Origin of the sequence: Streptomyces sp. NPDC048269 (assembly GCF_040652395.1) — a bacterium.
In the GTDB taxonomy this organism is placed as follows: Bacteria; Actinomycetota; Actinomycetes; order Streptomycetales; family Streptomycetaceae; genus Streptomyces.
Genome location: NZ_JBEZLW010000001.1, coordinates 338,602 through 393,734, shown reverse-complemented (window position 1 = coordinate 393,734; position 55,133 = coordinate 338,602). Strand labels below are relative to the sequence as shown.

At 71.6% G+C, this 55,133-nt stretch carries 51 protein-coding genes, 6 tRNA genes, 1 other RNA gene and 2 pseudogenes (2 of these 60 only partly in view); 31 read left to right on the top strand and 29 right to left on the bottom strand.

Annotated elements, in window-relative coordinates; genetic code table 11:
* The 3 genes in view from AB0D48_RS01965 to AB0D48_RS01955 are tightly spaced (at most 59 nt apart) and all read right to left on the bottom strand, a layout consistent with a single transcriptional unit that may run on beyond the window.
* A protein-coding gene (locus tag AB0D48_RS01965) for a cytochrome c biogenesis CcdA family protein (protein WP_362389715.1) crosses the window boundary here: on the bottom strand, window positions 1-748 show its 5' portion. The gene continues 92 nt to the left of window position 1, outside the view; only the first 748 of its 840 coding nucleotides appear in the window; the start codon lies at window positions 746-748; its stop codon lies off the left edge, out of view.
* Entirely contained in the window at window positions 745-1,455 is a 711-nt protein-coding gene (locus AB0D48_RS01960; RefSeq protein ID WP_362389713.1) for a thioredoxin domain-containing protein, read from the bottom strand. Before AB0D48_RS01960 ends, AB0D48_RS01965 begins: the two co-directional genes overlap by 4 nt.
* 59 nt (window positions 1,456-1,514) lie before the next feature.
* Entirely contained in the window at window positions 1,515-1,877 is a 363-nt protein-coding gene (locus AB0D48_RS01955) for a hypothetical protein (RefSeq protein WP_362389711.1), read from the bottom strand.
* Window positions 1,878-2,049: 172 nt separating this feature from the next.
* On the opposite strand from AB0D48_RS01955, the gene hrpA reads away from it, so the two are divergent.
* Both hrpA and AB0D48_RS01945 read left to right on the top strand, forming a co-directional pair.
* Window positions 2,050-5,985 (top strand): ATP-dependent RNA helicase HrpA, encoded by a 3,936-nt coding sequence (gene hrpA, locus AB0D48_RS01950; RefSeq protein WP_362389709.1) that lies wholly within the window; start codon window positions 2,050-2,052, stop codon window positions 5,983-5,985.
* A 69-nt stretch (window positions 5,986-6,054) separates the two neighbouring features.
* Window positions 6,055-6,128 (top strand) — tRNA-Asp (locus AB0D48_RS01945).
* 623 nt (window positions 6,129-6,751) lie between these two features.
* On the opposite strand, the gene bldC is transcribed toward AB0D48_RS01945, so the two are convergent.
* Together bldC and AB0D48_RS01935 are read right to left on the bottom strand one after the other, a co-directional pair.
* The gene (gene bldC, locus AB0D48_RS01940; RefSeq protein ID WP_003949541.1) at window positions 6,752-6,958 is read right to left on the bottom strand and encodes a developmental transcriptional regulator BldC; all 207 of its coding nucleotides are present in this window, start codon (window positions 6,956-6,958) and stop codon (window positions 6,752-6,754) included.
* A 567-nt stretch (window positions 6,959-7,525) separates the two neighbouring features.
* The gene (locus AB0D48_RS01935) at window positions 7,526-8,380 is read right to left on the bottom strand and encodes a hypothetical protein (protein ID WP_362389707.1); all 855 of its coding nucleotides are present in this window, start codon (window positions 8,378-8,380) and stop codon (window positions 7,526-7,528) included.
* A 182-nt stretch (window positions 8,381-8,562) separates the two neighbouring features.
* On the opposite strand from AB0D48_RS01935, the gene AB0D48_RS01930 reads away from it, so the two are divergent.
* Window positions 8,563-9,657, top strand: a complete 1,095-nt coding sequence (locus tag AB0D48_RS01930; protein WP_362389705.1) for a Glu/Leu/Phe/Val dehydrogenase dimerization domain-containing protein — start codon at window positions 8,563-8,565, stop codon at window positions 9,655-9,657.
* Window positions 9,658-9,947: 290 nt separating this feature from the next.
* Window positions 9,948-10,211, top strand: a complete 264-nt coding sequence (locus AB0D48_RS01925; protein ID WP_362389703.1) for a DUF3073 domain-containing protein — start codon at window positions 9,948-9,950, stop codon at window positions 10,209-10,211.
* A 79-nt stretch (window positions 10,212-10,290) separates the two neighbouring features.
* Here the strand turns inward: AB0D48_RS01925 and purM are convergent, their stop codons facing one another.
* The 8 genes from purM to purS all read right to left on the bottom strand — a co-directional run bounded on the left by purM (window position 10,291) and on the right by purS (window position 19,860).
* Window positions 10,291-11,361 (bottom strand): phosphoribosylformylglycinamidine cyclo-ligase, encoded by a 1,071-nt coding sequence (gene purM / locus AB0D48_RS01920; RefSeq protein WP_362389701.1) that lies wholly within the window; start codon window positions 11,359-11,361, stop codon window positions 10,291-10,293.
* A gap of 100 nt (window positions 11,362-11,461) precedes the next feature.
* Window positions 11,462-12,979, bottom strand: a complete 1,518-nt coding sequence (purF, locus tag AB0D48_RS01915) for an amidophosphoribosyltransferase (RefSeq protein ID WP_362389699.1) — start codon at window positions 12,977-12,979, stop codon at window positions 11,462-11,464.
* 603 nt (window positions 12,980-13,582) lie between these two features.
* On the bottom strand, window positions 13,583-14,389 hold the full coding sequence (locus AB0D48_RS01910) for an META domain-containing protein (RefSeq protein ID WP_362389697.1): 807 nt from the start codon (window positions 14,387-14,389) through the stop codon (window positions 13,583-13,585).
* 38 nt (window positions 14,390-14,427) lie between these two features.
* The gene (locus AB0D48_RS01905; RefSeq protein WP_362389695.1) at window positions 14,428-15,222 is read right to left on the bottom strand and encodes a sterol carrier family protein; all 795 of its coding nucleotides are present in this window, start codon (window positions 15,220-15,222) and stop codon (window positions 14,428-14,430) included.
* A gap of 9 nt (window positions 15,223-15,231) precedes the next feature.
* Window positions 15,232-16,485 (bottom strand): hypothetical protein, encoded by a 1,254-nt coding sequence (locus AB0D48_RS01900; protein WP_362389693.1) that lies wholly within the window; start codon window positions 16,483-16,485, stop codon window positions 15,232-15,234.
* Window positions 16,486-16,685: 200 nt separating this feature from the next.
* Entirely contained in the window at window positions 16,686-18,935 is a 2,250-nt protein-coding gene (purL, locus tag AB0D48_RS01895) for a phosphoribosylformylglycinamidine synthase subunit PurL (RefSeq protein WP_362389691.1), read from the bottom strand.
* On the bottom strand, window positions 18,932-19,612 hold the full coding sequence (purQ, locus tag AB0D48_RS01890) for a phosphoribosylformylglycinamidine synthase subunit PurQ (protein ID WP_362389689.1): 681 nt from the start codon (window positions 19,610-19,612) through the stop codon (window positions 18,932-18,934). The genes purL and purQ overlap by 4 nt, the downstream gene beginning before the upstream one ends.
* A gap of 2 nt (window positions 19,613-19,614) precedes the next feature.
* Window positions 19,615-19,860: a phosphoribosylformylglycinamidine synthase subunit PurS gene (gene purS / locus AB0D48_RS01885; protein WP_030009438.1), complete on the bottom strand. Its 246-nt coding sequence runs from the start codon at window positions 19,858-19,860 to the stop codon at window positions 19,615-19,617.
* 350 nt (window positions 19,861-20,210) lie between these two features.
* On the opposite strand from purS, the gene AB0D48_RS01880 reads away from it, so the two are divergent.
* The 6 genes from AB0D48_RS01880 (at window position 20,211) to AB0D48_RS01855 (ending at window position 23,281) form a co-directional block, all read left to right on the top strand.
* Complete coding sequence (locus AB0D48_RS01880) at window positions 20,211-20,528, top strand: Lsr2 family protein (protein ID WP_362389686.1); 318 nt, start codon at window positions 20,211-20,213, stop codon at window positions 20,526-20,528.
* A gap of 87 nt (window positions 20,529-20,615) precedes the next feature.
* Window positions 20,616-20,687, top strand: a tRNA-Gly gene (locus AB0D48_RS01875).
* Between the two features lie 77 nt (window positions 20,688-20,764).
* A tRNA-Gly gene (locus AB0D48_RS01870) sits at window positions 20,765-20,840 on the top strand.
* A 499-nt stretch (window positions 20,841-21,339) separates the two neighbouring features.
* Entirely contained in the window at window positions 21,340-22,578 is a 1,239-nt protein-coding gene (locus AB0D48_RS01865) for a histidine kinase (RefSeq protein ID WP_362389684.1), read from the top strand.
* Entirely contained in the window at window positions 22,575-23,186 is a 612-nt protein-coding gene (locus AB0D48_RS01860; RefSeq protein ID WP_362389681.1) for a response regulator transcription factor, read from the top strand. Before AB0D48_RS01865 ends, AB0D48_RS01860 begins: the two co-directional genes overlap by 4 nt.
* A 22-nt stretch (window positions 23,187-23,208) precedes the next feature.
* Window positions 23,209-23,281, top strand: a tRNA-Gly gene (locus tag AB0D48_RS01855).
* A 47-nt stretch (window positions 23,282-23,328) separates the two neighbouring features.
* On the opposite strand, the gene AB0D48_RS01850 is transcribed toward AB0D48_RS01855, so the two are convergent.
* From AB0D48_RS01850 to ffs, 6 genes are all read right to left on the bottom strand, one after another.
* Window positions 23,329-24,258, bottom strand: coding sequence for a phosphoribosylaminoimidazolesuccinocarboxamide synthase (locus tag AB0D48_RS01850; RefSeq protein WP_362389679.1), 930 nt, complete (start codon window positions 24,256-24,258; stop codon window positions 23,329-23,331).
* 91 nt (window positions 24,259-24,349) lie between these two features.
* The gene (locus AB0D48_RS01845; protein WP_362389677.1) at window positions 24,350-25,837 is read right to left on the bottom strand and encodes a N,N-dimethylformamidase beta subunit family domain-containing protein; all 1,488 of its coding nucleotides are present in this window, start codon (window positions 25,835-25,837) and stop codon (window positions 24,350-24,352) included.
* 177 nt (window positions 25,838-26,014) lie between these two features.
* Window positions 26,015-27,652, bottom strand: a complete 1,638-nt coding sequence (locus AB0D48_RS01840) for a hypothetical protein (protein ID WP_362389675.1) — start codon at window positions 27,650-27,652, stop codon at window positions 26,015-26,017.
* A gap of 297 nt (window positions 27,653-27,949) precedes the next feature.
* Window positions 27,950-29,203, bottom strand: a complete 1,254-nt coding sequence (gene purD / locus AB0D48_RS01835; protein WP_362389673.1) for a phosphoribosylamine--glycine ligase — start codon at window positions 29,201-29,203, stop codon at window positions 27,950-27,952.
* A gap of 61 nt (window positions 29,204-29,264) precedes the next feature.
* Window positions 29,265-31,481, bottom strand: a complete 2,217-nt coding sequence (locus AB0D48_RS01830; RefSeq protein ID WP_362389671.1) for a DNA polymerase III subunit gamma and tau — start codon at window positions 31,479-31,481, stop codon at window positions 29,265-29,267.
* A gap of 63 nt (window positions 31,482-31,544) precedes the next feature.
* An RNA gene (ffs, locus tag AB0D48_RS01825) (signal recognition particle sRNA small type) lies at window positions 31,545-31,643 on the bottom strand.
* A gap of 107 nt (window positions 31,644-31,750) precedes the next feature.
* Between ffs and AB0D48_RS01820 the strand changes: the two genes are divergently transcribed.
* Window positions 31,751-31,838: transfer RNA gene (locus AB0D48_RS01820), tRNA-Ser, on the top strand.
* A 195-nt stretch (window positions 31,839-32,033) separates the two neighbouring features.
* On the opposite strand, the pseudogene AB0D48_RS01815 reads toward AB0D48_RS01820, so the two are convergent.
* A pseudogene (locus AB0D48_RS01815) lies at window positions 32,034-32,204 on the bottom strand (site-specific integrase); the annotation flags it as partial.
* Between the two features lie 33 nt (window positions 32,205-32,237).
* On the opposite strand from AB0D48_RS01815, the gene AB0D48_RS01810 reads away from it, so the two are divergent.
* From AB0D48_RS01810 to AB0D48_RS01800, 3 genes are all read left to right on the top strand, one after another.
* Window positions 32,238-33,131 (top strand): RNA polymerase sigma-70 factor, encoded by an 894-nt coding sequence (locus AB0D48_RS01810; RefSeq protein ID WP_362389669.1) that lies wholly within the window; start codon window positions 32,238-32,240, stop codon window positions 33,129-33,131.
* A 53-nt stretch (window positions 33,132-33,184) separates the two neighbouring features.
* The gene (locus tag AB0D48_RS01805; protein ID WP_362389667.1) at window positions 33,185-33,961 is read left to right on the top strand and encodes an NAD(P)H-binding protein; all 777 of its coding nucleotides are present in this window, start codon (window positions 33,185-33,187) and stop codon (window positions 33,959-33,961) included.
* Window positions 33,962-34,123: 162 nt separating this feature from the next.
* Entirely contained in the window at window positions 34,124-35,212 is a 1,089-nt protein-coding gene (locus tag AB0D48_RS01800) for a MerR family transcriptional regulator (protein WP_362389665.1), read from the top strand.
* Window positions 35,213-35,612: 400 nt separating this feature from the next.
* On the opposite strand, the gene AB0D48_RS01795 is transcribed toward AB0D48_RS01800, so the two are convergent.
* The gene (locus AB0D48_RS01795; RefSeq protein ID WP_362389663.1) at window positions 35,613-35,954 is read right to left on the bottom strand and encodes a DoxX family protein; all 342 of its coding nucleotides are present in this window, start codon (window positions 35,952-35,954) and stop codon (window positions 35,613-35,615) included.
* Between the two features lie 245 nt (window positions 35,955-36,199).
* Between AB0D48_RS01795 and AB0D48_RS01790 the strand changes: the two are divergent.
* Window positions 36,200-36,692: pseudogene (locus AB0D48_RS01790) on the top strand (molybdopterin-dependent oxidoreductase).
* Here AB0D48_RS01790 and AB0D48_RS01785 read toward each other — a convergent pair.
* Both AB0D48_RS01785 and AB0D48_RS01780 read right to left on the bottom strand, forming a co-directional pair.
* Window positions 36,658-36,831: a TOBE domain-containing protein gene (locus tag AB0D48_RS01785; RefSeq protein ID WP_362389661.1), complete on the bottom strand. Its 174-nt coding sequence runs from the start codon at window positions 36,829-36,831 to the stop codon at window positions 36,658-36,660. The pseudogene AB0D48_RS01790 and the gene AB0D48_RS01785 overlap by 35 nt on opposite strands.
* A 50-nt stretch (window positions 36,832-36,881) precedes the next feature.
* Window positions 36,882-37,694: a VOC family protein gene (locus AB0D48_RS01780; protein WP_362389659.1), complete on the bottom strand. Its 813-nt coding sequence runs from the start codon at window positions 37,692-37,694 to the stop codon at window positions 36,882-36,884.
* Between the two features lie 107 nt (window positions 37,695-37,801).
* On the opposite strand from AB0D48_RS01780, the gene AB0D48_RS01775 reads away from it, so the two are divergent.
* Together AB0D48_RS01775 and AB0D48_RS01770 are read left to right on the top strand one after the other, a co-directional pair.
* The gene (locus AB0D48_RS01775; protein ID WP_362389657.1) at window positions 37,802-38,404 is read left to right on the top strand and encodes an HhH-GPD-type base excision DNA repair protein; all 603 of its coding nucleotides are present in this window, start codon (window positions 37,802-37,804) and stop codon (window positions 38,402-38,404) included.
* 92 nt (window positions 38,405-38,496) lie between these two features.
* The gene (locus tag AB0D48_RS01770) at window positions 38,497-38,970 is read left to right on the top strand and encodes a cupin domain-containing protein (RefSeq protein WP_362389655.1); all 474 of its coding nucleotides are present in this window, start codon (window positions 38,497-38,499) and stop codon (window positions 38,968-38,970) included.
* Here the strand turns inward: AB0D48_RS01770 and opcA are convergent.
* Complete coding sequence (gene opcA, locus AB0D48_RS01765; protein ID WP_362389653.1) at window positions 38,919-39,851, bottom strand: glucose-6-phosphate dehydrogenase assembly protein OpcA; 933 nt, start codon at window positions 39,849-39,851, stop codon at window positions 38,919-38,921. The genes AB0D48_RS01770 and opcA overlap by 52 nt on opposite strands.
* 159 nt (window positions 39,852-40,010) lie before the next feature.
* Window positions 40,011-41,609, bottom strand: coding sequence for a helicase HerA-like domain-containing protein (locus AB0D48_RS01760; protein ID WP_362389651.1), 1,599 nt, complete (start codon window positions 41,607-41,609; stop codon window positions 40,011-40,013).
* An 88-nt stretch (window positions 41,610-41,697) separates the two neighbouring features.
* Here AB0D48_RS01760 and AB0D48_RS01755 point away from each other — a divergent pair, with 88 nt between their 5' ends.
* A complete protein-coding gene (locus AB0D48_RS01755) occupies window positions 41,698-41,994 on the top strand; it encodes a type II toxin-antitoxin system VapB family antitoxin (RefSeq protein ID WP_017240525.1) in 297 nt (98 codons plus the stop codon).
* A gap of 275 nt (window positions 41,995-42,269) precedes the next feature.
* Complete coding sequence (locus tag AB0D48_RS01750; RefSeq protein WP_362389649.1) at window positions 42,270-42,953, top strand: LytR C-terminal domain-containing protein; 684 nt, start codon at window positions 42,270-42,272, stop codon at window positions 42,951-42,953.
* Window positions 42,954-42,966: 13 nt separating this feature from the next.
* Here the strand turns inward: AB0D48_RS01750 and upp are convergent, their stop codons facing one another.
* Window positions 42,967-43,602, bottom strand: coding sequence for a uracil phosphoribosyltransferase (upp, locus tag AB0D48_RS01745; protein WP_069921170.1), 636 nt, complete (start codon window positions 43,600-43,602; stop codon window positions 42,967-42,969).
* A gap of 163 nt (window positions 43,603-43,765) precedes the next feature.
* Between upp and AB0D48_RS01740 the strand changes: the two genes are divergently transcribed.
* The 10 genes from AB0D48_RS01740 (at window position 43,766) to AB0D48_RS01695 (ending at window position 50,788) form a co-directional block, all read left to right on the top strand.
* Window positions 43,766-44,707 (top strand): universal stress protein, encoded by a 942-nt coding sequence (locus AB0D48_RS01740; protein ID WP_362389647.1) that lies wholly within the window; start codon window positions 43,766-43,768, stop codon window positions 44,705-44,707.
* 83 nt (window positions 44,708-44,790) lie between these two features.
* Window positions 44,791-44,970, top strand: a complete 180-nt coding sequence (locus AB0D48_RS01735; RefSeq protein WP_030027564.1) for a hypothetical protein — start codon at window positions 44,791-44,793, stop codon at window positions 44,968-44,970.
* Between the two features lie 433 nt (window positions 44,971-45,403).
* Window positions 45,404-45,952, top strand: coding sequence for a hypothetical protein (locus AB0D48_RS01730; protein ID WP_362389645.1), 549 nt, complete (start codon window positions 45,404-45,406; stop codon window positions 45,950-45,952).
* 59 nt (window positions 45,953-46,011) lie between these two features.
* The gene (gene tadA, locus AB0D48_RS01725) at window positions 46,012-46,440 is read left to right on the top strand and encodes a tRNA adenosine(34) deaminase TadA (RefSeq protein ID WP_362389781.1); all 429 of its coding nucleotides are present in this window, start codon (window positions 46,012-46,014) and stop codon (window positions 46,438-46,440) included.
* Window positions 46,441-46,520: 80 nt separating this feature from the next.
* Window positions 46,521-46,605, top strand: a tRNA-Ser gene (locus AB0D48_RS01720).
* A gap of 207 nt (window positions 46,606-46,812) precedes the next feature.
* Window positions 46,813-47,103: a hypothetical protein gene (locus tag AB0D48_RS01715; RefSeq protein WP_362389643.1), complete on the top strand. Its 291-nt coding sequence runs from the start codon at window positions 46,813-46,815 to the stop codon at window positions 47,101-47,103.
* A 375-nt stretch (window positions 47,104-47,478) separates the two neighbouring features.
* Window positions 47,479-47,640, top strand: a complete 162-nt coding sequence (locus AB0D48_RS01710; RefSeq protein ID WP_167739582.1) for a hypothetical protein — start codon at window positions 47,479-47,481, stop codon at window positions 47,638-47,640.
* 417 nt (window positions 47,641-48,057) lie between these two features.
* Window positions 48,058-48,882 carry an RNA polymerase sigma factor SigF gene (locus AB0D48_RS01705; protein ID WP_362389779.1) on the top strand — a complete coding sequence of 275 codons (825 nt, stop codon included), beginning with the start codon at window positions 48,058-48,060 and terminating at the stop codon, window positions 48,880-48,882.
* Window positions 48,883-49,112: 230 nt separating this feature from the next.
* Window positions 49,113-49,952, top strand: coding sequence for an RNA polymerase sigma factor SigF (locus AB0D48_RS01700; protein WP_362389641.1), 840 nt, complete (start codon window positions 49,113-49,115; stop codon window positions 49,950-49,952).
* Between the two features lie 50 nt (window positions 49,953-50,002).
* Window positions 50,003-50,788: a hypothetical protein gene (locus AB0D48_RS01695; RefSeq protein ID WP_362389639.1), complete on the top strand. Its 786-nt coding sequence runs from the start codon at window positions 50,003-50,005 to the stop codon at window positions 50,786-50,788.
* Window positions 50,789-50,804: 16 nt separating this feature from the next.
* Here AB0D48_RS01695 and AB0D48_RS01690 read toward each other — a convergent pair whose 3' ends face one another.
* The gene (locus AB0D48_RS01690) at window positions 50,805-51,044 is read right to left on the bottom strand and encodes a hypothetical protein (protein WP_362389637.1); all 240 of its coding nucleotides are present in this window, start codon (window positions 51,042-51,044) and stop codon (window positions 50,805-50,807) included.
* A gap of 103 nt (window positions 51,045-51,147) precedes the next feature.
* Here AB0D48_RS01690 and AB0D48_RS01685 point away from each other — a divergent pair, with 103 nt between their 5' ends.
* Window positions 51,148-51,576 (top strand): MarR family winged helix-turn-helix transcriptional regulator, encoded by a 429-nt coding sequence (locus AB0D48_RS01685; protein WP_362389635.1) that lies wholly within the window; start codon window positions 51,148-51,150, stop codon window positions 51,574-51,576.
* A gap of 133 nt (window positions 51,577-51,709) precedes the next feature.
* On the top strand, window positions 51,710-53,284 hold the full coding sequence (locus tag AB0D48_RS01680) for an MDR family MFS transporter (protein ID WP_362389777.1): 1,575 nt from the start codon (window positions 51,710-51,712) through the stop codon (window positions 53,282-53,284).
* Window positions 53,285-53,327: 43 nt separating this feature from the next.
* Here AB0D48_RS01680 and AB0D48_RS01675 read toward each other — a convergent pair whose 3' ends face one another.
* The gene (locus AB0D48_RS01675; protein WP_362389632.1) at window positions 53,328-53,948 is read right to left on the bottom strand and encodes a TetR/AcrR family transcriptional regulator C-terminal domain-containing protein; all 621 of its coding nucleotides are present in this window, start codon (window positions 53,946-53,948) and stop codon (window positions 53,328-53,330) included.
* 123 nt (window positions 53,949-54,071) lie between these two features.
* Window positions 54,072-55,133 carry the 3' portion of a glycosyltransferase family 39 protein gene (locus AB0D48_RS01670; protein ID WP_362389630.1) on the bottom strand. 1,131 nt of this gene lie beyond the right edge of the window, so only the last 1,062 of its 2,193 coding nucleotides appear in the window; its start codon lies off the right edge, out of view — the gene reads right to left on this strand; it ends in the stop codon at window positions 54,072-54,074.

Genomic DNA, 55,133 nt, shown 5'->3' with positions numbered 1-55,133 from the left:
CCCGGTCCGGGACCGCGTTCGCCAGGGACCGGACGCGCTGCTCCACCGCGAACGAGTCGTCCACGTCCAGCAGCCCGGGCAGCGCGCTCGTCCCGTCGAAGGCCAGGAACATCGCGCCCAGGACGACGAAGAACAGCCCTGACAGCAGCGACGTGGTGTGCAGCTCCAAGCGGCCCACCCGGAAGGCCCGGCCGCGCAGCCAGCGACGCCTGCCGAGGTCGAACCGCTCCCACAGCAGGGCCAGCACGAACAGCGGTACGGCCATCCCCAGCGCGTACACCGCCAGCAGCAGGCCGCCGTAGACCGGGCTGCCGCTGACCGCCGCCACCGTCAGGACGCTGCCCAGGATCGGGCCGGCGCAGAAGCCGGCCAGGCCGTAGACCGCGCCGAGGGCGTAGACCGACAGGGCGGTCGTGGGCCGGATCGTGCCCGACAGCTCCGAGGCGCGCTTCGAGGCGAAGCCCAGGCCGAGGATCTGGGCGAGCCCGAGCGCGATGATCAGCCAGCCGCCCGCGAGGACCAGCGCGTCCCGGTTGCCGTGGAAGAACCGGCCGGCGTACGAGCCGGCCGCCCCCAGCGGTACGAGGGTGCTCGCGAGGCCGGCGTAGAAGATCCCGGTCCGCGCCAGCAGCCGGGACGCGGAGTCGACGGAGTACGCGAAGAAGGCGGGCAACAGCAGGGCGCTGCACGGGCTGAGCAGCGCGAGGAGGCCGCCCAGCAGGGCGGCCAGGTATCCGATGTCGGTCACTTCCCCGCCGCCGCCCGGGCCTGGGTGATGGCGGCGGTGAAGGCGCCGATCGGCTGGGCGCCGGCGATCGGCCGCCCGTTGACCAGGAAGGACGGGGTGGAGGCGACGCCGATGCGGTAGCCCTCGTCCTGGTCCTTCTGCAGGGCCGCGGCGGCCTGCTCCCCGGCCATGTCCTTCTTGAAGCGCTCCAGGTCGGGGACGCCGGCCTGCTGGGCCAGCTCCAGCAGGCGGGCCTCGCCGAAGCCCTTCTCCTTGGCGCCGTCGGCGTACGCGGCTTCGTGGAACTGCCGGAACCGGTCCTGCTGCCCGGCCGCCCAGGCGGCCTTGGCGGCGGCCTCGGAGTCGGCGCCGAAGATCGGGAAGTTGCGCCACTCGATGCGCAGGGTGCCGTCGTGCACGTACCGCTTGATCAGCTCCGGCTCGGTGTCCCGGGCGAACTTGCCGCAGTAGCCGCACTTGAAGTCGGAGTACTCGATCAGTACGACGGGGGCGTCGGCGCTCCCGACGGCGAGCTTGTCGCCGGCCTCGCGGCGGGCCAGTGCCTTCAGCCCGGCGGCGGGATCGGTACGGGGAGCGGGGGAGGCCGCGGAACCGCCGGAGGGCTTGTCGGCGGGGGCGGTGGCCTGCCAGGAGGCGACACCGAGGGTGATCGCGGCGACCGCGACCCCGGCGGAGATGAGGAGGGGCTTGCGGGAGGGGGAAGACATACGGGTGCGTTCTCCAGTTGATGCGGGGTGAGGCGGACCGGCGGGGCGAACCGGTCCTCCTAGACCCGCATCACGGAGAGCTCCACCGGGCCGGGCGCCGACCGGTCGGGCCCGCGTACGAGGACCCGTACGGACGTCGTCCCGTACGGCCGGGCCGCCGCTGGGCACAGCCGCGCCGGCGGGACCTGCGCGTGCTCGCCCCCGGCCCGGGTCGGGACGGCGGGGGTACCGCCGTGATCGGGAGCCACGGGCGCGCACGCCGGGCCGCCCCCCTCGGCGACCGCGGCCACGTGCCGATCGGCGGAGTCCGGGGCCACCGCGGCCACCCTCACCCCGGCCGAGCCGGCCGTGGCGGAGCCGCCCGTGGTGAAGCCGGCCACGGCCGGGATCACCGCGCAGATCACCGCGGCCAGGCCGGCCACGACCGCCAGAGCGGCGCAGTGCCATCGGCAGAGGCGGCGGGGGCGGTACAACGTGGGCGGCCTCTCACTCGGGTACTGCTCGGATAGTGGGGGAGTCGTCCCGAAATGGTACGGGTCCGCCTCACAAATGCGTTCGCCACCCGGCGCCCCCGGGTGAGATCCTCGACCAGGTATGTCTACTTCCTTCGCCGCCCTGCAGACGCTTCTCGGTGAGATCTCCCTCCGCGATGCGCACCGCCTCGGCCGCCGCCTCGAGGGCGCCCGCCGCATCCGCAAGCCCGAGGCCAAGCAGGCCGTGCTCGACGAGATCGCCGCGGAGGCCGAGAAGGCTGCCGCGCGACTGGCCGGCCGCGCCTCGCGGATGCCGGAGGTCACGTATCCCGAGAACCTGCCCGTCAGCCAGAAGAAGGACGAGATCGCCGAGGCGATACGCGACCACCAGGTCGTGATCGTCGCGGGCGAGACCGGCTCCGGCAAGACCACGCAGATCCCCAAGATCTGCATGGAGCTGGGCCGCGGCGTCCGGGGCATGATCGGGCACACCCAGCCCCGCCGGATCGCCGCCCGCACGGTCGCGGAGCGCATCGCCGAGGAGCTGAAGTCCGAGATCGGCCAGACGGTCGGCTGGAAGGTCCGCTTCACCGACCAGGTGGACCAGGACGCGACCTTCGTGAAGCTGATGACCGACGGCATCCTGCTCGCCGAGATCCAGACGGACCGCGAGCTGCGCGCGTACGACACGATCATCATCGACGAGGCCCACGAGCGGTCCCTGAACATCGACTTCCTGCTCGGCTACCTCGCGACGCTGCTGCCGAAGCGCCCCGACCTCAAGGTGGTCATCACCTCGGCGACCATCGACCCGGAGCGGTTCTCCCGGCACTTCGGGGACGCGCCGATCGTCGAGGTCAGCGGACGGACGTATCCGGTGGAGGTCCGTTACCGGCCCCTGCTCGAAGAGGAGGGGGACGACAGCGACCGCGACCAGATCACCGCGATCTGCGAGGCCGTGGACGAACTCCAGTCCGAGGGTGCCGGCGACATCCTGGTCTTCCTCTCCGGCGAGCGCGAGATCCGCGACACGGCGGACGCGCTGAACAAACGGAACCTTCGCTTCACGGAGGTGCTCCCCCTCTACGCGCGGCTCTCGCACGCCGAGCAGCACCGCGTCTTCCAGCAGCACACCGGCCGCCGCATCGTCCTCGCGACGAACGTCGCCGAGACCTCCCTCACCGTCCCGGGCATCAAGTACGTGATCGACCCGGGCACCGCCCGGATCTCCCGCTACAGCCACCGCACCAAGGTGCAGCGGCTGCCCATCGAGCGGATCTCGCAGGCGAGCGCCAACCAGCGCAAGGGCCGCTGCGGCCGTACCAGCGACGGCATCTGCATCCGGCTCTACTCCGAGGACGACTTCAACGGCCGTCCGGAGTTCACGGACGCCGAGATCCTCCGCACCAACCTGGCCTCCGTCATCCTCCAGATGACCGCGGCCGGCCTCGGCGAGATCGAGAAGTTCCCCTTCATCGACCCGCCGGACCACCGCAACATTCGCGACGGCGTGCAGCTGCTCCAGGAGCTCGGGGCCCTGGATCCGACGGAGAAGGACCCGAAGAAGCGGCTCACGCAGATGGGACGCCAGCTCTCGCAGCTCCCCGTGGACCCGCGTCTCGCCCGGATGGTCGTCGAGGCCGACAAGAACAACTGCGTGCGCGAGGTCATGGTCATCGCGGCGGCCCTGTCCATCCAGGACCCGCGCGAGCGGCCCTCGGACAAGCAGACCCAGGCCGACCAGAACCATGCCCGGTTCAAGGACGAGACCAGCGACTTCCTCTCCTTCCTGAACATGTGGCGCTACGTGCGCGAGCAGCAGAAGGAGCGCGGCTCGTCCTCCTTCCGCCGGATGTGCAAGCAGGAGTACCTGAACTTCCTGCGGATCCGCGAGTGGCAGGACATCTACTCGCAGCTGCGTACGGTCGCCAAGACCATGGGCATCCACGTCAACGAGGCCGACGCCCCCGAGCAGCACGTCCACATCTCCCTGCTGGCAGGTCTGCTCTCGCACATCGGTCTGAAGGACACCGACAAGAACGAGTACCTCGGCGCCCGCGGCGCCAAGTTCGCTGTCTTCCCGGGCTCGGCGCTCTTCAAGAAGCAGCCGAAGTTCCTGATGTCGGCGGAGCTGGTGGAGACCTCGCGGCTGTGGGCCCGGGTCAACGCCAAGGTGGAGCCCGAGTGGGTGGAGCCGCTCGCGCAGCACCTGATCAAGCGCACGTACAGCGAGCCGCACTGGGAGAAGGACCAGGCGGCCGTGATGGCGTACGAGAAGGTCACGCTGTACGGCGTACCCATCGTGGCCCAGCGGAAGATCAACTACGGCCGGATCGACGCCGAGGTCTCGCGCGAGCTGTTCATCCGCAACGCGCTGGTCGAGGGCGACTGGCGGACCCACCACAAGTTCTACGCCGACAACCGCAAGCTCCTCACCGAGGTGGAGGAGCTGGAGAACCGGGCCCGGCGCCGCGACATCGTGGTCGACGACGAGACGCTCTTCGACTTCTACGACCAGCGGATCCCCGAACACGTCGTCTCCGGGGCGCACTTCGACTCGTGGTGGAAGCACAAGAAGCGCGACGAGCCCGAACTCCTCGACTTCGAGCGCGAGATGCTGCTGACCGAGAAGGCGGCCGGGGTCACCAAGGCCGACTATCCGGATACCTGGCGGCAGGGGCAGCTGAAGTTCCGGGTGACCTACCAGTTCGAGCCGGGCGCGGACGCGGACGGCGTGACCGTCCACATCCCGCTCCAGGTGCTGAACCAGGTCACCGACGAGGGCTTCGACTGGCAGATCCCGGGTCTGCGGGAAGAGGTCGTCACGGAGCTGATCCGGTCCCTCCCGAAGCCGATCCGCCGGCACTACGTCCCCGCGCCGAACTTCGCCGGCCGCTTCCTGGACACCGCCGTCCCGCTCCAGGAGCCGCTGCCGGTGACGCTGGCGCGCGAGCTCCAGCGGATGGTCGGCGTTCCGGTCTCCGCCGAGGACTTCGACCTCTCCCGGATCCCGGACCACCTGAAGATCACCTTCCGGATCGTCGACGAGCGCCGCAAGAACCTCGCCGAGGACAAGGATCTGGAGGCCCTGCGGCTGCGCCTGAAGCCCAAGGCCCGCCAGGCCCTGTCCAAGGCCGCCGCGGCCACCGCCGAGCGGGCGGGCGGGGAATCGGTGGAGCGCACCGGGCTGACCGACTGGACGATCGGCACGCTGACCAAGGTCTTCGAGACCCGCCGGGCCGGCCAGCCGGTGAAGGCGTACCCGGCACTGGTGGACGAGGGCACGACCGTGTCCGTACGGCTCTTCGACACCGAGGCCGAGCAGCAGCAGGCGATGCGGCTGGGCACCCGCAGGCTCATCCTGCTGAACATCCCGGTGAATCCGGCGAAGTTCGCCTCCGACCACCTGACCAACCAGCAGAAGCTGGCCCTCTCCAGGAACCCGCACGGCTCCATCCAGGCGCTGTTCGAGGACTGCGCCACCGCGGCGGCCGACAAGCTGATCGCGGACCACGGCGGCCCCGCCTGGGACGAGGCGGGCTTCCGGAAGCTCTACGAGGCGGTCCGCGCCGACCTGGTGGACACGACCGTGCGTACGGTCGGCCAGGTGCAGCAGGTGCTGGCCGCCTGGCAGGCCTGTGAGCGCCGCCTGAAGGCCACCAGCAGCCTCGCGCTGGTGGCGAACCTGCAGGACGTCAAGACGCAGCTGGCGGCCCTCATGCCGGCCGGCTTCGTGACGCTGACCGGACTGCGGAGGCTGCCGGACCTCATGCGCTACCTGGTGGCGGTGGACCGGCGGCTCCAGCAGATGCCCACGGGCGTCCAGCGCGACACCACGCGCATGGAGAAGGTCCACGAGATGCAGGACGAGTACGCCTGGCTGCTGGAGCAGTTGCCGAAGGGGCGGCCGGTGCCGGCGACGGTCACCGAGATCCGCTGGATGATCGAGGAACTGCGGGTCAGCTACTTCGCGCACGCGCTCGGGACGGCGTATCCGGTCTCCGACAAGCGGATCGTGAAGGCGGTGGACGCGGCGGCCCCGCCGTCGGCCCGGTGATCGGGTTCGACTGCACCCCCTGAGCTGCGGTACAGTCTGATTCGCAGCCGCCGAGCGGCCGCAAATCAAGGACCTGTGGAGCAGTTGGTTAGCTCGCCACCCTGTCAAGGTGGAGGTCGCGGGTTCAAGTCCCGTCAGGTTCGCAGAAACGTCAGGGCCCGTATCCCCCAGGGGATACGGGCCCTGACGCGTTGCCGGGGAAACACCCTGAGCCGCCTTGGGCGGCCCGTACGACCACGGGAGCCCCCGGGCCCCCTCAACCCCGCCGCGCCCGCATCCGGCGGCCACAGCGGCCTCTGGTGGCTTGCGTGCCGCATCCGCCGACGTCGGGCCGTCTTCCCGGAGGCGCTGTCCGACGCTGTCCGTCGCCGTGCCGGGTCACCCGTTACGCCGCCACCGGGATTCCCCCGTTCGCATGAGGCGGCGCACGAAGCACGTCCCCCTTACGGGGAGCACTGCCTGTAATACAAGAGTGATCATCTGTGACGGGAGTCACCGCACGGGTTTTTGAGACATGCACTTTTATCGCACCCATACGCGCGCTCGATTTAATATGTGCAATGGCACCCACCTCGGGGGCCTGCCGTCGCCCCGCCGATACCCTCCTGACCTGGGCATAAAAAAGATCGCGCTGGACCCGGCGGAGTCCAGCGCGATCAAACGACTGAGGTCCTGTTGGGGCAGGTCCGGCCGTATGAAGCTATGTGGGTTTCATCGGATTGGGGGACCCGATATAGACCCGTTAAAGCGGGGTGTTTGCGCGACCTCAGGCCTCGCTGCGCTGCTGCGGAATTCCCGCGAGCAGGGCGCGAACCTCGGCCTCGCGGTAACGGCGGTGTCCACCCAGGGTGCGGATGGACGTGAGCTTGCCAGCCTTGGCCCAGCGGGTGACCGTCTTCGGGTCCACGCGGAACATCGTGGCGACCTCAGCCGGGGTCAGCAGCGGCTCGGCATCAGGGGTGCGAGCGGTCATGAGCGGCCTCCTCGGGAGAACCGAACCATCTCGGTTCTTTCCTCTAAATTCTGCACCTTGGCCCGCGTTGCCCGAAATGGACATACGCGGGCCGAGTCGGTTATAGGACGAACGGCTTGTCCTCGGCACTACAACTACACCATCCGTCCAGCCCTAAGGGCCAAACCGACGGAATTGCCCTCCGAGGTGTTCATCAGCGGCGGAAGCCGATGGACCGTCCCATAACGGACAGTCACCCCACTGTGACGATCAGTCACAGAGCGATCAGGAGTCGTCAGACCCCCCGTAGAGCGCAATGCCAAGCATTCCGCCCTTAGTTGGGCGGAAGGAACCCTCCCCGGACTCCTTGTCCTATTTTGGCACGAGGGTAGGGGAAGGGCGCAAGGGTGTGGTTAGTGCGGTCCGTCACGCTTGGGCCAATGGCCCGTATCGGGACGTAGGTCCTGGAACTACGTCCCGAATGCCATGATCAAGCCTCTGATCAGCCATTTATGACCGTTCGGACGATACGCGGTGGTCCGTACGGGTACCGCGGAGCCCGCCGGAGCCAGTTTCGGCGGTCGGGAACTAATTCGCGAACAGTCTCTCCCGGACCGCCCGCCACCGTTCCGCCAGCTCCCCGTACGCCTCGGCCGCCCCCGCCGCGTCCCCCGCCCGCAAGGCCGCGATGCCCGCCGCCAGCTCCCCCGCCGAGCGGTCCGCCGCGAGCCGGTCGGCCGGCAGCGCGTGCAGCAGGCCGCCGTAGTCCAGTTCGACCATCGACCGCGGGTGGAACTCCTCCAGCCAGCTCCCGACCTCCACCAGGCCGTCGGCGAGCATCCCGTACCCCTCCGCCTCGCGCAGGGTCCGCAGGGCCCGGGCGAGGCGGCGCCGCGCCTGCACCATCGGAGTCCGGTAGCGCAGCCGCTCGCCGGGCACGTATTCCCGCTCCTCGTCGGACACGAGCACGAACCAGCGCAGGGGCACCTGCCACACCCCCGTACGGATCCAGGGGCGCGCGTCCGGGTTCCGCTCGCGCCAGCGCTCGTACTCCTCGGTCACCCGCCTGCGCATCACCGGCGGGAGCGCCGCGTCGAGCACCGGGAGCGGGAACCACTCGACCAGCTCCTGGAGCGCCAGCCAGCCCCGGAGCCGGGTGCGCCACGGGCAGACGAGCAGCACTCCGTCGACCTCCGCCGTGAACGCGTCCGCGCTCTCGTGTTCCGGCACCCCCACCACGGGCACCCGCACCAAGTCCGCGAGCGAGCGGCGCAGTTCGTCCTGGGCCGTCGGAGCCGTCCCGCGCCGGGCGTAGTCGGCCCAGTGCGTGCGCTCCTCCTCGGGAAAGGCCGCCAGGGGCTCGTAGACTCGCAGGTAGGAGGCGTACGGGACGGTCGGCGCCGAGCGCGCGGAGGGCAGCAGGGGATCCGGGGTTTCGCTCACGCCCTCCTCCTCCCCCGCGCCGCCTCGGCGTACTCCGAGGGGCCTTCCTACTCCGGGAGGGTTCCGATCCACGGACAGGTCGACTACGCGCGCCCCGGAGGTCTTACGCTGCTCCCAGCACGCCCTCCCCCACCCGCAGGGGGGCGTCATTCCGCCGCATCTCTTCCATGGGAGTCACCACCGTGACCGAAATGACCGACGGCGTCCTGCACACCCTGTTCCGTACGGAACAGGGTGGCCACGAGCAAGTCGTGCTGTGCCAGGACCGAGCCACAGGCCTCAAGGCCGTCATCGCGATCCACTCCACCGCTCTGGGCCCCGCCCTCGGCGGTACGCGCTTCCACGCGTACGCCTCCGACGAGGAGGCCGTCATGGACGCGCTCAACCTCTCGCGCGGCATGTCGTACAAGAACGCCCTCGCCGGTCTCGACCTCGGTGGCGGCAAGGCCGTGATCATCGGTGACCCGGACGTCCTCAAGTCGGAGGAACTGCTGCTGGCCTACGGCCGGTTCGTGGAGTCCCTCGGCGGCCGCTACGTGACGGCCTGCGACGTCGGCACCTACGTGGCCGACATGGACGTCGTGGCCCGCGAGACCCGCTGGGCGACCGGCCGCTCCCCGGAGAACGGCGGCGCCGGCGACTCCTCGGTGCTCACCGCCTTCGGTGTCTTCCAGGGCATGCGCGCCAGCGCCCAGCACCTGTGGGGCGACCCGACCCTGCGCGGCCGCAAGGTCGCCGTGGCGGGCGTGGGCAAGGTCGGCCACTACCTGGTCGAGCACCTGCTGGAGGACGGCGCCGAGGTCGTGATCACGGATGTGCGGGAAGAGTCCGTACGCCGGATCCTCGACAAGCACCCGGGCAAGGTCACCGCGGTCGCCGACACGGACGCGCTGATCCGCGTCGAGGGCCTGGACATCTACGCCCCCTGCGCGCTGGGCGGCGCCCTGAACGACGACTCGGTGCCGGTCCTGACCGCCAAGGTCGTCTGCGGTGCGGCGAACAACCAGCTCGCCCACCCGGGCATCGAGAAGGACCTCTCGGACCGCGGGATCCTCTACGCGCCCGACTACGTGGTCAACGCGGGCGGGGTCATCCAGGTCGCCGACGAGCTGCGCGGCTTCGACTTCGACCGCTGCAAGGCCCAGGCGGCGAAGATCTTCGACACCACGCTGGCCATATTCGCACGTGCGAAGGCGGACGGCATTCCGCCGGCCGCCGCGGCCGACCGGATCGCCGAGCAGCGGATGGCGGACGCCCGCGCCGCACGCGCCGTCTAGTCCTTCCCGGGGGCTCCCGGGTGCGCCCGCCGGGGTGCGGCGAGACGGAACTCACTGCACTTCGGCGGGTCGCCCGCCAGGAAAGGGTTAAAATCGCAGCTGACCAGCTAGGACGGGGCGCCTTGTTGGTTCTGCACCGGGGCGCGTCATGCGGGCGGCGTACCGTACGGCCGCGGAAGCAGGTACCGTTAAACCCCTACGGACGGTCTCTCCACGGAGAGCCCGCTCCGAACCATGAACGCGTGTCAGACTCTGGGGCCGTCGAGCCCCGTCACCGAGGGGGTCGAGCCATGGGGCGCGGCCGGGCAAAGGCCAAGCAGACCAAGGTCGCCCGCCAGCTGAAGTACAGCAGCGGCGGGACTGACTTGTCGCGTCTGGCCAACGAGCTGGGCGCATCGACCACGGAACCGCTGCCTGTCAGCGAGCCGGTCGAAGTCGATGACGAGCTGGATGACGACGACGACCCGTACGCTCGGTACGCGGAGCTGTACAACAGCGATGACGACGACGAGGACGAGGAGTCCGGTCCGTCGGCACAGCGTCGCGGCGCTTGACGCTCAGAAGCGTCTGCACGACAGGTCAAAGACTGAAACCCGGTCCAGGGCATCGCCCCGGGCCGGGTTTCAGTGCTGCTCAGCTCGCGTAGGAACCGGTGAGGGTCGCACCCTCGGTACGGTCGCCGCGGTCCAGGATCTCTCCCGCGACCCACGCGTCGACACCCCGGTCGGCGAGCGCGGTCAGGGCAACGTCCACCGACTCCTGCGGGACCACGGCCATCATGCCGACGCCCATGTTCAGGGTCTTCTCCAGCTCCAGCTGCTCCACCTGACCGGCCTTGCCGACCAGGTCGAAGATCGCGCCGGGCGTCCAGGTGGCACGGTCGACCGTGGCGTGCAGGTGGTCCGGGATGACCCGGGCCAGGTTCGCCGCGAGGCCTCCGCCGGTGATGTGCGAGTACGCGTGCACCTCGGCCGTACGGGTGAGTGCCATGCAGTCCAGCGAGTAGATCTTGGTGGGCTCCAGGAGCTCCTCGCCGAGGGTGCGGCCGAGCTCGGCGATCTCCCGCTCCAGGGACATCCCGGCCCGGTCGAAGAGGACGTGCCGGACCAGTGAGTACCCGTTCGAGTGAAGACCGGACGACGCCATCGCGATGACGGCGTCACCCGTACGGATGCGATCCGCGCCGAGCAGGCGGTCGTACTCGACGACGCCGGTGCCGGCGCCCGCCACGTCGAAGTCGTCCGGGCCCAGCAGGCCCGGGTGCTCGGCGGTCTCGCCGCCGACCAGGGCGCAGCCGGCGAGGACGCAGCCCTCGGCGATGCCCTTGACGATCGCCGCGACACGCTCGGGATGCACCTTGCCGACGCAGATGTAGTCGGTCATGAAGAGCGGCTCGGCGCCGCAGACGACGATGTCGTCCATGACCATCGCGACCAGGTCGTGGCCGATGGTGTCGTACACGCCCAGCTGACGGGCGATGTCCACCTTCGTGCCGACTCCGTCGGTGGCGGAGGCGAGCAGCGGGCGCTCGTAGCGCTTGAGGGCGGAGGCGTCGAAGAGGCCGGCGAAGCCGCCGAGGCCGCCGAGGACCTCGGGGCGCTGCGTCTTCTTCACCCACTCCTTCATCAGCTCGACGGCGCGGTCTCCCGCTTCGATGTCCACGCCTGCGGCTGCGTAGCTGGCACCGGTGGTCTTCTCTGTCATGACAGGAGAGAGCTTTCGTGTCGTTACTGCTGTGGTGCCGGGCCCCCGGAAAAGCCTGAAAGAAGGGGCCCGGCGCAGGTTGAGCGGGAGGTGCGGGCCGTTACGGCCGGCGGAGGGCGTCGGCGGCGTCGGTGCCGCCGGCCAGCTCGGTCTCCAGCAGCTGCTTGCCCAGGAGCTGCGGGTCGGGCAGCTCCATGGGGTACTCGCCGTCGAAGCAGGCACGGCAGAGGTTGGGCTTCTGGATGGTGGTCGCCTCGATCATCGCGTCGAGCGAGATGTACGAGAGCGAGTCCGCGCCGAGCGACGTGGCGATCTCGTCGACCGTCATGCCGTTGGCGATGAGCTCGGCCCGGGTGGCGAAGTCGATGCCGAAGAAGCACGGCCACTTCACCGGCGGCGAGGAGATCCGGATGTGGACCTCCGCCGCGCCGGCCTCGCGGAGCATTTTGACCAGGGCGCGCTGGGTGTTGCCGCGGACGATCGAGTCGTCGACGACCACCAGGCGCTTGCCCCGGATGACTTCCTTGAGGGGGTTGAGCTTCAGCCGGATGCCGAGCTGGCGGATCGTCTGCGAGGGCTGGATGAAGGTCCGGCCGACGTAGGCGTTCTTGACCAGGCCGGAACCGTACGGAATCCCGCTGGCCTCGGCGTATCCGACGGCGGCGGGCGTGCCGGACTCCGGCGTCGCTATCACCAGATCGGCGTCGACCGGGGCTTCCTTGGCAAGGCGCCGGCCCATCTCGACACGCGAGAGGTAGACGTTCCGGCCGGCGATGTCGGTGTCCGGGCGCGCCAGGTAGACGTACTCGAAGACACAGCCCTTGGGCTTCGCTTCCGCGAACCGGGAGGTCCGCAGGCCGTTCTCGTCGATCGCGATGAGCTCGCCCGGCTCGACCTCGCGGACGAAGCTGGCGCCGCAGATGTCGAGGGCGGCGGTCTCGCTCGCGACCACCCAGCCGCGCTCCAGGCGGCCGAGGACCAGCGGGCGGATGCCCTGCGGGTCACGGGCGGTGTAGAGGGTCCCCTCGTCCATGAAGACCAGGGAGAAGGCGCCCTTGACCTGCGGGAGGACCTTGGCGGCCGACTCCTCGATGGTCAGGGGCTTGCCCTCGTCGTCCGTCTGGCCTGCCAGCAGGGCGGTGACCAGGTCGGTGTCGTTGGTGGCGGCCACTTGCGTGGCACGGCCGTCCTGACGGGGGAGGTCGGCGACCATCTCGGCGAGCTCGGCGGTGTTCACCAGGTTGCCGTTGTGACCCAGGGCAATGGAGCCGTGGGCGGTCGCGCGGAAAGTGGGCTGCGCGTTCTCCCAGACGGAGGCTCCGGTGGTCGAGTAGCGGGCGTGACCGACCGCGATATGACCTTGGAGCGAGCCGAGAGAGGTTTCGTCGAAGACTTGGGATACGAGGCCCATGTCCTTGAAGACGAGGATCTGGGAACCGTTGCTCACAGCGATGCCCGCGGACTCTTGTCCGCGGTGCTGCAATGCATACAGTCCGAAGTAGGTGAGCTTGGCGACCTCTTCACCCGGAGCCCAGACACCGAAGACGCCGCAAGCGTCCTGGGGGCCCTTTTCGCCGGGGAGCAGGTCGTGGTTGAGTCGTCCATCACCACGAGGCACGCTTCCGAGTGTAGGCGAGATCGACCACTGGTCCGAATTGGGGACGGCCGGGAAATCTCACAGCACAGAGGGTGACCGAACGGCCCCCTCTCGGTATTCGGATCACCTTGTCGACAGCTACAAGAACATTCGTGCGGGCTCTCGCCCCGTGCAGCCTCTCGGTGACCGATCCGTCACCCTTGTCGCGCGCCGGCGCGAAGACCTGGTCCGTGTCGCGAGCGACATCTGCCGCTGTTCCGCGTAGCCGCAACTCTTTCTCTCCTTTCCCCATTTCAGCTCCGCCCGGCCCTGCCCTGTCGCGCCGCGCACGTCCCGCTTCCCGCCGGGAGCGGGTGGGCGGGCCGTGCCCTGGAGTACCTGTGTTTTCGTACGACAACGGGCTGTCCCGGCGTGCCTTCGGCGGCGCCGTCGGAGTGCCCGCCGCCGCCGCGGCGGCGGGCTGGGCACGGGCCTGCCGAGGCCGCCGAGGACCGGCGCGCGGGGGCCGCGGAGCGCGAGTTCCGGGCGGCGCGCGGCCGCGCTCGCGCGTCGAGCGGGCGGTGTGGAGCCCGGACGGGATCGCCCGTGTGCACGTGCACCGGTACGGCGACGGGGGGCACCCGCCTATTCGGCGGCGGAGGCCGCCTCGGCGGTCAGGCCCTGGCCGTCGGGGGCGGTGAGCGTCAGGACCTGGCCCTGGATCTTCCAGGTGAGCGGGCCGCTGCCGAACAGCTCGGTCAGCGCCCGCTCCACCTCGCCCGCCGGGCCCTCGCAGGCCATGCGGGTGGAGGTGACCGGCCCGAAGGTGAGCGTGGACGCCTCGACGGTGGCCTTGGCGCTGAACCGGTTGCAGCCGAGGACGCCGCTCGTGGTGCCGTCGGCGGCGAGGGTGAAGCGGGCCTTGCCCGCCGCCTCGGCGGGGACGGAGGAGACGGTCGCTCCGCTGATCAGCGAGTCGACCGTCCAGAGTGTCGCGGTCAGTGGGGCGTCCGCCTGCGGGGGCTTCGGGGTCATGGCGATGGTGCTCCCGTCGGCGGTCTTCAGCGTGAGCCGGTCGGGCCCCCGGTCGATGGCCAGCCGGCCCTTGAAGAGCTTGGCGAACTCCTTCTCGAACTCGATGTCCGCGCAGGCCATGAGGGTCGTGGGACCGGGGGTCACGGTCACCGCGGAGGCGCCGGAGAAGACGACCGCGGCTTTGAAGCCGTTGCAGCCGTAGTTCCCCGTGGCCTCGTCCTCCGCGAGATCGACGCGGGCGGTGTCGGGTGCGTGCAGGGTGCGGCCGCCGGTGGTCAGGGACTCGACGGCCCAGGATCCGGTGACGTCGGGGAGCGTGCGGGACCCTCCCTCCTCGGCCCGGCCGCATGCGGTGAGGGCGAGCGCCAGGGCCGATGCGACGGCCAGGCCGGTCGGAACGTTCCGATGGGTACGCATGTGTGTGGGACGGGCCGGCCCGGTAGGCGGTTCCACCCTCAGCTCATCAGGGGCAGCAGCGCCGCCAGGTCGGCCCGCTCGCCGCTGGCGCTGACCCGCGCCGCAGCGAGGGCCTCGGCCCATGCGGTACGGCCCGTCGCGAGCCTCATCCAGGTCAGCGGGTCGGTCTCGACGACGTTGGGCGGCGTGCCGCGGGTGTGCCGGGGGCCCTCGACGCACTGGACCACGGCGAAGGGCGGGATCCGCACCTCCACCGCGCCGCCGGGCGCCTTGAGTGCGAGGGCGTCGGCGAGCAGCCGGGTGCAGGCGGCCAGGGCCTGGCGTTCCACGGGGATGTCCAGTCCGGCGGCCCGGTTCAGGTCGTCGGTGTGGACCACCAGCTCCACCGTGCGCGTGACCATGAAATCGGCGAGGGTCATGTCGCCGACCCACAGGCTCAGCACCCGGCTGCCGCGCGGGTTCGCCGCCAGCGCCTCGGCCAGCCGGGCGGCCGCGCGGTCGAACAGCTCGGGCAGCGGAGCCCCGCTCACGGCTTCCCTGGCCGCCTCGGAGATCTTCCCGGCGAGGGACGCGGTGGCGAACGGCCACTCCACGGCCGTGATCTCGGCGACGACGGCGGGCGGCCGGGCGAGGCCGCCCGCCAGCGAGTCCGCGATCCAGGCGATGTGCGCGGCGAGGTCGGCGACGCTCCAGTCCCCGAGCCCGCTGGGCCGGGCCAACTGCTCGGGGGTCAACTCCCGTACGGCGTCGGCGACATGCCCGAACTGCGCGGTGACGGCCGCGCGGATCTTGGCGGGGTCGTAGGTACGCGGCTTCTTCTTCCCGGGCGGCATGCCCCGACCCTACTGGGGCCCGGGCAGCACGAGCCCGGCACACCCGCGCCGCGTCGCGGCCTCGGTGGCGTAGGCCTTGAACACCTCGTCGAGCCGGGGTCCGAGGACCTGGTCGTACCGGTAGGCCGTCGTCATGCCGAAGACCGCGGGACGGCCCTGGCAGGTGGCGGAGGCGTACATGACCAGGTTCGCGCGCCGTGCCTGGCCGGCGTCGATGCCGGTGAGCTCGCCCACGAACGGCTTGATCTTCGTCCCGGTCGCGTCGTCGCCGACGTAGGAGAAGGTCTGCAGCCACCAGGGGTTGGTCCAGCGGTCGCTGGGGCCCCCGGCATTCACGCCGTCCGCGACGAGCCGGGCATGGATGCCGGTGCGGGTGTCCGCGTCCAGCGCCAGCACGCAGTACTCGCTCCCGCCGTGCTCTGACACCGGCACGCCGAGCGCCTTGTCGGGCAGCCGCTCCCTGTCCTGACGGCTGCGCAGGAAGGCCGCGTACCAAGCGCAACTGCCGGTGCCCTGCTCGGCGGGGCCGAGGGTGCGCCCCTGCGCGGGCAGGGCGGTGGGCAGTTCGGGCGGGGTGACGGCGCAACCGCTGCGCTCCGCGGCTCTGACCGCCGCTGTGCGGGCGGCGGAGGCGAGGGCCTTGCGTTCCTTGGCGGTCGGGTCGCCGTACCGGGCGGTCGCGGAGGCCCGGAAGGAGGTCTTGCCGGCCACGGGCTGCACACAGCCGACCGTCACCGAGACGGTCCGGGCGGAGTAGGTCCCGGCACTGCCGTCGCCGAGGGGGGCGGGCAGCGGATCGCTCACCTGGTCGGTGACGTCCTCGCCGGCTCGTCGGTGGATCCCGGTGCTGAAGGCCCCGTCCCGGGGGTCGAGCACATGCAGGCCCTGCTCGGGGAGCGAGTGCACCTTCAGGCCGAAGTGCACCAGCCACACGGTCTTGCCGTCCTGCTCCTGCGCGGCCACCAGTACGCACTCGTCCGGCAGCTCGTCCAGGTCCAGCTGCCGCCTGGCTCGGACCTCGCTCGGCCGCACCCGGTCACGGCCGCCGTCCAGCCGCATCACCTCGTCGGCGTCGAGCAGGCCGGCACAGGCCTCGCGGATCGCGGTACGGCTCTCCCCGCGGTACTGCCACGCCTGGTAGGAGCCGTAGAGGGCCCAGCCGCCGAAGACGACACCGCCCACACCGGCCAGGCACAGCAGCAGATTCACCGCGTTGCGCCAGCGGCCCCGGTCCGGCAGCGGACCGCCCGTGGACGGCTTCATCGGTTCGAACATCCCCACCCCGGCCCTGTCACCGTCATGCGACCGCGCAAACCGCGACGACGCGACCGACGCTACCAACCCCGGCCCGGCCCCAGGCAGTGACGCCGGACAGGAGGACGAGAAGCGGGGCCCGACCCGGCCACCGGGAAACACCGAGCCCCCGCCCGGAGGGACCGGACGAGGGCTCGGAGCGAAACCGATCAGGCCAGCAGGGCCGGGATCGTGGCCTCGTGGGCCTCGCGGAGTTCGGTCAGGGGGAGGGTGAACTCGCCCTGGACCTCGATCTCCTCGCCGTCCACGACGCCGATGCGGGTGGCGGGCAGGCCCCGCGCACCGCACATGTCGGTGAAGCGGAGCTCCTCGCTGCGCGGGACGGACACGATGGCGCGGCCCGCGGACTCGGAGAACAGGAAGGTGAACGCGTCCAGGCCCTCGGGGACCACGATCCGCGCACCGTTGCCGCCCCGCAGGCAGGACTCGGTGAGCGCCTGGATGACGCCGCCGTCGGACAGGTCGTGCGCGGCGTCGATCATGCCGTCGCGCGAAGCGGAGATCAGGATCTCGCCGAGCAGCTTCTCGCGCCCCAGGTCCACCTTGGGCGGCATGCCGCCGAGGTGGTCGTGGACGACCTGGGACCAGGCCGAGCCGCCGAACTCCTCGGCCGTGTCGCCCAGCAGGTACAGCAGCTGGCCGGCCTCCGCGAACGCCATCGGCGTACGGCGGTTGACGTCGTCGATCACACCGAGGACCGCCACGACCGGGGTCGGGTGGATGGCGATGTCGCCCGTCTGGTTGTAGAGGGAGACGTTGCCACCGGTCACCGGGGTGCCCAGCTCCAGGCAGCCGTCCGCCAGACCGCGGGTGGCCTCGGCGAACTGCCACATGACGTCCGGGTCCTCGGGGGAACCGAAGTTCAGGCAGTCGGAGATCGCCAGCGGCTTGGCGCCGGTCGCGGCGACGTTGCGGTAGGCCTCGGCCAGCGCCAGCTGCGCGCCCGTGTACGGGTCGAGCTTGGCGAAGCGGCCGTTGCCGTCCGTGGCCATGGCGACGCCGAGGTTGGACTCCTCGTCGATGCGGACCATGCCCGCGTCCTCGGGCTGCGACAGGACCGTGTTGCCCTGCACGAAGCGGTCGTACTGGTCGGTGACCCAGGACTTAGACGCCTGGTTCGGGGAGGAGACCAGCGCGAGGACCTGCGCGCGCAGCTCGGCCGAGGTCGCCGGGCGCGGGAGGTCGTTCGCGTCGTCCGCCTGCAGCGCGTCCTGCCAGGACGGGCGGGCGTACGGGCGGTGGTAGACCGGGCCCTCGTGGGCGACGGTGCCCGGGGGTACGTCCACGATCTGCTCGCCGTGCCAGAAGATCTCCAGGCGCTCGCCGTCGGTGACTTCACCGATGACGGTGGCGATGACGTCCCACTTCTCGCAGATTTCCATGAAGCGGTCGACGTACTGCGGCTCGACGATCGCGCACATGCGCTCCTGCGACTCGCTCATGAGGATTTCCTCGGGCGAGAGCGTCGCGTCGCGCAGCGGGACGGTGTCCAGCTCGACGCGCATGCCGCCGGAGCCCGCGGAGGCCAGCTCGGACGTGGCGCAGGAGAGCCCGGCGCCGCCGAGGTCCTGGATGCCCGCGACCAGCTTCTCCTTGAAGATCTCCAGGGTGCACTCGATGAGGAGCTTCTCCTGGAAGGGGTCGCCGACCTGGACCGCCGGGCGCTTCGTCGGCTTCGTGTCGTCGAAGGTCTCGGAGGCCAGTACGGACACGCCGCCGATGCCGTCGCCGCCGGTGCGGGCGCCGTAGAGGATGACCTTGTTGCCGGGGCCGGAGGCCTTGGCGAGGTGGATGTCCTCGTGCTTCATCACGCCGATGCAGCCGGCGTTGACCAGCGGGTTGCCCTGGTAGCAGGCGTCGAAGACGACCTCGCCGCCGATGTTGGGCAGGCCCAGGCAGTTGCCGTAGCCGCCGATGCCCGCGACCACGCCCGGCAGGACGCGCTTGGTGTCGGGGTGGTCGGCGGCACCGAAGCGCAGCGGGTCCACGACGGCGACCGGGCGGGCGCCCATGGCCAGGATGTCGCGGACGATGCCGCCGATGCCGGTGGCCGCGCCCTGGTAGGGCTCGATGTACGAGGGGTGGTTGTGCGACTCGACCTTGAAGGTGACCGCGTACCCCTGGCCCACGTCGACGACGCCGGCGTTCTCGCCGATGCCGACGAGCATGGCGTCGTTCTGCGGGACCTTCTCGCCGAACTGCTTCAGGTGGACCTTGCTGCTCTTGTACGAGCAGTGCTCGGACCACATGACCGAGTACATGGCGAGCTCGGCGCCCGTGGGGCGGCGGCCGAGGATCTCCCGGATGCGCGCGTACTCGTCCTCCTTGAGGCCGAGCTCCTTCCAGGGCTGCGCGGCGTCCGGGGTTTCGGTGGCGTTCTTGACCGTGTCGAGGCTCATGCGGAGACCAGCTTCTTCAGGACCGACGTGAAGAACGGGAGGCCGTCGGTGCGGCCGGTCCCGATCAGCGGCTCTACCGCGTGCTCGGGGTGCGGCATGAGGCCGACGACGTTGCCCGCGGCGTTGGTGATGCCTGCGATGTCGCGGAGCGACCCGTTCGGGTTCATGTCGACGTAGCGGAAGGCCACGCGGCCTTCGGCCTCCAGTTCGTCGAGCACGCGCTCGTCGGCGACGTAGCGGCCGTCCATGTTCTTGAGCGGGACGGAGATCTCCTGGCCGGCGCTGTAGTCGCCGGTCCACGCGGTCTCCGCGTTCTCCACCCGCAGCTTCTGGTCGCGGCAGATGAAGTGCAGGTGGTTGTTGCGGAGCATCGCCCCCGGCAGCAGGTGGGCCTCGGTGAGGACCTGGAAGCCGTTGCAGATGCCGAGGACGGGCATGCCCGCCTTGGCCTGCTCGATGATGGTCTCCATCACCGGCGAGAAGCGGGAGATGGCCCCGGCGCGCAGGTAGTCCCCGTAGGAGAAGCCGCCCGCGAGGACGACCGCGTCGACCTGGTGCAGGTCCTTGTCGCGGTGCCAGAGCGAAACCGGCTCGGCCCCCGCGAGGCGGACGGCGCGCAGCGAGTCACGGTCGTCGAGCGTTCCGGGGAACGTGACGACTCCGATGCGAGTGGTCACCGTCAGGCCTCGACCTTCACGGTGAAGTCTTCGATGACGGTGTTGGCGAGGAACGTTTCGGCCATCTTGTGGATGCGGTCGAGGGCGGCCTGGTCGACCGGTCCCTCCACTTCCAGTTCGAAGCGCTTCCCCTGACGGACGTCGGCGATCCCTTCGAAGCCCAGGCGCGGCAGTGCACGCTGCACCGCCTGGCCCTGGGGGTCGAGGATCTCCGGCTTGAGCATGACGTCGACTACGACGCGTGCCATCGGGCACTCCCGTGTGTGGTTGGTGCGAAGGCGGTTCCCTCAGCGTACCCGGCCGAAATTTCTACGCGGGTAGATATCCTCAGGGCCTGATCATCCGCCGGTTTGGCTTCACCAACGATTCGCAAAATCACCCGGAAAACCACGCGTCCGGGATTGCGGCGGGACACGCGGAGACAATTAACTTGGCTTCACAATGCAATGGGAATCGGGGTACAAAGGAATCACCCCGCGAGGTGACATTTTGCCGCTTCACAACGTGGGCGGAAAGATGCATTGCTCCGAAACATCCACACAGGCGACATCGCCGCACGTCAGCAGATGGCGGCGTCGCACCGAAGGGACCGATATCCGTGGCGCATCGCGTAGTAGTCACGCTCTCCGACGACATCGATGGCGGAGAAGCGGCGGAAACGGTCGTGTTCGCTCTGGACGGTAAGTCGTACGAGATCGACCTCAATGCGGCGAACGCAAAGAAACTGCGGAAGGGCCTGGCCCCCTTCGTCGCCGCCGGCCGGCGCCAGTCGCGTTCGGGGAAGGCCTTCAAGCACACGTCCATCGCACCCGACCCAGCGGTCGTCCGGGCCTGGGCCCGGTCCAACCAGCACGAGGTGCCGCCCCGCGGCCGCATCCCCAAGAGGATCTACGAGGCCTACAACGCGGCCCACTGAGGCCGATTTGCCATCCACCCCCCTGCGTCGGCTAATGTGTGGATCACGCCGAGGGGCCAGACCGCAGGTCACAGCCTCGAAGGTCGTGCGGGTGTAGTTCAGTAGTAGAACATCCTCCTTCCAGGGGGAAGGCGCAGTGTGCGATCCCTGTCACCCGCTCTGCATCGGTTTACCGGCCACCACCGTGGATCAGGTAGAGTGATGCACGCATTGCCCAGGCAGTGCACGCAGTACATGCGGACGTAGCTCAGTTGGTAGAGCACCACCTTGCCAAGGTGGATGTCGCGCGTTCGAGTCGCGTCGTCCGCTCCATAAGGAGAAGGTCCCGGTCATTACGACCGGGACCTTCTTCGCGTTTCCCCCAACCCCTCGGCCTTTGCGGCTTTGGACCTTCCCTGACAAATGTCATCGCGGATCATGACGGCGCGCACTGCCGGGCCCCTCCGGGCATCGCGAGGCTTGGGGCATGACTGACACCGTGATCGACGCCCGGGGGCTGAGCCGCGGCTGCGCCGGGGGCTTCGAAGCCTGGCGGGACGTTTCCTTTCACCGCGCTCGGCTCGGGGCCGGCCGTGCCGGCGGACTCGCTGCCGGGCACCGTGGCCTCGGGGTGCGAACTGCTGCCGGTGAGCGGGGTGATGGCCCTCGCCCGGGTCGGCTGGAGCGGCGGCGTCCACGCCGGGGAGCTGCTGGGGGCCGCGCTCACCACACTGGCCTGCATCATGATCACCGTGTTTGCTGTCCAGCGGTGGTTCCTCTGGGAACCGCGCCGCCGGCAGGAAGAACGAAGGATCCAGGGGGGACGGGCAACGTGCCGAAGCTGAAGGGGTGGTGGAAGAACCGCAGCACCGCGGGGAAGGTCGAGCTGTACACGCGCTGGTCGTTCCACTTCTTCGTGGTCATGGAGTTCCTGGGAATCGGCCTGGCCCCGCTGATCGGCGCCGCCGGGCGGTCCTCGGCACTGGTGCCGCTCTCGCTCTTCCTGATGGCGTGCGCCCACGCGGCGCTGTGCGGAGTGCACTCCTCCAGGGCCCTGCACTGGGTGGTGGGCCGACGCGAACGGCCCACCCGGCTCGCGGTGGCCACGGCCCTGGCGACGGGCGCGACCACGCTCGCCGTCCTCGCGCTGCGCGCGACCGGGAGACTCGACCCTTCCGTGGCGCCGACGCTGGTCTCGGGGCTCACCTGCTTCGCCACCGGATCGCTCGTCCTGTCCCTGCGGTCGGTGAAGCACATCTGGTGCGTGTCCCCGGCCGTGGCCGCCGGCACGGCCGTGGCCGTGCTCGCCCTGGGTCTGCCGCCGGGCGAGGCGCTGGGCTACGCGGTCGGGGTACTCCTCGGCAACCTGCTCTTCAGCGCCACCTGCGGATTCTCGGCATGGCTGCTGAACACGGTCTACGAACTGGACCGGTCCCGCGAGATCCAGGCGCGGCTGGCGGTCGCCGAGGAGCGGCTGCGCTTCGGCCGGGACCTCCACGACGTGATGGGCCGCAACCTGGCGGTGATCGCGCTCAAGAGCGAGCTGGCCGTCCAGCTGGCGCGGCGCGAACGGCCGGAAGCCGTGGACCAGATGATCGAGGTGCAGCGGATCGCCCAGGAGTCCCAGCGGGAGGTGCGCGACGTCGTGCGCGGCTACCGGGAGGCGGACCTCGCCGTGGAGCTGGAGGGGGCGCGCGGGGTGCTGCGGGCGGCGGGGATGGACTGCAGGGTCGATTTCGACGCGGCCGGGCACGAGCTGCCGCCCGAGGTCCAGTCGGCGCTCGGCTGGGTGGTGCGCGAGGCGACCACGAACGTCCTGCGGCACGGGGACGCGCAGAGCTGTGTGATCCGGCTGACGGTGCCGCAGGCCGGTCCGGCGACGCTGGTGGTGGAGAACGACGGAGCTCCCGGGACGCCCTCCGGGCCGCCCGGCTCGGGGCTGGCAGGGCTGCAGGAGCGGCTCGCGGTACTGGACGGAACCCTGCAGGCGGGACCGGCGGCCGGCGGCCGCTTCCGGCTGCGCGCCGAGATACCCGGCGGGCACGTGAAACGACTGGAGGAGCGGGCGTGAGCCCCGTACGCGTACTGCTCGCCGACGACGAGCACCTGATCCGCGGGGCGCTCGCCGCCCTGCTGGCCCTGGAGGACGACCTGCTGGTCGTCGCCCAGGCGGCCTCCGGGCCCGAGGCCCTGGCCATGGCGCGGGCGCACCGGCCGGACGTGGCGGTGCTGGACCTGCAGATGCCGGGAGCGGACGGTGTGAGTGTGGCCACATCGCTGCGGGCCGAACTCCCCGACTGCAAGACCATGATCGTGACGAGCCACGGCCGTCCGGGCCACCTGAAGCGGGCCCTGGCGGCGGGCGTACGGGCCTTCGCGCCCAAGACCGTCTCGGCGCAGCGGCTGGCCGAGCTGATCCGGACCGTGCACGCCGGAGGGCGTTATGTGGACCCGGAGTTGGCTGCCGACGCGATCAGTGCGGGGGACTCCCCGCTGACCGCGCGGGAGGCGGAGGTGCTGGAGCTGGCGGCGGACGGGGCGCCGGTCGCGGAGATCGCGGAGCGGGCGCGGCTGTCGCAGGGGACCGTACGGAACTACCTGTCCTCGGCGGCGACGAAGCTGGGGGCCGAGAACCGGCACACGGCAGTGCGTCTCGCACGGGCGCGAGGTTGGGTATAGTAGGTCTCGCCTTACGGCGCCTGCGGACATAGCTCAGTTGGTAGAGCACCACCTTGCCAAGGTGGATGTCGCGCGTTCGAGTCGCGTTGTCCGCTCTGCAGGGAAGAAGCCCCCGGTCCTCGACCGGGGGCTTCTTCGTGTCTCAGGCCGGGGTGATCCCGGTCGTCTCCGTCCAGGTCAGGCCGGTGAGCCGCTCGTAGGCCTCGACGTACTTGGCGCGGGTCCGCTCGACGACCTCCTGCGGGAGGGCCGGCGGCGGGAGTTCGCCCTTCGGGTCCCAGCCGGAGGCCGGGGAGGAAAGCCAGTCGCGGACGTACTGCTTGTCGAAGGAGGGCTGCGTGCGGCCCGGCTCCCACAGGTCGGCCGGCCAGAAGCGGGAGGAGTCCGGGGTCAGCACCTCGTCGGCGGCGACCAGCGTGCCGTCCTTCGGGTCGAAGCCGAACTCGAACTTGGTGTCCGCCAGGAGGATCCCGCGCTCGCGGGCGATGTCCCGGGCGCGGCTGTACACGGCCAGGGTGGTCTGGCGCAGCAGGGCCGCCGTCTCGGCGCCGGCCGTGCGCGCGACCTCCTCGTAGGAGACGTTCTCGTCGTGCTCGCCGACGGCTGCCTTGGCCGCCGGGGTGAAGATCGGGGCGGGCAGCTCGGAGCCGTCCACGAGGCCCTCGGGGAGGGCGAGTCCGCAGACGGTCCGGGTCTCCTTGTACTCCCGGAGGCCGGAGCCGGCGAGGTAGCCGCGGGCCACGCACTCGACGGGGACCATGTCGAGGTTGCGGCAGACGAGCGTGCGGCCGGCCCAGTCGGCGGGGGCGCCGGCGGGCAGGTCGGTGGAGATGACGTGGTTCGGCACGAGGTCGGCGAGCTGGTCGAACCACCACAGGGAGAGCTGGGTGAGGACGCGGCCCTTGTCCGGGATCTCGGTGGGCAGCACCCAGTCGAAGGCGGACATACGGTCGCTGGCGACCATGACGAGGCGGTCTTCCTCGTCACGGTAGAGGTCGCGCACCTTGCCGGTGTGGAGGTGGACGAGGCCGGGAACCTCAACCGGCTCGGGCTTTTCGACGAATCCGGACACGGGGTCTCCCTGTGGGTCTGTACGAGCGCAAACCCATTCTCCCGTACGGGGTCGTCTGCCCCGTCCAGGGGGTGTCCCTCCCCGGCGGTGGTCAGTCCCTCTTGCAGATCCGGTCGAGGAGATTGGCGGTGGCCCGCTGGACGCGCTCGTCGACGTGGCCGGGGCGGTCGAGCGCCGGGGACCAGGCGAAGGTGCCGGAGGCGAAGACCAGCGCGCCGCTGGGCGCCCGGTAGAGCGAGGTCTCCTGGTGGCGGCGGTGGTTCTCGCTGTCGAGGTACGGGGAGTGCGCGAGCAGGATCCGGTCCTGGTGCTCGGGGAGCTGGGTGCGCGGGAAGTACCGGTCGGCCTCGCCGGCCACCAGGCCGGGCAGTTCGTCGTTCTCACCGGCGCCGGTGGAGTCCCAGAGCCAGTGCGTGGCATTGCGGACGATCAGGGGCGCGGGCTCGGGAACCCGCCCGGCGTACTGGATGCCGAGGAGCTGCTGCTCCGGGCGGTCGACCTCGCGCCACAGGCTGGGGCGGCCGGGGCCACGGCGTTTTCGGCAGGTGAGGAGCCGGTCCTCGACCCCGGAGGGCGAGGGGCCGAGCTCGACCTGCCAGTACATGGTGTTGGCGGAGAGGAAGACGAGCGAGGTGCCGTGGTCGCGGGCGCGCTCGACGGTGCGGCGCATGGGGGCGGACCAGTACTCGTCGTGGCCGGGGAAGACCAGGCCGCGGTAGCGGGTCGGGTCGACGCGGCCGGCGTGCAGGTCGCGTGTGTCGGCGTAGGCGAGGTCGTAGCCGTAGCGCTCGGCCCAGCGGATGAAGTCGTAGGCGTGGCCGACGTGCAGGGGCAGGCCCGCGCCCGCGTAGGGGCGGTCGAAGGAGACGGTGATGGCCGCGTCCTGCTCGCCGAGCAGCCGGCCCTCCTCGTCCCAGGCGTGGTAGAGGCTGGCGCCGGTGCGGCCGTCCTCCGGGTAGAGGTTGTACGCCTGCCAGGTGATGTCGGGGAGCAGGAGCAGGAGGTCGGCGGGGTGGTCGTCGCGGACCGTGAAGGGGATGTGGGAACGGTAGCCGTCGGCGGTGGTGAGAACGGCGACGTAGGCACCGATGCTCCAGTAGGACGGGACCTGGAGGCGCCAGGACAGCCACCAGTGGTGGCAGGAGACGGTGCGGTCGGCGGCGAGGGGGGCAGGCTGCACGATGCCGGAGAGGCGGGGACTGGTGGTGATCTTGGAGGCGCCGTCGCCGCCGTAGTGGCCGATGCGGTAGACGTCGACGGAGAACTGCTGGGGCGGGTCGACGGTGATGTGGAAGTCGATGGCCTCGCCGGGGGCCACGGCGCCGGTGGAGGCGAAGCCCTTGATCTGGCGGTGCACGTCGTCGGCCGTGCGGGGGCCGCCGGCGCCGCGGGGGCGGGGGATCTGGCCGGTGCCGGCGGCGGCGGCGACCGGGTCCACGTACCAGGGCATGACCTGGCCGGTGTCGTCGAAGTAGAGCTCGCTGCCCCGGAACCAGGGCAGGGGGCCCTGGCCGAACGGGTCCGTCACCGCGTGCGCGAGCGCACCTGACTCCCAACGCCGGATCTGGTCCGCTCCCATGACCGCTCCCCTCCCTCGCTCCCCCGAACGGGCGTGCATCGAGCCCAGCACATCACATAACGCACGTGGTCCGTCACGGTTCGTCGCGAATTGACGTGACCGGAACATTGGGATCCGGTTGTCTGTGCGATCCGTAGCCCTTCCGGGCGGGATGCGGGGGGGCGCGGCGGGGAGCCGTCAGACCAGGCGGACCGGCTTCTTCGGTCGGACGCCGAGGTCGGCGAGCCAGTCGCGCAGGGGCTCCGGGTCCCCGTCCTCGACCAGGCACAGCACGCGCGGCGCCAGGTCGGAGCGGCGGTCGCCGCCGATCAGCAGGATCGGCCCGTCGAGCCAGTCCATGCCGGGTGCGGCCCCGGCCGAGTCGACGGCCGCGCAGCACACCATCGCCGTCACGTGGTCGGCCAGCAGGTCGCGGCCGCTGCGCGGCGGCTGGAGCGGGAACAGCGGTACGGCGTCCGCGCCCCGTGCCTTCCCGGCCCCGCCGGCCGGACCGGCGGCCCGCTCCTCGCGGGCCAGGTCGCCACTGAGCCGTCCGGCCAGCGCCTCCCCGGCGGCGCCCTCGCCGGCCCGGTCGGTGAGATAGCCCAGCACGCGCTCCAGCGTGGGCCCGCCCACGGCGCCCGAACCGGCCGAGCCGACCGGCAGTCCCGCCGGGGCGGCCAGCGAGTCCAGCGCGGCGTGCAGCCGGGCCGCCTCCGTACGCCACTTGCGGTCCACGACCTCCTCCGGATACGCCGCCCAGTCCACCGGGGACCAGTCCGGCCCGGGCTCGGCCGGACCTCCGTGGAAGAGCCGCGCGGCCAGCAGCGAGGCCGCCTCGTCGACCACGCCCGGCTGTTCCAGCAGGTCGCAGGCGGGGCGCTCGCCGAGCCGTGAGGTGAACCCCTCGGCCAGCCGGTCCCGCCGGGACAGCTCGGTCAGCGCGGAGACCACCCCTGCGTCGAGGTGTGCCGGCCAGCGGCCCATCCTCCAGGCGGGCAGCGCGACCCGGGTCAGCAGCCGGTCCCAGCCCGCGTAGGCGAGGCCGACCTGCTCCTGGGCGACGATGCGCAGCCCGTAGTCCACACCCTGTGCACGATCCGAGGCGGCCGCGGCCACCCCGCGCTCCATCTCGGCGGCATCCAGCCGGCACAGCCGCAGCAGCAGCCGGGCGGGCACGGCGATCCAGCCGAGGCCGGGCCTGCCGCCCACGTCCACGGCCGCGTCCAGACCCCGCACGAAGCCGCGCGCATCGGCTATGTCCGGATGGGCGGAGGGCCCCGTACCCGCGACGACCGGCGCGAGGACCGCCCGCAGCTCCGCGACCCGCATCCACCACAGGAAGGGCGAGCCGATCACCAGCACGGGAGCCGCCCCGGGCTCGGACTCCGGGCCGGCGGATATGCCGCCGCGGCGGTGGGCCGCATGCGTGCGGTCCTCCAGCCAGCTGTCGCAGTCGGGCGTCAGCGCTATTGCGGAGGGCGGGGGTACGTCCATCCGGTCGGCCAGGTCCCGCACCAGCCGGTAGAGATCGGGCGCGGCGTCCTCCGGTACCGGCACCGTCGGCGTCACGGCGGGGCTCGCCCGCAGCACCACGGCGGCGAAGATCCCGCCGACCAGCAGCACCAGCGCGGCGACCGCGCACACGGCCAGGGTCACCGCGGGCCAGGGGTCACCGGCCAGCCGGCCCGTCATCCGGGCGGTCACCAGCACCACCGCGAGGGCGGCCGGCAGAAGCCCGACGGCCAGGGCCGTGCTGCGCACGCGCAGCACGGCCAGGGCGCGGGAACGCGCGGACGGCGCGCCCACTTCCATGATCGAACCGGTTCCGGACACGGCCGGACCTCACCCCCTCTGCCCTGCGGCGGCTTTGCTCACTCCCCCACTGTGACACCCGCCACTGACATCGCAATGCCGGTGGGCCAAGTGCCGGAATGCTTGCGCCGCACCCTAGTTGGGGCACGCCCGGCCGTCAGGCAGACCGGGTGACGATCACCCGATGGAATGGCTTTGGGTAAAGCTGGGTGCGTTCGAACGCGGAAGAAGGCACTCACACGCCCACACGCGCAGACGCGCCCGCGGGCCCGGGCGCACCTCGTGCGCACCGGGCCCGCGGGACGGCGGAACCGCTGGTCAGCGGCCTTCAGCCGCCTTGGCCGCGATGTCCGTACGGTACTGCGAGCCGTCCAGCCGGATCCGCGCCACCGCCTTGTACGCCTTCTCGCGGGCCTGTGCCAGATCGGATCCGGTCGCCGTCACCGACAGCACGCGGCCGCCCGCACTGACGACCGCGTCGCCCTCGCGCCGGGTCCCGGCGTGCAGCACGTACGCGTCGGGTCCGTCCTCGGCGGCCACGTCCGCCAGGCCCTCGATCACATCGCCGGTGCGCGGGGTCTCGGGGTAGTTGTGCGAGGCGATGACCACCGTGACGGCCGCGTCCTCGCGCCAGCTGAGCGGCGGCTCGGCGTCCAGGGTGCCATTGGCGGCGTTCAGCAGCACGCTCGCCAGCGGGGTGCGCAGCCGGGCCAGGACCACCTGGGTCTCGGGGTCGCCGAAGCGGGCGTTGAACTCGATGACGCGCACGCCGCGGCTGGTGATCGCGAGGCCGGCGTAGAGCAGGCCGGAGAAGGGGGTGCCGCGGTGCCGGAGCTCGTCGACGGTCGGCTGGAGGACGAGCTCCATGACCTCGTCGACCAGCTTCGGGTCGGCCCAGGGCAGCGGGGAGTACGCGCCCATGCCACCGGTGTTGGGGCCCTCGTCGCCGTCCAGGGCCCGCTTGAAGTCCTGCGCGGGCTGGAGCGGGAGGACCGTGACGCCGTCGGTGATGGCGAAGAGCGAGACTTCGGGGCCGTCGAGGTACTCCTCGATGACCACGCGGTCGCAGCCGAGCGCGTGGGCGCGGGCCGCGGCGCGGTCCTCGGTGACCACGACGCCCTTGCCGGCCGCGAGGCCGTCGTCCTTGACGACGTAGGGGGCGCCGAAGGCGTCGAGGGCCGCGTCCACCTCCTCGGGGGTGGTGCACACGTAGCTGCGTGCGGTGGGGACCCCGGCCGCGGCCATCACGTCCTTGGCGAAGGCCTTGGAGCCCTCCAGCTGGGCCGCCTCGCCGGACGGGCCGAAGACGGGGATGCCGGCGGCGCGCACGGCGTCGCCGACCCCGGCGACCAGCGGGGCCTCCGGGCCGACGACGACCAGGTCGGCGCCGAGTTCGGTGGCGAGAGCGGCGACGGCATCGCCGTCGAGGGCGTCGACCGGGCGGAGCTCGGCCACCTCGGCGATGCCGGCGTTGCCGGGAGCGCAGTACAGCGCGGAGACGTCGGGGTCGAGGGACAGAGAGCGGCACAGGGCGTGTTCGCGGGCGCCGCCGCCGATGACGAGGACCTTCACGCTGCTCAGACTAGCCCGGACGGCGCGGCTGGTTTCGTGCGGCCACCCCAACTAGGAGGGGCTACTCATTCGTGTATTCCTCCACAACGGTCGCTCCGAGCTCGCGCACGATGAGGTCGTGTCCGGTCAGGGCGCTCTCCACGAGGTCGGGATCGTCCTCCTCCGCGAAGTCGTCCTCGGGGGCGACCGGCGGGGGCGCCTGCTGTACGGGGGGCTGCGGGGCGGAGGCCGACTGCTGGGGCGGCTGCTGCTGGTGCGACTGGTGCTGCGGCTGTTGCGGGGCGGGGGCCGAGGGCGCCTGGGGCGGCGGGCTGTAGGCCGGGGCGGGCGCGGGCGGGGCGGCGTACGCGGGCGTCTGAGGGGCCGGCGATCCACCGCCCCCGCCGACCACGGCGTCGATCTTCCAGTTGACCTGGAACTGCTCGGCCAGGACCGCCTTGAGCACGTCCTCGCTGCCGCTGCTCGCGAAGTTGTCGCGGGCGCCCGCATTGGGGAAGCCGAGCTGGAGGGTGGTTCCGTCGAAGCCGGTGACCTGGGCGTTCTGGCTGAGCAGGATCCAGGTGAAGCGGCGGCGGTTCTTGACGGCCTCCAGGACGTTCGGCCACATCGCCTGGACCTGCCCGGCGCCGGCGGCCATTCCGGGAGAGGGCGCGGCGGGGGCCGCGGCCGCAGGAGCCGGGGCCGGCTGGGCGGGGGCGGCCGGGACCCCTTGGCCGGGGGCGGCCGCGCTGGGCCAGGCTCCGGCGGCGGGGGCGGCCGGGGCAGCGGCGGCCGGGGTCGGGGTGGCCGGGGCGGCGGCTCCCGGCCAGGCACCGGGGGCGCCGCTGCCGGGCTGCGCGGCTCCTGGCCAGGCCCCGGGTGCGGCGGCGGATGCGGGAGCGGGCGTGGCAGGGGCAGGGGCAGCCTGAGCCGGCGCCTCCGGCCGCGCGGGAGCCCGTACCGGCTCGGGGGCGGCGACCGGCGCGGGGGCCGGGCCCGGCGCGGGGGCCTGTGCCTGCGCGGGAGCCTGTACGGCGGCACGCGCGGCGGCGACGCCCCCGGCGGGGCCGGCGGGCGCCATGCCGTGCGCCTCGGGCCCGGGCACGTATCCCATGGCGGGGGCGGCCGCGAAGGTGGCGGCCCCGCTGCGCTCCAGCCGGTCGAGCCGGGCCTGGAAGGACCGTTCGTCGTCGAAGGCGGCGGGCAGCAGCACGCGGGCGCAGATCAGCTCCAGCTGGAGCCGCGGCGAGGTCGCGCCGCGCATCTCGGTGAGGCCGGTGTTGACGAGATCGGCGGCCCGCGACAGCTCGGCGCCCCCGAACACGGACGCCTGGGCCTGCATCCGCTCCACCACATCGGCGGGGGCGTCGATCAGCCCCTTTTCCCCGGCGTCGGGCACGGCGGCCAGGATCACCAGGTCGCGCAGCCGCTCCAGCAGGTCGGCGACGAACCGGCGGGGGTCGTTCCCGCCCTCGACGACCCGGTCGACGACCTCGAAGGCGGCCGCCCCGTCACCGGCGGCGAAAGCGTCGATGACGGAGTCGAGCAGCGACCCCTCGGTGTACCCGAGCAACGAGGTCGCCATGGCGTATGTCACACCGTCGTCGGCGGCGCCGGCGAGCAGCTGGTCCATGACGGACATCGAGTCACGCACGGACCCGGCGCCGGCGCGCACGACGAGCGGCAGCACGCCGTCCTCGACCTTGGCGCCCTCGCGCGCGCACACCTCGCCCAGGTAGTCCCGCAGGGTGCCGGGCGGCACCAGCCGGAAGGGGTAGTGGTGCGTCCTGGACCGGATGGTCCCGATCACCTTCTCCGGCTCCGTGGTGGCGAAGATGAACTTGAGGTGCTCCGGCGGCTCCTCGACCACCTTCAGCAGGGCGTTGAAGCCCGCCGAGGTGACCATGTGGGCCTCGTCGATGATGTAGATCTTGTAGCGGCTGGAGGCGGGCCCGAAGAAGGCCTTCTCCCGCAGGTCACGGGCGTCGTCCACACCACCGTGGGAGGCGGCGTCGATCTCGATGACGTCGATGGACCCCGGCCCGTTCCTGGCCAGGTCACGGCAGGACTGGCACTCCCCGCACGGGGTCGGGGTGGGACCCTGCTCACAGTTCAGGCAGCGGGCGAGGATGCGCGCGCTGGTCGTCTTTCCACACCCGCGCGGCCCGCTGAACAGGTACGCGTGATTGACCCGGTTGTTCCGCAGGGCCTGCATCAGCGGTGCAGTGACATGCTCCTGCCCGATGACCTCGGCGAACGACTCGGGGCGATAGCGGCGGTACAGCGCAAGGGACGACACGTCTACGAGGTTATCCGGGCCCGCCGACAACGGCGGCCCGCCGACGCCACCAAGGCCCCCGGAACGCAAAGCGCCCCCCACGCACCCGCCAGAGCCCACTTACCCTTGCTGCCTTCCGGCCCTGGGGGAGTTGGGTGAGATAGCGCCACGTGAGGGGCTGAGCCCACCCTAGCGGATGGACGCCCCTGGAATCGAGCCCGGCCCCGACCTGCCCTCCCGCAGACGATCACGTTCGCGAGCACCCCTCAACGTCTTGTATTGTTTGCGGCGGAGGATTCGCCTAGTGGCCTAGGGCGCACGCTTGGAAAGCGTGTTGGGGGCAACCCCTCACGAGTTCGAATCTCGTATCCTCCGCCAGTGCCTCACCGGGCACGATGTCGAAAAGCCCCGCTGCTCGCAGCGGGGCTTTTCGCTTGTCCCGTCCCAGTTTCCGTCTCAGTTGGGGTCGGCAGCCGCTCCCGACGGAGCTCCGGAGCGCGTCACCGATCTGCTGGGGCGGCGTTCTTCGGGATGGGACCGGTCACGTGCATGCCGGGCGCGCATCCGTGCCTACCCGCCCGATTCCCGGTCCATGATCGCGTCGACCACGACATCGGGGGCCCCGAGCAGGAGAAGCACCGTCCCGGCGGTGTGGCGAGCGTCATGGAGCCGACCGTCACGCACGCCGGCGTCCTCCAGGAGCCCCTTCCAGTGGTGGTAGCCCGTGTTCGGGAGGAGCCTGCCCGTCGGCGGGCCCGGTCACTAGCGTGGGGGGTCATGGACATGGCACAGGAATTCGAAACCCACCGACCACGGCTGTTCTCCCTGGCGTACCGGATGCTCGGCTCGGCGGCCGAGGCCGAGGACACCGTGCAGGACGCGTACCTGCGCTGGCACGGAGTCGAACCCGGTCGGGTGGCCGCGCCAGGCCCGTGGTTGGCCAAGGTGGTCACCAACCTGTGCCTGAACCGGCTCACCTCCGCCCGGGCGCAGCGCGAGGAGTACCCCGGGCCCTGGCTCCCGGAGCCGGTAGGGACCGATGCCGGGGTGCTGGGGCCGATGGAGACGGCGGAGCAGCGGGATGCGGTGTCGTTCGCGGTGCTGACGATGATGGAGCAGCTGTCGGCCCCCGAGCGGGCCGCCGTGGTGCTGCGTGACGCCTTCGATTACAGCCACCGGGACATCGCGGGCGTCCTCGGCTCCTCGGAGGCCAACGCGCGCCAGCTCTACCGTCGGGCCAAGCAGCACCTGGCCGACGGCCGGCCGCGGTTCACCACCTCGCGGGAGCAGGACAGCGAGTTGCTCGCCCGGTTCCTGGCCGCCGCGGCCGAGGGTGCAATGGCCCAGTTGGAGCAGCTGCTCGCCGAGCAGGTGGTCGTCTGGTCGGACGGCGGCGGCAAGGTGAGTGCGGCCCGTCGGCCGGTGGTTGGGCGGGACAAGGTGGCCCGCTTCCTGGTCGGTCTCTTCTCCCGGTGGGTGAGCGGCGCACAGATCGGGTTCGCCGAGGCGAACGGCGTTCCGGCGGTGGTCGGCTGGGAAGACGGCGAGCTGACCGCGTTCGGGGCGCTGGAGCTCGGCGAGGGCGGGATCACCGGCATCCGGCTCGTCCGGAACCCGGACAAACTGGCCTTCCTGGCCACTCAGCTCCGGGAACTGTCACAGAACGCCTGACCCGTCGGTTCTTCATCAGTGACAGCGACTCCGAGAGACTGAGACTGAGACTGATGACCGACGACACGATCATGGTGACCGGCGCGACGGGCGTGCTCGGCCGCGAGGTGTTGGAACGGGCCCGCCGCACCGGCCGCCCGGTCCGCGCGCTCACCCGCAGGATCGCGGTGCCGGACGACTCCGGGGTGACCTGGTACACCGGCGACCTGACCGCCGGTACCGGACTGGACGAGGCGCTCGCGGGCGTCCGCACGGTCATCCACTGTGCGAGCGACATCCGTCACTTCAAGAACGACATCCCCGGCTTCCAGCACCTGCTGGAAGCCGGGAAGCGGACCGGCGTCGAGCACGTCGTCAACATCTCGATCGTCGGCATCGACCGGATCCCGTACCCGTACTACCGGGTCAAGCTGGAGGGCGAGCGGCTGCTCGCCGCCTCGGGGATCGGCTGGACCAACCTGCGGGCCACCCAGTTCCCCGCGCTGCTCGACCTCGCCTTCCGGGCACTGTCCAAACTCCCGGTGGTCCTCGTGCCGTCCGGCACCGACTGCCAGCCGGTCGACCCGGGCGAAGTGGCCGACCGCCTGGTCGAGTTGTCCCTCGGCGCCCCGGGCGGCCGGGTACCCGACTTCGCCGGCCCGACCGTGTACCCGGCCGCCGGCCTCGCCAAGGACTGGCTGCGCGCAGCCGGCAAGCGCCGCGTCGTCCTTCCCGTCCACGTCCCCGGCAGGATCGGCGCCGCCTGGCGCGCGGGCCACCTGACCGCCCCCGACCGCGCGCTCGGCAGGCGCACCTGGGAGCAGTACCTCGCCGAACAGGTCGCCCGCTGACCCCGCGGCCTGCCGGCCATGCTCGACGGGGGCACCGCGGGTCCGCCGGACGAACCTCTGGAAAGCGTGTGGCGGGGGGCAACCCCTCACGAGTTCGAATCGCGTGGCCGGGTTGACCCTCGACCTGGTGGAGGGCTCAGGGTTCCGGGTGTGGAGAGCGAGATGCGCAGTATCGGTGAGATGGCCCGCGACAGTGGGCTGAGCGTGAGTGCCCTGCGGTTCTACGACAGTGCCGGCGTGCTGGTCCCGGCCTGGGTGGATCCGCAGAGCGGCTACCGCTGGTACGGGCCCGAGCAGCTCGAAGAGGCCCGCGTGCTGGCCCGGCTGCGCCGGGCGGGCATGCCGTTGGCGGACATCCGGCTGGTGCTGGCCGGCTGGTCCGGTGCGGACACCGGCCTCGTACGGAAACTGCTGGAGGCGCACCTGCGCCGTCTTGAACTGGGGCTGTCCGGTGCCCGCAGTGAGTTCTCCACGATCCGAGCGCTACTCGAATGCAGGGAGAACCCCATGACCTCGCTCCGCACCACCCCCGCCACCGTACGGCTGGCCGTCGCCGCGTCCGAGCTGGCCGCCGCGCTGGACTCGGTCCGTTTCGCCGTCGGCAGCGACCCGGAGCTGCCGATGCTCGGCGGTGTCCTGTTCGACATCGAGGGTGAGGCGCTCGATGTCGTGGCCACCGACCGGTACCGGATGGCTGTCGCCCGAGCCGGTACCACCGGGTACGACGGGCCCCGTGTGCAGGTCGTCGTGCCGTCCCCGCTCGCCGACGCGATGCGGGCGCTGCTGAGCGACGACGCGTCCGTCCGGCTCACGGTGGACGGTGACCGCGTGGCCCTGGAGACGGGGGACCGGCAGGCGGCCGGCCGGTCCCTCGATCACGACTTCCCCGACTACCGTCGCCTCGTCCGCCTGCCCGCGGGGCGCCGCGTCCCCGTCGATGTCCCGGCTTTCCGGGAGGCGCTGGAAACCGGCCCCGTCCGTGCGAGCGAGGTGCGCGAGCAGGACGGCGTGTCCTGCGAGCTCAGCGTGCTCAAGGTGGCGGCCGACGGCGCGGTGGCCGTCTGCGAAGACGGTGACGACGGCCAGGACCGCGTCGCCGTCAACCGCGCGTACCTGCTGGACGCCCTCGCCGCCGGAGCCCGGGACCGGCTGGTCCTGGAGCTGGGCGCGCCTACGGCACCCCTGGCGATCCGCCGGACCGACACCGAGGACACGTTCTCGATGCTGATGCCGGTGCGCCTGGAGAACTAGACCAAGGAGGGGCCCCGCTGCCCGCAGCGGGGCTCGCGGCCCTGACCGTCCCGGCCGCCTGCATGCCCTGAGCCGTGGCGACGGCGGGGCCGGCGAATCCGTCATGACCAGGGCAAGCGAGGCGAGGGTGCCGGCGGTCAGCCAGCGGCTCCGCCGCGGCAGTGGGCCAAGGACGGACCTGGTCCCCTTCTTGTGACTCATGTGCGCCGCTCTTCTCGAAACCGGATCGAACGATGCACGAGGGGGCCACTCGGGCCACCCCGGTCATCGCGGGGCTCGCGGTCGCGAGGGGGAGGTGTACCTCGCGCAGGCGTCAACGGTTCGGCCCACACTCACCCCACCAATGGGTGCGGCGGCGGTATTGCTCCGGTGGGGGCCCGCGGGCCTTCGGTGATCCGCTTCAGAAGCCGAGGGCCAGGGCTGCCACGGCGGGGGCCGCGTACATGACGGGGAAGGCGACGTGCGCGTACGCCTTCGCGCGCAGGACGGTGATGACGGCCCCGGTGTAGTAGAGGGCGAGGCCGATCGCGGCGGCGATGCCGATCGCGGGGACGAAGAGGCCGCCGACCAGGCCGGCGGCTCCGGCGGCCTTGGCGGTGCCGAGCCAGATCCACCAGGTGCGCGGGACGCCGTACTGGGCCAGCGGCTCGACGACCCACTTGGCGCCGATGAAGACCGAGACCGCCGAGAAACCGGTCATGAAAGCGGCGACGAGGGTGACGACAACAGCGGTGGTGGACATGGGATCTGCTCCTCTATTGGATTCCCTTGCGTGCGTCTCACTCCACTGACCCGCCGCACCACCGGAGTGTGACCGGCTCGCGGAAAAGTTTTCCGCGCGACCCCGCAACGAGGGGTGCCCACGTCTCCAGTTTTCCAGTGGATGCAAGGAGAAAATGACCAACCAGTTCGCACCTGCTGGCTGTAACAAGCTCTTGACCTTGCAGACGAGGCTCCGGAGCGGTTGGCCCCGGGCATGACGTACGCATGGCGAAACTCATGCTGCACGGAGACCTGGACCACCCGGCGACGCTGAGCGTCGCGGACCTGCGGGAGTGGGCACGGCACGGCCGACGTCACGTTCGACTGCGCGACGAACGGGCCGCAACGCCACGTGTTCGAGGGCCCGTTGCTGCGCGACGTGATCGCGGACGCGGGCACCGCCTTCGACATCCGGCGGAGAAAGGACCGAAGTCGCTTCCTGCTCGCGATCAGCGGCGGGGACGGGCACCACTCCGTCCTGTCGTGGGCCGAGCTGGACACCGACTTCGGCGGCAGCCCGGTTCTGCTGGCCACCCGTCTCGAAGGGGAGGACCTGGACGAGACGGGGAGCCAGCTGGTGGTGCCGTCGGACCGCTGCGGGGCGCGCTACGTCAGCGCGGTCACGCACGTGTGGTTCGGCGCCCTGTCGCCGCCGAACCTGGGGCTCCGACTCCCCCTCCGGATCAGGCGGTCCGGAGCGAGATATCGGTCGACTTGATCAGCGCGACGACGGAGGAGCCCGCCGCCAGGCCGAGCGCCTCGACGGCGTCGGCGGTGACGGCGGCGGTCGCCATGGCCTCCCCCGTGGTGACGGCGGTGACGGTACCGGCGATGTGATTGCGGATGCTCAAGCTCATGCGTCATCCAACCTCGTACGTCGTCGTACCGGCACGTTCACACCAGCGGCTCAGCCGAACTTCGGCATCTCGCCGACCGTCGTCGACATGTCGATCACCGCGAAGGCCGCGCCCTGAGGGTCCGTCACCGCCGCGAAGCGGCCGAACGGACTGTCCACCGGGCCGAAGTGCAGCTTCCCGCCGTGCTTCTTCGTCTTCGCCACCGCCTCGTCGCAGTCGGGGACGCCGAAGTAGACCTGGATGTACGACGGGATCTCCGGCGGGAATTCGTCGCCCATCTTCATCCGGCCCAGCACCGGGTTGTCGGGGCCGCCGGCACTGAAGACCTTGAAGTCCATCCCGGCCGCCTCGGGGTCGTCGCCCGGGTCCATCTTCTGGGCGCCGTACGGGAAGACCTTCGGCAGGAACGCGTCCGGCTTGGCCGGCTCCCGGGTGAAGACCTCCGCCCAGGCGAACGCGCCCGCCTCGCCCATCTTCTCGAAGCCCTTGTGCTCACCCGGCTGCCAGACGCCGAAGACCGCGCCGCTCGGCTCTTTCGCGATCACCATCGTGCCGAAGTCGCCGACCTGCATCGGGCCCATCAAGACCTCTCCGCCGTTCGAAGTGACCTTCTCGGCCGTAGCCGCCGCGTCGGGCGAGGCGAGGTACAGGCACCACTGCGAGGGGGCGTCCGTGCCGGGCATCGGCGGCACCACCGCCGCGACCGCCTTGCCGTCGGAGTACGCCTGCGTGTAGTTGCCGTACTCGCTGCTCGACTCGCCGAAGGTCCAGCCCAGCACATCGCCGTAGAAGGTCTTGGCGCCCTCCACGTCGGTGAACATCGCGTCCACCCAACACGGCGCTCCCTCGGTGAACTCAACCATGATCGATCGACTCCTCGACTCCTCGACTCGTACCCGTCGTCGTACACACGCTAGGCGCGCGGTGCGGCGGCCGCGCGGGGAACGCGTCCGCGCGGCACGCTGGAGCCATGGACAAGGACATCACCATCCGGCTGGCCCAGCAGCCGGAGGCCGACGCGCTGCTCGCCCGGAGCCCGCTCGCCGCGCTCGTCGGGATGCTGCTGGACCAGCAGGTGCCGATGGAGTGGGCGTTCTCGGGGCCCTGGACGGTCGCCCAGCGGCTCGGCTCCGACGACCTGGACGCGCACGCCATCGCCGCGTACGACCCGGAGGCCTTCGCCACGCTGCTCTCGCAGAAGCCCGCCGTCCACCGCTACCCGGGGTCGATGGCGAAGCGGATCCAGCAGCTGTGCGCGTACCTGGTGGAGCACTACGAAGGGGACGCCGCGGCCGTCTGGGCCGACGTCACGACCGGGGAGGAGCTGCTGGGGCGCCTCAAGGCGCTGCCCGGCTTCGGCGAGCAGAAGGCGCAGATCTTCCTCGCCCTGCTGGGCAAGCGGTTCGGCGTGTGCCCGAAGGGGTGGCGGGAGGCCGCGGGCGGGTACGGACCGGCCAACGTCTACCGCTCGGCGGCCGACATCACGGGACCCGAGTCCCTGGCCAAGGTCCGGGCGCACAAGCAGGAGATGAAGGCCGCGGCCAAGGCGGCGAAGGCTTCCGGCGGTTCGTGAACCGGCTCCGCGGCACGGCGGACCGACCGACCTGACGGACTCCCGCCACATGATCCCCCGCACCGGCCCGACCGGCTCATAAAGTTGGGGACATGACAGAGATCGCGACCCGCGCCGCCACCGCCGAAGCCATCCAGGACGCCCCCGGCAGCCTCATCACGCTGCTCACGGACACCGCCGAACTCACCTGCAACACGGCCACCTTCGACGAGGGCGCGGCCGGGGCCCCGGTGCACTTCCACACCAAGGCCACCGAGTTCTTCCACGTCACCGCCGGGCGGCTCGACGTCCTCGTCGGCGACGAGATCCAGACCCTCGACGCCGGCGACTTCATCGCGATCCCGCCGGGCGTCAAGCACGCGTTCGCCCCGGCCGCGGGCCACACGGCCAGCGTCTTCGTCGGCTTCACCCCCGGCATGGGCCGCTTCGACTACTACCGCCTCCTCGGCCGGGTGAACGCGGGCGAGGCCACCGTCCAGGACATCAAGGACAGCTCGTCGACGTACGACAACCACTACGCGGAGAGCGCCGCCTGGAGCGGCCGCCGCCGCAGCGCGGAGCCGTAGGTCACGTCCGCGTCGAGGCGGCGCAGCTCCTCCGAGATCAGCTCTGCGCCGCTGCGGATCTTCAGGGCCACCTTGCGGTCGGGGCTCCCCGGCAGCATCAGGGTGGCCAGCGCGCCGGCGGGCCGGTCGATCCGGATCTCGCCGCCCGTGGTCTGCAGCGCCACCCGGGTGATCACCGGCCCCTCGCTCGCCACCCGGGCCACCGGCGTGCCCAGCCGGTCCTCCAGCCAGCGCGCCAGCAGCTCGGCGCTCGCGTTGTCGGGCTCGCTCTCCACCGTCGCGCCGGTCACCGGCAGCGGCTTCTGGTCCAGGGCGGCGGCCAGCAGGGCCCGCCACGGCGTCAGCCGGGTCCAGGCCAGGTCGGTGTCGCCGGGCTGGTACGCGGCGGCCCGTTCGTCGAGCACGCCGACCGGGTCGGCGGCCTCCGCCGCGTCCGTGATGCGGCGCTGCGCGAGCGCGCCCAGGGAGTCCTTGGCCAGGTCGGCCGGGGCGTCGACCGGCCACCACGCCACCACGGGCGCGTCCGGCACCAGCAGCGGCAGTACGACCGAGCCGGCCTGCCCGGTCAGCTCCCCGTGCAGGCGCAGCAGCAGGGTCTCCCCGGTGCCGGCGTCCGAGCCGACGCGCAGCTCTGCGTCGAGCCGGGTCGCACGGAGCTTGTGCGAGCCCCGGGAGGTCCGCTTGATCACCGCGATGATGCGGCACGGGTGTTCGCGCGAGGCCTCGGAGGCCGCGCGTACGGCGTCGTAGGCGTTCTCCTCGTCGGTGGCGACCACCAAGGTCAGCACCAGTCCCGTCGTGGGGCTGCCGATGGCCCGGCGGGCTTCGAGCAGGGCGCGGTTGATCTTGCTGGACGTGGTGTCGGTGAGTTCGGTCCGCATGGAACGAGTCTGTCAGCGCGCAGCCTTGTCCGGGCACCCGGTTCGCTCGATTCCGCCTCGAACGCCGCTGCCGGGCCGCTCCCGGGCCGCTCCCCCGGCGCCGCGGGCCGCCACGGGCCACGGGCCGCCCACGGGCCGCGCCCGCCGGTCGCTCCCGTGTCATCTGCGCCGACGGGCCGTCCCGAAGACCGAGCGCGAGATCTCCCGGCCCAGTTGCGTCCCGATCGACCGGGCCAACGAGCGGAACAGCCCGCTCCCCACCACCTGCTCGGCCAGCGAGGGATCCGGCTTCGGGGCGCTGCGCGCGGCGCGCTCCGCCTCCTTGGCCTCCTTCTCGGCCTCGGCGGCCGCAGCGGCCGCCTCCGCCCGCGCCTCGGCGGCGGCCTGCTCGGCGCTGATCTTCTCGAACGCCGACTCGCGGTCGACCGGCTCCGCGTAGCGCGCGTACAGCGGCGAGGACTTCACCGCCCGGTCGAGCGCGGCCGCCTCGATCGGCCCCATCAGCGACTGCGGGGCGCGCAGCCTGGTCGCCGCGACCGGGGTGGGGGCGCCGTTCTCGCTGAGCACGGTGACGACCGCCTCGCCGGTGCCCAGCTGGGTGAGCAGCTCCTCGAGGTCGTACTCGGAGTTCGGGAAGGTCCTCACCGTCGCCTTCAGCGCCTTCGCGTCGTCGGGGGTGAAGGCGCGCAGCGCGTGCTGGACGCGGTTGCCGAGCTGGGCGAGCACGTCCGACGGCACGTCCTTGGGGGTCTGCGTCACGAAGAAGACGCCCACACCCTTGGAGCGGATGAGGCGCACCGTCTGGGTGATGGCGTCGAGGAAGGCCTTCGAGGCGCCGTTGAAGAGCAGGTGCGCCTCGTCGAAGAAGAAGACCAGCTTGGGCTTCTCCACGTCGCCGACCTCCGGCAGGTCGTCGAAGAGGTCGGCCAGCAGCCACATCAGGAAGGTGGAGAAGAGCTGCGGCTTGTCCTGGACCGCCGGGAGTTCCAGTACGGAGACCAGTCCGCGCCCGTCCGCGGCCGTCCGCAGGAACTCGCTGGTGTCGAACTCCGGCTCGCCGAAGAACTCCGCGGCCCCCTGCTGCTCGAAGGCCGTCAGCGCCCGCAGGATCACCCCGGCCGTCACCGTGGACAACCCGCCGATGCCCTTGAGCTCCGGCCTTCCCTGATCGGACACGAGGAAGGCGACGACCGCGCGCAGGTCCTTGAGGTCGATCAGCTCCAGACCCTTGGTGTCGGCGTAGTGGAAGATCAGGCCGAGCGACTGCTCCTGCGTTTGGTTGAGCTGGAGCACCTTCGACAGCAGCACCGGGCCGAAGCCCGTCACCGTGGAGCGGACCGGGATACCGGGGCCGATACCGCCGAGCGAGTAGAACTCGCTGGGGAATCCGGTGGCCTCCCACTGCTGGGCCACGTCCGCCGCCCGCCCCTCGGTCTTCGCGTTCGACGCGCCCGGGACGGAGATCCCCGAGACGTCTCCCTTGATGTCCGAGAGGAAGACCGGGACACCGTTCGCCGACAGCTGTTCGGCGATGAGCTGGAGGGTCTTGGTCTTGCCGGTGCCGGTGGTGCCCGCAACCAGCCCGTGCCGGTTCAGCATCGGCAGGGGGACGCGGATCTGGTGGCCGGGCAGGCAGGCGCCGTCCCAGAGCAGGGCCCCCAGGTCGAGCGCGGGTCCGGTGAAGGCGTACCCGGCGGCGATCTTGCCGGCCGGGCCCGTCTGATCCGCGGGGACGGCGGCGTCGGTGCTCTCGCTCATGCATCACTCCCGAATTGGCCCCGTCCGCCACTTTTGCACCCGCGCTGCGAGGCTGCGCCCGCAGGGCCCGGCCCGGTAGGCTTTCCGTGTGATCTTCAAGCGCATCGGTAATGGCAAGCCGTACCCCGACCACGGCCGGGAAAGCACCCGGCAGTGGGCGGACGTCGCGCCGCGCCCGGTCCGGCTCGACCAACTGGTGACGACCAAGGGACAGCTCGACCTCGAAACGCTGCTCGCCGAGGACTCCACCTTCTACGGCGACCTCTTCGCGCACGTCGTCAAGTGGCGGGGCGACCTCTACCTGGAGGACGGGCTGCACCGCGCCGTGCGTGCGGCCCTGCAGCAGCGGCAGGTCCTGCACGCCCGCGTCCTCGAGATGGACTGACGCTCCGCCCTCGGCACGGACCGCGGCACGGCCCTCGGGTCGGACCGCGGACGGGCCATGGGGCGGACCACGTACGGGCCGTAGGCGAACCACGTACGGGCCGTGGGCGAACCACGTACTGACCCCGTACGGCCTCGGAACGGCTTTCGGGACGGACCGTGGACAGCCCCCGGGACAGCCCGCCGCTTCGCGTAGATTGCGCCTTTCGGGTCACCATTGACCTATCAGCAGATCATTTAGTAGGCATCGTCGGCGGGCGGCACTACGCTGCGCCCATGAGCATGCTCACTCCCCCCGGCATGGGCGGAAAGTACCGCGTCACGGGAGCCGCCTACCCCCGCATGAGCCGTAAGCGGAGCCGCCGTCGGATCGTCTTCGCCGTGCTCGGCTCGGTCCTCGCGCTGGCCCTGCTCGGCTACGGGGCCCTGCAGCTCATCGACGTGTTCCAGGGCGACAGCCCGAAACGGAACACCGCCGCAGGAGCCAAGGACTGTCCGACCACGGCGGCCAAGCCGGCCGCCAAGGACGGCTCCAAGGCCGGCCCCGAAGCCGCCACGACCGCCTCCGCGGCGGCGCAACCAGCGGTCGTACTGCCCAAGCCCGGCGACATCACCGTCAACGTCTACAACGCGACCCCGCGCGCCGGACTCGCCAAGGCCGTCGGCGACGAGCTGGCCAAACGCGGCTTCGCCATCGGCCACGTCGGCAACGCCCCGGCCGACTTCGACAAGAAGGTCCCCGGCGCAGCGATACTGCTGGGCTCCCCCACCACCGACAAGGCCGCCTACTCCGTACTGGGCACCCAGGTCGTCGGCGCCACCCTGCAGACCGACGCCCGCGAGACCGCGGACATCGACCTGATCCTGGGCGACGCCTTCAAGGAGCTGAGCACGAAGGAGGACGCGGACAAGGCGCTGGCCGCACTGGCCAACCCCGCGCCCGCGCCCGCCAAGTGCTGACCGGCCCCCGGAACTACTCGGCGGAGCCGTACATGCGGTCGCCCGCGTCACCCAGGCCCGGGACGATGTAACCGTGCTCGTTGAGCCGCTCGTCGACCGCGGCCGTCACCACGGTCACCGGCGTGCCCGCCAGCTCGCGCTCCATGATCTCGACGCCCTCGGGCGCGGCCAGCAGCACCACGGCCGTGACGTCGTCGGCGCCGCGCTTGATCAGCTCCCGGATCGCCGCGACGAGCGTGCCGCCGGTGGCCAGCATCGGGTCGACGACGTAGACCTGCCGTCCGGAGAGGTCCTCCGGCATGCGCGTCGCGTACGTGGAGGCCTCCAGGGTCTCCTCGTTGCGGACCATGCCCAGGAAGCCCACCTCGGCGGTCGGCAGGAGCCGCACCATGCCGTCGAGCATGCCCAGGCCGGCGCGCAGGATCGGCACGACCAGCGGGCGCGGGTGCGACAGCTTCACGCCGGTGGTGGGAGCGACCGGAGTCTCGATGTCGGCCTGCTCGGTGCGCACGTCCCTGGTGGCCTCGTACGCGAGCAGGGTCACCAGCTCGTCGGCGAGCCGCCGGAAGGTGGGGGAGTCGGTGCGCTTGTCGCGCAGGGTGGTGAGTTTGTGCGCCACCAAGGGGTGATCGACGACCTGCAAACGCACAACATCCTCCAAAACTCGGCCTGCGACCTGCAAAAACGGCCGCACGACGCGACCTGCACCCAAAAGGCTACGCGCTGAAGCGGCCCCTGCGTGTCCGAAGCCGCGGGCACGCCCGCAGCGGTCTGCGGATGCGACCCGCGCGGACGCCCAGCACGCTGGACTGATGAGCAACGCACCGGTGATCGCGGCCGTCGACGGATCCGACCACAGCCTCAGGGCCCTGGAGTGGGCCAGGGCCGAAGCGGTGCTGCACGGTACGGGGCTGCTGATCGCCCACGTGCTGCCCGACCACGCCCAGTTGTACGCGGGGCGCCGGTCCGCGCTGCACGACTCCTCGGAGCCGGAGGAGTTCGCCGACCCGGTGAGCGACCGGATCCGGGCCATGCTCGGCGGCCGCTCCGACGTGCCGGACGGGGTCCGGTACGAGTCGCTGGAGGGCTCCGTCCCCGAGGCGCTGCGGGTGATCGGGGCGGAGGCCCGGATGCTGGTGATGGGCTCCCGGGGGCGGGGCGGCTTCGCCAGCCTGCTGCTCGGCTCGAACAGCCGTGCCGTGGCCACCACGGCGCCGTGCCCGGTGGTGGTGGTCCCGCACGCCGAGCGGAGCGCGGGGGGCGCCGGCGCGGAGCGGTCCGCCGGGCGGGTGGTGCTCGGCCTGCACGCCGCCGAGACGCCCGACGACGTACTGGCCTTCGCGTTCGCGGAAGCGGCCGTGCGGGGGACCACCGTCCAGGTGGTGTCCGCGTACGCCATCCCGCCCGCGCCGACCATGGTGATCGACAGCCCCTTCGCGGTGATACCGCCGGAGGGGCTGGCCGACGACGGGGACGCCGTGCCCGCCGAACGGGAGATGCTGCGTTCCCAGACGGAGCGGCTGGCGCCCTTCCGCACCCGGTATCCGGACGTCCCGGTCGAGCAGGCCGCCGTGCCCGGGGACGCGGCGGGCCGGCTGGTCGCCGTCTCTCGGTCGGCGGCGCTGGTCGTGGTGGGCCGCCACCACCCGCGGCGCACCGCCATGTCGCTCTCGATCGGTTCGGTGGCGCACGCGGTGCTGCAGCACGCGCACGGCCCGGTGGCCGTGGTCCCGACCCTGTCGGAAGACGTCTGACCTGCACGGGGGTGGCATCAAACGGTCCGTCCGGGGGAAGGTGGGTGCAGGGGGAACGACCGACCAGCCTGGGGTGGTGGCCGATGCCCGACACGCAGCCGAGCGACGACGCGCCGGAGACCGCGGCGCAGCGCCGAGCACGCCGCGCGCAGTTCCTGCGCGACCTGATGGAGGCGCGGGCGCTGCGCGACCGCGTCCAGCCCCGCCGCGCCCGCGCGGCCCGCATGCGCCAACAGATGCGCATGCGCACCTTCCGCTGGTAACCCGCGTCACCCGCCCCCGAGGCGCCGCCCGGGCTGCCGCGCCTCAATCGCCGACGGGGCCCAAGCCGACGGGGCGGAAATGGCGCTGCGGGCGATCCGTCCCGCGGCCGGCGGACGGCATCAGCCGAATCAGCCGGTCCAGTCCCGCCCGGCACGCGACACGGCCGGGGCGCGCCCGGCGCGCAGGGGCTCCGGAGCGGGGCCCGGGCAGGGGCCCCGACCCGTACGGCACCGCCGCCCCGCACGCCCCGTCCGAGCCGCGCGGCGCACGGCACGGGACGACGCAAGCGCGGAAGACCTCTCGCAAAGCCGCTGTTTCTGCCACGATGCCGATTGGGCGGGGTACGTACGGCGAGCACGACAGCCGTTCGACCCCAACCTCCGGCCGGGGGGACCTCCAACCGGCACGCCTAAGACCAGTGGGAGAGTCACGGTGTATTTCGCCGCACTGCTCGCGCGCACCGAAGACGGGTGGGAAGCGAGCGACATGGAACTCGACGACGTCGAGTCCCTCAGTGATCTGATCGATCTCGCCCGTTCCGCCGCTGTCGACGACGACACGGTGGTCGCCCTCATCGAGCAGGAGGACGCCTGGTTCGGCGTCGTCCGCGTGGACGGCGAGGAGGACCCGCGGTACTTCGTATCGAACGCCTCCGCGGCCGCCCGCAGCTCCTACGGCTCGATGCTGACCAAAGAGCTGCTGGGCAGCGACGAGGAGGACGACGAACTCGACGAACTGGACCTGGACGGCACCGAGGACGGCGAGGAGGAAACACTCACCGCCTTCACCGACGAGGACGACGACGAGGACGAGGCGGGCGGGACCGGCGCGGAGCCGGTACCGGCCGGTCCGCTCGGCGACCCCCGACTGCTGGACGACCTCGGGGTGACCCACAAACAACTGATGACCCTGGACGGGGACGCCCTCTCGGAGATCGCCGACTCGCTCGGCGCCACCGAGGTCCTGGAGGCCGTCCGCTAGTGATCCACACGCACGACGCGCACACCCCCGATCCCGTACGGGATCCCTGGCGGGACTCCATGCGCCTGGCGCTCCAGGAGGCCGCCCGGGCGGTGCCGGCCGGCGATGTGCCGGTCGGCGCCGTCGTGCTCGGCCCGGACGGCGCGATCCTCGCCACCGGGTACAACGAGCGCGAGGCGACCGGCGACCCGACGGCGCACGCCGAGGTCCTGGCGCTGCGCCGGGCCGCCGCCGCGCTCGGGGAATGGCGGCTTCCGGGGTGCACCCTGGTGGTGACCCTGGAGCCGTGCGTGATGTGCGCGGGCGCGCTCGTGCAGGCGCGCGTCGCCCGGGTCGTCTACGGCGCCGACGACGAGAAGGCGGGCGCGGCCGGCTCGCTCTGGGACCTCGTACGGGACCGCAGGCTCAACCACCGGCCCGAAGTGATCCGCGGCGTCCTGGCCGGGGAGTGCGCGCGGCAGCTGACGGACTTCTTCCGCGACCTGTGACGACGGCCTCCCACAGGGCCGGCAGCCGCCTCGGGACGCCGATTTCGGCGAATGCACCTCCTTAGGCTAGGATCCATCTCGGTAGTGTGTCCGAGTGGCCGAAGGAGCTCGCCTCGAAAGCGAGTATGGGGCAACCCATCGGGGGTTCAAATCCCTCCACTACCGCTCCGATCGAGAGCCCCGCCCCGCAAGGGTCGGGGCTTTCGGCGTTCGTACGGCTCTTGTCGGTCTTTCGCTTGCTTCCCGTCGGCCTCCGGTCGGCTTCCCGTTGACCTCCGGTCGGCCTCCGATCCGGCTCCCGTGCGGCCTGCGCCCGGCTCCCGTCCGGCGGACAGCCGCGTGACCGGCCGCCCCCTCGGCCGTTGTCACGGCATGACCAAGACCCAGCGCATGCTCGCCGCCTTCGCCCTCGCGGGGGCCGCCGCGGGCCTCGCCGCACCCGCCGCCTCCGCCGCGCCCATCGCGCCGCTCACCCTCCCGGACCTCCCGACGGCCGCCCCCGGCATGCCCGCCGGGGCCCAGCCGGCCTCCGTCGAAGACATCGGCGGGAAGCTCGGCGAGGGAGCCAACCAGCTCAACCAGCTGATGGAGCTGCCGAACCAGCTCGCGCCCGTGATCGCCCCCGTACAGCCCCTCACGGACCTCCTCGGCGCCGTGCAGTAGCCGCGCCGGCGCCGAGGAGCGGGGAACGCGGAGAAGGTCCCGACCGAGGTCGGGACCTTCTCCGTGCGGACCGGGGGAAGGGGCATCGGGGGGACGAGCCGCCTCCCCCGACGAGGACGGAACCTGCCGGCCCGAGCCGCGGTTCAGGGGGAAATCCGCGGCTCGGACCCGCAGTGAGGCCCTGTCCCTCACCCACCGGTTTCCTGCCAGAACCGGTGGGCTCACACCAATCCTGCGCGCCCCGCAACCGCCGGCACCCCGGCAAAGGACCCGGAGTACGGGGTCATTGGTCCTTAAAGGGCGGGTGAGTGTCCAAACCTGACCGGTTAGACTCACCCGACTTCGCAGGACCGGTTGGGGAGGCCGTCACCGCTCATGGACACCAAGAAGCTCATCACGGGCGCCCTCACCATCTTCGTCCTCTTCGTGATCATCACCCAGCCCAAGCGGGCGGCCGAGATGGTGGGAATAGGTTTCCAGGGCATATCGGATGCCGCCTCCGGCATCGGCGAGTTCATGACCGAACTGGTGCGCTGAACCCGTACGCTGAAGCAGCTTCCGGACTTCCCGGCCCCCCACTCCGACGGGTGGGGGGCTTTTTGCATACCCATCACTAGGCGCAATGCCCCAATATACCCAACTTGCCCTCAACACGGTGATATGCGGTGCTTGCACACAGTGCACATGTCTTGTGATGCTATGACCGCTTTTGACGGATGAGTTGACTGAAGGGGTGGCGTGACCGTGCCGGCCAGTACAGCGCCTCAGGTGCCACCCCAGCAGGACCCCCAGGTACCGCCCCAGCATGAACCCCAGCACGAGCCCCGGCACGAACCTCAGCACGAACCTCAGCACGAGCCCCGGCAGGAGCCCCGGCTGGTGGCGGACAAAGGGGCGGCCAAAGGGGAGGCTAAAGGAGCAGGCGAGGTAGCAGGCGAAGGGGCGAACAGGGGGCTGCCCCAAGAGGCGGCCCAGGAGGAGCCCCCGCCCGCCCCGGTCCCCCCCAGACCGCCCAGCCGGGGCGCGGACACCCGGGCCCTCACCCAGGTCCTCTTCGGGCAGCTGAAGGGCCTGCAACCGGGCACCAGCGAGCACAACCGGGTGCGGGGGGCCCTCATCGAGGCCAACCTCCCGCTCGTGCGCTACGCGGCCGCCCGCTTCCGCAGCCGCAACGAGCCGATGGAGGACGTGGTCCAGGTCGGCACCATCGGCCTGATCAACGCCATCGACCGGTTCGACCCCGACCGCGGCGTTCAGTTCCCGACCTTCGCGATGCCGACCGTCGTGGGCGAGATCAAGCGCTACTTCCGCGACAACGTCCGCACCGTCCATGTCCCGCGCCGCCTCCACGAGCTGTGGGTGCAGGTCAACGCCGCCACCGAGGACCTCACCACCCTCCACGGCCGCACCCCGACCACCCCCGAGATCGCCGCGCGGCTGCGCATCAGCGAGGACGAGGTCCTCTCCTGCATCGAGGCCGGACGGAGCTACCACGCAACCTCGCTGGAGGCCGCCCAGGAGGGCGACGGCATGCCCGGCCTCCTCGACCGCCTCGGCTACGAGGACCCGGAGCTGGCCGGGGTCGAGCACCGCGACCTCGTCCGCCACCTCCTCGTACAACTGCCCGAGCGCGAGCAGCGGATCCTGCTCCTGCGGTACTACAACAATCTGACGCAGTCGCAGATCAGCGCGGAGCTGGGGGTCTCCCAGATGCACGTCTCCCGGCTCCTCGCCCGGAGCTTCGCCCGATTGAGATCCGCAAACAGGATCGAGGCGTAACCGTAACGAGTGGAGATCATCCACACGTTTCCCGACAGAACGGGCTGATCCCCTTCTGACCTCTTCTGTCGCTGGAGATATATGTCGACTTGGCGCTACAGCGTGTTGCCGACATGTGACATTCTGCTTGAACCGCGTTTGCCGCAGCCCCGCCTCCGGTATTCAGGTGGAGGCTGCGTTCCTCCGACGGACGCGCCGCACGCGACCGTCCGCGACCTCAAGGGGGTGGCATGTCCGTAGACCAGGGCAGCTCCAAGGTGCTCACGCTCGTCAAGAGTGCGACTCCGGCAGTGTCCGACCGCTCGGAAGCCATCGACACCCGCACCCTCTCCCGCTCCCTCTTCCAGCGCCTTGCCGCCCTGGACGCGGACAGCCCCGACCGGGCGTACGTACGCGACACCCTGATCGAGCTGAACCTGCCCCTGGTGCGGTACGCCGCCGCCCGGTTCCGCAGCCGCAACGAGCCGATGGAGGACATCGTCCAGGTCGGCACCATCGGCCTGATCAAGGCGATCGACCGGTTCGACTGCGAACGCGGCGTGGAGTTCCCGACGTTCGCGATGCCGACCGTCGTGGGCGAGATCAAACGATTCTTTAGGGACACCTCCTGGTCCGTGCGCGTCCCGCGCAGGCTCCAGGAGCTGCGTCTCGCGCTGACCAAGGCCAGCGACGAGCTCGCGCAGAAACTGGACCGCTCGCCGACCGTGCCGGAGCTCGCCGCCGTCCTGGGCGTCTCGGAGGAAGACGTGGTCGACGGTCTCGCCGTCGGCAACGCCTACACCGCCTCCTCGCTCGACTCGCCCTCGCCCGAGGACGAGGGCGGCGAGGGCTCGCTCGCGGACCGCCTCGGCTACGAGGACACCGCGCTCGAAGGCGTCGAGTACCGCGAGTCGCTGAAGCCGCTGCTCGCCAAACTCCCGCCCAGGGAGCGGCAGATCATCATGCTGCGATTCTTCGCGAACATGACGCAGTCGCAGATCGGCGAGGAGGTCGGCATCTCCCAGATGCACGTCTCCCGGCTGCTCACCCGCACCCTCGCACAACTGCGCGTAGGTCTCATCGGCGAGTGACGGGCCGCCGCGGGCTTCCCAATTGACGGAGCGTCAGTAAAACTGGCGCGATGCGAACGGGATCCCGTACGGCCGCCCCGACCGCCCTCCTCGCCCTGTGCTGCACGGCCGCCGCCGGCCTCACCGGCTGCGGCGGCCCGGCACGCGGCGGCTATGTCGCCGTGGGCGCCGCTGCCCCGGGCCCCGAACGGGGCCCGGGGGAGAACGTGGCGCCGCAGGGTCAGGTGGAGTTCCAGCAGCTCGGCGGCCCGTCCGCGGCGGGCGGCTCCTCCGTCTCGTCCAGTACGTCGGCCAGCACGCCCGAGTCCCGGCCACCCGGCGGCTCCGCCCCGGGCGGAGCGACGACCACCGGCCCCGGCGGCTCCGGACGCGCCGCCGGAATCCCGCCCGGTGCGGGGCCGTCCACCACCCCACCCGGCCTTCCGGGCACCCCAGGCTCCCCAGGCGCCCCCGGCTCGCCGAACACGCCGTCCGGCCCGTCGGGCCCGTCCACCAGGCCCGGCACGACGCCGCCGGCACCCCCGACGACCCCGGCGAAGCTGACGTTGTCCACCCCGGTCAGGGCGGCCGCCGCCGACCGCTGGTGCGAGCGGGTCACCATCACCTTCACCAACACCGGCACCACGGCGGCCCGTTCGGGCACGGCCAGCTTCGCGACCCACATCATCGGAGCCCTCGGCGTCGACTGGGCCACGATCACCACCACCCAGCCGCTGCCCACGCCGATCGCGGGCGGAGCCGCAAAGGCCCAGACCTACACGGTGTGCGTGGAGGCCTGGCGGGTGCCGCTGGGCATGCACGTGGACACCCAGAAGGTCACGGCCACCTGGAGCTGAGGCCGGGTCCCGGGTCTCAGTGCAGGACGACCCACAGGGCGGCGCCGAGGACGAGCACGAGGGCGATGCCCACCCCCAGCCACGCGCCCTTCTTGGAGCCCGCGGCCTGCTGCTCCTCCTCGCGGCGCTGGCGACGCGACCCGGTGGGCGTCTGCCGGGCCGGCGCGGCCTCCTCGACGAAGGCGCGGAACATCTGGGTGCTGCCCGCGGGGTCGTAGTTGCCCTCGGGGACCTGTGAGTTGTGGTTGTCAGCCATGGGGCAGGACCCTAGCCGGTTTTCCGGTTCCTTTACCGCCCCACCCCCAGGATTCATTTGCCTGTAGCAACCATCTGCTCTTATGGTTGCTCTAAGCAACAAGATGGGGGGTCGGCCGGTGACCACTCGGTACGAGGAGCTGGCCCGCCGGCTCACCGGGATCGGCGCGGTCAAGCGCGAGCTCGCCCGCGCCCTGCCCGCGGACTGCCCGCCCGGCGCGGCCGCCGTCCTCACCGTGCTCGACCGGCACGGAGAGATGCGACTGAGCCGGCTGTCCGAGCTCATGGCCGTCGACATCTCGGTGACCAGCCGGCACGTCGCCCACGTCGCCGAGCGCGGCTGGATCGGACGCGAGACCGACCCGGGTGACGGCCGCTGCCGCATCCTGCGGCTCACCCCGGCCGGGCACGCGCTCCTCGCCGAGCTCGGCGCCCGGCACACGGCCGCGCTGGAAACGGCGCTGGCCGACTGGTCCGCCCAGGACATCGACGTACTCAACACCCTGCTGGCCCGACTCCGATCGAGCTTCTAGACAAAGGAAAGACATGGCCAAGTCGGAGACGACGCCCGAGGGCACGTCCACCGCGACGCCCACCGCCCCGTCCGTGACCCCGTCCGGGACCCCGTCCGCGACGCCGCCCACAGCCCCGTCCGTGACCCCGTCCATGACCCACCCGCAGATCATGAAGGCGCTTTCCGGGCTGATGCTCGGCATGTTCGTGGCGATCCTGTCGTCCACGATCGTCTCCAACGCCCTGCCCCAGATCATCAGCGACCTGGGCGGCACCCAGTCCTCGTACACGTGGGTGGTGACCGCGGCTCTGCTGTCGATGACGGCGGCCACCCCGCTGTGGGGCAAGCTGTCCGACCTCTTCAGCAAGAAGCTGCTGGTCCAGATATCCCTGGTGATCTACGTCCTCGGCTCCGTGGTCGCGGGCATGTCCCAGAACACCGGCATGCTGATCGCCTGCCGCGTCGTCCAGGGCATCGGCGTCGGCGGTCTGTCCGCCCTCGCGCAGATCGTGATGGCCGCGATGATCTCCCCGCGCGAGCGCGGCCGGTACAGCGGCTACCTCGGCGCGGTCTTCGCCGTCGCCACCGTCGGCGGTCCGCTGCTGGGCGGTGTCATCACCGACACCGAGTGGCTGGGCTGGCGCTGGTGCTTCTACGTCGGCGTGCCCTTCGCGGTCATCGCGCTGATCGTCCTGCAGAAGACGCTGCGGCTTCCGGTGGTGCGCCGGGACGTCAAGGTCGACTGGCTGGGCGCCTTCCTGATCAGCGGCGCCGTCTCGCTGCTGCTGATCTGGGTCACGCAGGCCGGTGACTCGTACGACTGGATCTCCTGGACGACCCTGGCGATGACCGGCGGCGCCGTCGCGCTCGGCGGGCTCTTCGTCCTCGTGGAGTCCCGGGCGAGCGAGCCGATCATCCCGCTGCGGCTGTTCCGCAACAAGACCATCACCCTCGCCTCGGCGGCCTCGCTGTTCGTGGGCATCGCGATGTTCTCGGGCACCGTGTTTTTCAGCCAGTTCTTCCAACTGGCCCGGGGCGAGTCCCCCACGATGTCCGGAGTTCTCACGATTCCGATGATCGGCGGGCTCTTCGTCTCCTCCACGGTTTCCGGTCTGGTGATCACCAAGACCGGTAAGTGGAAGGCCTGGCTCGTCTCCGGCGGTGTGCTGCTGACGGCCGGTCTGGGGCTGCTGGGCACCCTGCGGTACGACACCCCGTACTGGCACATCGCGGTCTACATGGCGCTGACCGGCCTCGGCCTCGGCATGATGATGCAGAACCTGGTCCTCGCCACCCAGAACCAGGTGGCCCCCGAGGACCTGGGCGCGGCCAGCTCCGTCGTCACCTTCTTCCGCTCGCTCGGCGGCGCCATGGGCGTCTCGGCGCTCGGCGCGGTGATGGCACACCAGGTCACCGGGTACGTGAAGGACGGCCTCGCCGCCCTCGGCCCGAAGGCCGCGGCGCTCGGCCACGGCGGCACGGGCGGCGGTGCCATCCCGGACCTCGACAAGCTGCCGGCGCCGTTCCGCACGGTCATCGAATCGGCGTACGGGCACGGCGTCGGCGACGTCTTCCTCTACGCGGCCCCCACCGCGCTGCTGGCGCTGCTGCTCTGCCTGTTCATCAAGGAGGTCGCGCTGAAGTCGAAGCCCGCGGCCCACGCTCCGGCGGCGGCGTCCGCCGAGGCGCCCGCCGTCGAGCCCGCCGAGGCGCCGGCCAAGGCCTAGGCGTCGGCCAAGGCCTTCGCCCAGGCCCAGGCCCAGCCGATCCCTAGGCGGTGGCCTTCGCCTCGATGCCCGCGATCAGTACGTCGAGCGCGAGACAGAAGTCGCCCTCGGGCGCCCGCCGGGCCGTGCCCCCGCAGCCGTGCAGGAACTGCGAGACGGCCAGGTGGGCGCCGGTCCGGGCGGAGCCGGCGAGGCCCGTGGCGTCCAACAGCCGCTGGAGGGCGGCGTCGAAGGCCCGGGCGTGCGGGCCGATGTTCGGATAGGCCGCGGTGAGCGGAGCCACCCAGGGGTGGTCCGCCAGCAGCCGCCGGTAGCCCCGGGCCAGCGTCCGCAGCCGGCCGGGCCAGCCCTCCGACGCCGGCCCGGAGGACAGGGCCAGCTCGCCCAGTGCCCGGTCCAGGGCCAGTTCGAGCAGATCGTGTTTGGTGTCCACGTACCAGTACAGGGACATCGCGGTGACCCCGAGCCCGGCGGCGAGCCGCCGCATCGAGAACCGGGCCAGCCCCTCGGCGTCGAGCAGCCGCACAGTGGCGGCGGTGATCCGCTCCCGGTCCAGCCCGGAGAGCGCCTCGCTGCGGCGTCTGGCGGGTGCGGCGGGCCTGGCGGCCAGCCACACGCTGGACTCGACCGGGAGCGGATCACCGGAATCAGCCGCGGTCACCATGGAGGCACCCTCCTCACGCCAGGTGGATCAGCCCGGAATGCCCGGTCCGCCCTGTTGATGCTAGGGGGTGCCTCCCCGGTCCGGCCGGATCAGGACGTGCCGCCCGGCGCGTGCGACGCCGGGTCAGGACGTGGGAGCCGTGAGGTCGTAGACGGTGGCTCCGCCCAGCGTGGACGCCTTGAACGTGGCCTTCACCCAGCTTTCGATGGCACTGCTGGTTCCGCCGGCCGGGCCGCCCTGCCGCATCCCGTCGGCGCTCTCGGAGGATGCTCCGCCCTGGCCGCCTCCCGGGCCTCCGCCCTGAATGCCTCCCTCGCCGCCTCCCTGGCTGATGAACCAGTGGATCCGGCCGTCCTTCACGTACTGCTTGAACTGCTCCAGGGTGGGCGAGGGGTCACTGCCGTTGAAGCCGCCGATGGGCATCACGGGCACGCCGGAGGCCAGTTGGTAGCTCGCCGCGTTCTGGGAGCCGACGGCGGCCGCCGCCCAGGTGTACTTTCCGGCGTCGGCCCGCAGGGCCGCCTTGGCCTCGGCGCCGACCCGGGTGCCGCCCAGCAGGCCGCCGGGTCCGCCCTGGCCACCACCGGCGCGCTCCATGCCGCGCCCGGCCTGACCGCCCGGGACTCCCGCACCGCCGGGGACTCCCGCAACGCCCTGGCCGCCCTGACCGCCCCGGCCCGGCGGCATGCCGCCCTGCGGCGGGATGTTGCCGCCCTGCGGGCCGCCCTGCTGCGCGCCACCGGGGCCGCCCAGCGGCACCTCACCGGCAGCGCCGGGACCCCGCATCATGCCGCCGGGTCCGCCCCGGCCTCCCGCCACCGCCGGTCCGGCGGTCACGATCGAGCCGGCGTGCCCGGTGTCCACGGTGGTCAGGCAGTACGCGAACGGGCCCGCCAGCGCCGCCGCCAGCCCCAGCGCGGCCGTGGCCTGCAGCACCCGGCGTCCCGCCCGCACGACGAACGGCAGCGCGGCCGCGGCGAGCAGACCGCCCACCAGGACCACCCAGCGCAGCCACGGGAGATAGCCGGTGGCGCGACCGAGCAGGACGTACGACCAGACGGCGGTCAGGGCGAGCGTCCCGGACAGGGTGAACAGCGCGGCCCGGGAGCCCCGCTCCTCCCACAGCACGGCGACGCCCATGCCGATCAGCGCGGCCACGAACGGCGCCAGCGCCACGGTGTAGTA

Coding starts and splice junctions, on each gene's coding strand:
- AB0D48_RS01960 (WP_362389713.1), bottom strand. CDS start 1,455: ATGTCTTCCCCCTCCCGCAAGCCCCTCCTCATCTCCGCCGGGGTCGCG.
- hrpA (WP_362389709.1), top strand. CDS start 2,050: ATGTCTACTTCCTTCGCCGCCCTGCAGACGCTTCTCGGTGAGATCTCC.
- bldC (WP_003949541.1), bottom strand. CDS start 6,958: ATGACCGCTCGCACCCCTGATGCCGAGCCGCTGCTGACCCCGGCTGAG.
- AB0D48_RS01925 (WP_362389703.1), top strand. CDS start 9,948: ATGGGGCGCGGCCGGGCAAAGGCCAAGCAGACCAAGGTCGCCCGCCAG.
- purM (WP_362389701.1), bottom strand. CDS start 11,361: ATGACAGAGAAGACCACCGGTGCCAGCTACGCAGCCGCAGGCGTGGAC.
- AB0D48_RS01910 (WP_362389697.1), bottom strand. CDS start 14,389: ATGCGTACCCATCGGAACGTTCCGACCGGCCTGGCCGTCGCATCGGCC.
- AB0D48_RS01905 (WP_362389695.1), bottom strand. CDS start 15,222: ATGCCGCCCGGGAAGAAGAAGCCGCGTACCTACGACCCCGCCAAGATC.
- AB0D48_RS01900 (WP_362389693.1), bottom strand. CDS start 16,485: ATGAAGCCGTCCACGGGCGGTCCGCTGCCGGACCGGGGCCGCTGGCGC.
- purL (WP_362389691.1), bottom strand. CDS start 18,935: ATGAGCCTCGACACGGTCAAGAACGCCACCGAAACCCCGGACGCCGCG.
- purS (WP_030009438.1), bottom strand. CDS start 19,860: ATGGCACGCGTCGTAGTCGACGTCATGCTCAAGCCGGAGATCCTCGAC.
- AB0D48_RS01845 (WP_362389677.1), bottom strand. CDS start 25,837: ATGGGAGCGGACCAGATCCGGCGTTGGGAGTCAGGTGCGCTCGCGCAC.
- AB0D48_RS01810 (WP_362389669.1), top strand. CDS start 32,238: ATGGACATGGCACAGGAATTCGAAACCCACCGACCACGGCTGTTCTCC.
- AB0D48_RS01805 (WP_362389667.1), top strand. CDS start 33,185: ATGACCGACGACACGATCATGGTGACCGGCGCGACGGGCGTGCTCGGC.
- AB0D48_RS01800 (WP_362389665.1), top strand. CDS start 34,124: ATGCGCAGTATCGGTGAGATGGCCCGCGACAGTGGGCTGAGCGTGAGT.
- AB0D48_RS01795 (WP_362389663.1), bottom strand. CDS start 35,954: ATGTCCACCACCGCTGTTGTCGTCACCCTCGTCGCCGCTTTCATGACC.
- AB0D48_RS01785 (WP_362389661.1), bottom strand. CDS start 36,831: ATGAGCTTGAGCATCCGCAATCACATCGCCGGTACCGTCACCGCCGTC.
- AB0D48_RS01780 (WP_362389659.1), bottom strand. CDS start 37,694: ATGGTTGAGTTCACCGAGGGAGCGCCGTGTTGGGTGGACGCGATGTTC.
- AB0D48_RS01775 (WP_362389657.1), top strand. CDS start 37,802: ATGGACAAGGACATCACCATCCGGCTGGCCCAGCAGCCGGAGGCCGAC.
- AB0D48_RS01770 (WP_362389655.1), top strand. CDS start 38,497: ATGACAGAGATCGCGACCCGCGCCGCCACCGCCGAAGCCATCCAGGAC.
- opcA (WP_362389653.1), bottom strand. CDS start 39,851: ATGCGGACCGAACTCACCGACACCACGTCCAGCAAGATCAACCGCGCC.
- AB0D48_RS01760 (WP_362389651.1), bottom strand. CDS start 41,609: ATGAGCGAGAGCACCGACGCCGCCGTCCCCGCGGATCAGACGGGCCCG.
- AB0D48_RS01750 (WP_362389649.1), top strand. CDS start 42,270: ATGAGCATGCTCACTCCCCCCGGCATGGGCGGAAAGTACCGCGTCACG.
- AB0D48_RS01740 (WP_362389647.1), top strand. CDS start 43,766: ATGAGCAACGCACCGGTGATCGCGGCCGTCGACGGATCCGACCACAGC.
- AB0D48_RS01735 (WP_030027564.1), top strand. CDS start 44,791: ATGCCCGACACGCAGCCGAGCGACGACGCGCCGGAGACCGCGGCGCAG.
- tadA (WP_362389781.1), top strand. CDS start 46,012: ATGCGCCTGGCGCTCCAGGAGGCCGCCCGGGCGGTGCCGGCCGGCGAT.
- AB0D48_RS01715 (WP_362389643.1), top strand. CDS start 46,813: ATGACCAAGACCCAGCGCATGCTCGCCGCCTTCGCCCTCGCGGGGGCC.
- AB0D48_RS01710 (WP_167739582.1), top strand. CDS start 47,479: ATGGACACCAAGAAGCTCATCACGGGCGCCCTCACCATCTTCGTCCTC.
- AB0D48_RS01700 (WP_362389641.1), top strand. CDS start 49,113: ATGTCCGTAGACCAGGGCAGCTCCAAGGTGCTCACGCTCGTCAAGAGT.
- AB0D48_RS01695 (WP_362389639.1), top strand. CDS start 50,003: ATGCGAACGGGATCCCGTACGGCCGCCCCGACCGCCCTCCTCGCCCTG.
- AB0D48_RS01690 (WP_362389637.1), bottom strand. CDS start 51,044: ATGGCTGACAACCACAACTCACAGGTCCCCGAGGGCAACTACGACCCC.
- AB0D48_RS01685 (WP_362389635.1), top strand. CDS start 51,148: ATGGGGGGTCGGCCGGTGACCACTCGGTACGAGGAGCTGGCCCGCCGG.
- AB0D48_RS01680 (WP_362389777.1), top strand. CDS start 51,710: ATGACCCACCCGCAGATCATGAAGGCGCTTTCCGGGCTGATGCTCGGC.
- AB0D48_RS01675 (WP_362389632.1), bottom strand. CDS start 53,948: ATGGTGACCGCGGCTGATTCCGGTGATCCGCTCCCGGTCGAGTCCAGC.